Here is a 40,579-nt window from a genome sequence, read left to right as displayed (position 1 = left end):
ACCGTGGCACTTCTGGATGAGAGCCAGCAGCATTTGACCAAGAATGTCAGCCTTACGGCTGAAGATGGCCGAAGAGATGTCCAAGATCTTGTACATGGAGAGTCCTTTGAGAATTTCTTCGAGCTGCTTGCTCAAGAGTGCAACGCACCGAGCTGTCCAATCCTCCTGCTCCTCCAGACGGGCATCGAACATGGGAAGAACCTGAGCTGCCATACCGACCTCCTTTGCAGAATGGTTGTTCCCATGTTTATTTATTCTAAATTTTCGGTTCTGTCCTGCACTATTTTACAGTTGGTAGCCGTTGCTCGTCGATCGTACGAAAAGCAGCGGCCACTTCTTCAACCCTCAGCCCTTAAAAAACAGGGAATGCGCCCCGTCAAACTCACCATCGCCCACGAGAACGACTTTGGCGCCTTTTGGAATTAGAGGGTGCACCTGCTGGAGGATTTTGATGTGTTCCGCTTCGGGAAGGTGCCCTTTTTTCCCTTTGACCACCAGCCAGGCAATTGGCAATGCTCGTTGTTTGTAGACTACGGAAACCACAAGTGCCATACAACCCCGGCCAACCGTGCTCCCATCCATGGCCAACACCAGGGTCTCCCTGGACAGGCATGAGAGGAGAGCTTTTGCGAAAGGCAGAAAGTAAGTTTCCAAATCGAATTTCTTGTTTTTCATGAGACGGTGAAGCCGTTTTTCGTTGCTTGCAGGCAGTGCGTTGCCCGGCATTTCATCGGCAATGTGGGAAAGATGGCAATCCTTATTTCGTATGATGCCGCAAACGAGAGCAGCTGTGAGATTGAGTATCCTGCCACCATTACCGGACTCTTGGGCTGAGCAGATTACAGTCAATGCTCGGCGAACAGCGGTGAACATTTTTTGCTATCAGACATCACAGACTCCTTTCTCTCATCAATTTCAAGAGTTTTAGTCTAAGATACTGATTTTACAGGAGGCTGTCCAGCGAAAAATGTGTCCGGTAGCAAAATCAATATAACAAATGCTTACAAACGTATGATATGGGAATCAATAAATTTTTATTAGCACAACAAATATCCGAAAGAATAACACGTCAAATGGAAAAATTTATATTATTTAATGATGGGAAGATTCATAGAATATTTTGAATCTTCCCTATCAACAACCCATTAAACATAGGGCGTCCAAAAAAGATCTGAATCGCCCAGATTCTTTACCCGTTTTTTGGTCTCCCGGATTTTCCGGGAAAATGGCCGCCAGAGCTTGACTTGGGAGGTTTCGCCGGGTCCAAAAACCGGGCAACGGCCGAAAGCCGATTTGGACGCCCTACATTAAACATCAGCATAACTATAAATAAAAGTTACAAACCTAATTCTTGTGCAAGTGTACCACGATAGTGCCAATATAATGTTTTCTTATCATTTGCTAGTGTATTAGCTACCATATAGAAAACATTTGCTTTCTTACCAGTTCCTATTGCAAGCAAAGGTTGCTTACCATTCTTATCTTTTGCCGTTGTCATTACTGTTACTTGAAATGCAGTATTACTGGATTTAGAAAAAGTCACAAAGCGTGTAGCAGCATCTAAAGTATAGATATTTAATGTATCCTGACCTCCTATCAGTGGCATAGTATTTTGTAAGGCGTAATAGTTCGAAATATTCGTTGTGGCCATATGCGATGCAGGCAACACCAAACCTGTAAACCTAGCTTTTGTAACATATCGTTGATAGTAAGGTATGGCTACCGCCGCCAGGATGCCGATGATGGCCACGACGATCATCAATTCCACCAGGGTAAAACCTTTGCTTTCGCGCATTTTCACTAACATGTCCTGTTCCTCCTTTTAGAATATTGAGACTCTGCATTTTGATTGTGTCTGAACTCTTTTCTCTGTTTCCTTGCCCTCCCTTCATGCATGATTTGAGCAAGATGCTACCCCCATGTTGTGGACTGAACGTCACTCTGGTGAAGACCAGGGTCCAAGGCGTTTGGGTTGGCCTAGGTTCCGGCTTTTGCCGGAGTTACGTCCTTAACTTTAGTCAGCATCATTGGGCGCTCATCTCCGCCAAGACCGTAATCATCCTTCCATTCTTTGAAATACATTCTCAAAGCAACGATTATGCCGCTTAGCACTCCGGCGAGAGGGTGTCAAAAATCCGACTCCCGGCAGGGCTCTGCATTCTTGGAAGCGGGTCATGGATTGTAGGATGGACGGACTGGCGTTCCTGAACGACACGATGCTTGGTGCCGGGAAGGTACTGCGGCGTTGTATATTCCAAACGGATGAGATACTGACTTCTTGCTGATCCCGCAGGAGCGGCTTCCAGCTGCGAGTGCACCACCCGGTTCCCAATAGAATCGCGACTGTAAGCCCCTCGTACAAATGCCAGGATTAAACCCGTTCGCAGTATAGATGATGAGACTTCCGGCTTGGCGGTAGGATGGATGGGGGTGTCGATTGGTTGCGAAAGGGCGGAGATGTCCCCATCAGTTTGGTCGTTATGTTTTGATTTACCCTACCCCGCTCACAAATTATTTTTGAAAGTTTGTATTTTCCTGGATTCCTGCGTTCGCCTGAATGACGTTCCGGGGGGTGAGCCAGCACCATCGAATTGGCTCAAATCTGTTCAGTGGCTCGGTGGCTCCGCACGGGAGGGCTTCTCGGTGTCCCTGGATGCTGTCAAGAATCCATCATGTTCTGTTGGCTTTTTGAAGTTTGGGCGGTCGAAAGAACTATCCGGGATGTTTTTTGTGACAAAAAATGTCACGACGCGGGCAGAATGTGTCACCGGGTCTGGAAGGTCTTGGCGTCTTCGTTTGAAGTGGGACTGAGGGGGGATTTGGGGTGGCGGTGACACCCCCCTGCCCCCCTTCTATGGGGGGAATCGCAGAACCGGCCGGTCATTCCCGGACAACCGGCGCCCTGCCCCTCTCAAAGAGGGGAATCGAACTCTCCCATAGACCGGAAGTTGCGCCACCCTGTATTAGGAGCTTAAACCCTGCAAAGGAGCTTTGTGCTGAAGATCCCAAGCTCGCCGCCATTTTTCTATAAGAACGGCTTCTAAAGGAACGGCTTCCAGTCGTGACAGAAACCGGCACCCGTACACCTTGTCGCGGCAGGATGCCGCTCCTACAAAGAAATGCGGGTAAGGGGTGCGTATAGGCATTCGTTCTTGCTAACAGCTCATTACTAACAGCTGAAAGGCCACTCCGACCGGGCGACGACAATCTGTCTGCGGGGGCCGGATTCCATCGGTGCAACGGGCTCATTTTCATACGAAAATGGCTGCAATCTTGCAACCCACATCGCCCATCTCAACCCGTTGCAGAACAATTTGCGGCACTTCAGTTTCAACCATACAATAGCTCTCGAGGATACGGAGGAATTTCTATCCATGCGACTCTCAGCAAACCGACGGCGCCTGTCCCTTTACCTTGTGGCGATCCTTCTCGTGCTCAGTTTGACGTCGACCGCCCAGGTCCCGGCCAGTCCAGCCGAGGCACCCAAAGACGCACCCAAAGAGGCGCTCAACGAGACGACCATCGCACGAGTCGGCCATCCGGGAGAGACGTTGCAGGTCGCTCCTGCAGCCCCTCCGGTTCCATCCAGCGCTTCCACCGAACCGACACCCCCTCCCCCTCCACCTATCGTTGTACCCGATGGGTCCAGGCACTCCGACTCCGTGCGGGGTCAGGTCACGGCAGCCCTCCGGCAGGAGTATTTCACCTACGAGCCCAGAGATATGGTGGACCCCTTCGTCTCCTTCATCGCTCCCGTGGAGGCTTCGCCCGCCGCGCTTCCTGAGGAAGACGAGCCATCTCTCCCCCCTGTCCTGCAGAAGCCCCTCACTCCCCTGCAGAAGATGAGTCTTTCAGAAATAGAAAAGGGACTCAAGGCCATTACCTGGGGAGACCTTGGTCGCAAGGCCATCATTGAAGATGCTGCGGGAAAGGGCTACATTGTCTGTGTCGGAACACCGGCGGGAGACAAGCGGGGGGTCATCACGGAAATTTTCAACGATGGAATGGTGATCCAGCAGGAGACCTGGGACAAGAAGCTGAAGCGGATCGTGCCTCAGAATTCGCTGGTGAAGCTCAAGAAAGAGAAAGACAAGTAGATGCTCGCAAGGAAACCTTGTTTGATCCATTTGTGAACGAGCACTTCAAATACCCCCTTTACTCCATGGCGGTGAAAATCACCATGATTTTCTTCGGGTAAGATGCTATTCATAATAACAAATCAGATGACCGTGCGAGGCATGTTATGGGAAAAGTTGTCCGATCCAGAGAAAAAATGCGGAACCACAGCAACCGACTTCGCGCCGCCGGGTTACGTCCCCTGCTGGTGTGGGTTCCGGATTCGAGGCTGCCCGGATTTGCCGAAGAAGCCCGACGCCAGTCCTTGCTGGTGAGTCGCAGTGCCGCAGAAAACGAGGCACTTGATTTCATCGAAGCAGCCGCAGATACGGATGGTTGGCAATGAAACGAGGGGATATCGTTTTGGCTGTCGCCGCAGGTGATTATGGAAAGCCACGCCCCGTGGTGATTGTGCAATCGGATCTTTTCAATGAGACACACTCAAGTCTTGTGGTGTGTCTCATGACGAGCGACTTACAGGATGCTCCTCTCTTTCGAATAACTGTTCAACCATTGGAGCAAAACGGACTGCAGGTTCCCTCCCAAATCATGGTCGATAAGATCATGGCGCTGAGACGCGATAAAGTGCGCACCCAAATCGGCACGCTGGACGGAGAAACAATGGTTCGCCTCAATCGTTCTCTCATGCTTTTCTTGGGGCTTGCATAGCCGCACATTAAATTCTGCAGTCGATTCACTTCCCCCTGATAAGCGAAATGAGCAGCATGACGGCCCCCACGCTGATGGCGCTGTCGGCGACATTGAAAGCGGGCCAGTGGTACGCCCCGACATAGACGTCCAGAAAATCCACCACCGATCCCAGGCGGACGCGGTCCACCAGGTTTCCCAAAGCCCCTCCCACGATGAGCGCATACCCCCAGCGGTTCCATACGTCGTCGCTCTTGAGCTTGCGATAGGCCAAGAGAATCATGACCACGATGAGGATAGTGACGGCCACGAAGAAGGCTTGGCGCCAGAAGGAAGGAGCGCCCGCCAGGATGCTGAAAGCCGCCCCCGTGTTGCGGGCGTGGACGAGATTGAAGAATCCCGGGATGATTTCCTTGACGGTGTGGAGGGGGAAATAGACCAGGACCAGGGCTTTGGTCGCCTGGTCCAGGGCGACGACAAGGGCGACAACCAGGGTTAGGAACGTCATGAATGAAAGACCTTTTAATGGGTACGCTGAGGACGCTGATGTTCCGCTGACAAACGCTGATAAAACTTTTCTTGAATTTTAAAAAATCAGCGTCCTCAGCGCTCCGTCTGCGTCCTCAGCGTCCCGCTTTTACTGTCCGGCGACGACAGGGTGGCAGCGGTGGCAGATGACGGGATGGTCAAGGAACCGGCCGACGCTCTCATCCCGCACCCAGCAGCGCTCGCATTTTTCGCCCAGTGCGGGCTCTACCTGAATCAGCAATCCAGCCGTTTCCACGCCCTTCACGGGGGCAGGGAGCTCCGACGCCGTCACAAAACTGACCTGGGACACAATGAAAATCGACCGGAGGAGCTCTTCCTGTCCGGCAAAACCTTCCTGCAAGGCCTCGGGCAGAGCGAGCTTCACCCACGCATCCAGGGGATGGCCGATGGTCTTGGCCTGGCGAGCGCCTTCCAGGGTGCGCGTCACGTCGCTTCGCAGAGACAGGATCGTCTGCCAGCGCGCGTTCAGGGCCTCATCCTGGAATGCGGGATTTACCTCGGGAAAGCTTTCCAGGTGAACGGTCTCGCTCGTCCGGTGGGGCAGATAGGTCCAGGCTTCATCCGCCGTGAACGAGAGGATGGGCGCCATCAGTTTGAGCAGGGATGTCAAAATCTCGTGGAGGGCCGTCTGGGCTGACCGGCGCGCCGGGCTCGCCGTGCCGGTGGTGTAAAGGCGGTCTTTCAAAATATCCAGGTACAGAGCGCTCAGATCCACAACGCAGTAGTTGTGGAGGGCATGATAGACGCGGTGGAACTCGAACCTCTCGTAAGCCGTGCGGACCCTCTGGAGCAGGTCCTGCAGCTGTCCGAGAGCAAACCGGTCCAGCTCCTCCATTTGACCGTACGGAACGGCGTCCCGGGCCGGGTCGAAGTCATTGAGGTTGCCCAGCAGGAAGCGGCAGGTGTTCCGGATGCGCCGATAGGCTTCACTCAAACGCTTGAGGATGTCCTGGGAGATGCGAATGTCGTCCCGGTAGTCCTCCCCCGAGACCCACAGGCGCAGGATTTCCGCACCGTACTGGCGAATGATTTCTTCAGGGGCGATGACGTTGCCGAGAGACTTGGACATTTTGTAGCCCTGGCCGTCCACCACGAACCCGTGGGTGAGGACACTCCGGTAGGGGGCCACATCCCGGGTACCCACCGCCTCCAGGAGGGAGGAATGGAACCAGCCCCGATGCTGGTCGCTCCCCTCCAGGTACAGGTCCGCAGGTGCATCGAGATACGGACGGCCTTCCAGCACGGCGGCGTAGGATGCGCCCGAATCGAACCAGACGTCCAGGATGTCCATCTCCTTCTTGAAGCGGGATTTCCCGCACCCGGGGCAGGCGGCTCCCGGCGGCAGGAGCTCTTCCGTGGGCCGCGCAAACCAGCAGTCAGCCCCTTCCTTTTCGAAGAGCGCCGTCACATGGTCGAAGACTTCCCGGGAAGCCAGCAACTCCCCACATTCCTCGCAGGTGAAAACCGTGATGGGGACTCCCCAGGACCTCTGCCGCGAGATGCACCAGTCGGGGCGGTTGGCGATCATGTTATGGATGCGGTCGCGCCCCCACCCGGGGATCCACTCGACCCGGTCGATCCAGTCGAGGGCCTTTCGCCGCAGGTCGTTTTTTTCCATGGAAATGAACCACTGTTCGGTGGCGCGGAAAATAACGGGCTTCTTGCAGCGCCAGCAGTGGGGATAGCTGTGGGTGATCCCCTTCTGGAGCACGAGCCTCCCCACTTCCTTCAATGTGGCAATGACCGCCTCGTTGGCATCGAAGACGAACTGTCCTTCGAAAAGGGGCACCTCCGCCGTGAAGCGGCCTCGGTCATCGACGGGCGAGAGCACCTCCAGCCCATACTGCAGGGCCATATCGTAATCTTCGCGCCCATGGCCCGGAGCGGTGTGAACACAGCCGGTACCGGCTTCCAACGTGACATGGGCTCCCAGAACGAGGACCGAATCCCGATCCAGGAAGGGATGCCGGCACTTGAGGCCCTCCAGGTCGGACGCCCGGAAGGTGCGCACGATCCGGTAATCCGCGATGCCGAAGCTCTGCATGCAGCCTTCCACCAGCCCCTCGGCCATGATCCAGATTTCACCCCCCTGCGCAGCCACCGCCGCATACGTGAAATCGGGATGGAGGGCAATCGCCAGGTTGGCGGGCAGGGTCCAGGGGGTGGTGGTCCAAATGAGAACGGAAACCGCTTTTCCTGCCAATTCAGGGAATCCCGCACCGCTTTCGGCCGAAAGAGGGAATTTCACATAGATGGAAGGCGAGGAGTGATCGTGGTATTCGACCTCCGCTTCGGCCAGCGCCGTCGTGCAGCTGGAGCACCAGTAGATGGGCTTCTTGCTCCGAATGACGCCTCCGCGGTCAAAAAAACGCCCCAGCTCCCGGGCAATGGCCGCTTCGTAATCATAGGACATGGTAAGGTAAGGGTTTTCCCATTCCCCCAGGCCTCCCAGCCGCTTGAATTCCTGCCGCTGGATGTCGATGAAGCGCTCGGCGTACCTGCGGCAGTGCTGCCGGATTTCGACCTTCGTCATGGTCTTTTTGCGCGGCCCCAGCTCCTTGTCCACATTGTGCTCGATGGGCAGGCCGTGGCAATCCCACCCGGGAACGTAGGGAGCGTCGAAGCCGCTCATCTGGCGGGACTTGATGATCATGTCCTTGAGAATTTTATTGAGGGCCGTGCCCAGGTGGATGTGCCCGTTGGCGTAAGGGGGACCGTCATGGAGAATGTAGGTGGGGCGTCCCTTGCTCTGCTCTCTCAGCTGGTGGTAGAGCCGCATTTCCTCCCATTTGGCCAGAATTTCGGGTTCGCGTTTGGAGAGATTCGCTTTCATGGGAAAGGCGGTCTGAGGCAGATTGAGCGTATTCTTATAGTCCATGGTTCATTCCCCTTACATAAAAAAAGGCGGCAAGCCCCTTCAGGTTCAGTTCACGATCAACCGAAAATATACTGCCGTGAACGGCTGAACACCTGACTTCTGTAGGAGCGGCTTCCAGCCGCGACTCTATTGGGACATAGCTGTTTTTTGTCACGGGTCGCGGCTGGAAGCCGCTCCTACAAAGTCATCAATCCGTCAGGATCTCAACCGTGTGGAATACAGAAGCAGACTTCTACTAGCATACCGTTTCCACAAGTCAATACCCTAAGTACAACTCAATACGTTAGAGTGTCCACCACTCGATTTGTCATTCCGGCAGTCCTTTAGCCGGAATCCACAGAAAAAACTGGATGCCGGCTTAAAAACTGCCGGCATGACGAGCGGACTAATGGACATCTTATTCTGTGGACGTGTACCAAGAAAACAAAAAAGCTCTCCCGCCGTTGGGTGACACCGGACGAGAGAGCTCGAAAGCAAGGCGGATGAGCGACGCCGTGGGCACGGTACGCCGCTCAAAGGCCGTCGGATCTTAGTACATTCCGCCTCCGGGAGGCATGCCGCCGCCCATGGGCATGGGTTCGTGCTCTTTGGGGATATCGGAGATCATGCACTCGGTGGTGAGCATGAGGGCCGAAACACTGGCAGCGTTCAGGAGCGCGGTGCGGGTCACCTTCGTGGGATCGATGACACCGGCTTCGATGAGGTCGCAGAATTCATTGTTTTCCGCGTTGTAGCCGAAGGCGCCTTCACCGGTCTTGACTTTCTGCACGATGACGGAGCCTTCTTCGCCGGCGTTGATGGCGATCTGGCGGGCAGGCTCTTCCAAGGCGCGCTTCACGATATTGAGTCCCAGCTTTTCATCGCCTTCCAGCTTCAGATTCTCCAAAGCGGCGAGGCAGCGCAGGTAAGCCACTCCACCACCGGGAACGATGCCTTCTTCCACGGCAGCACGTGTCGCGTTGAGAGCGTCTTCCACGCGGGCTTTCTTTTCTTTCATTTCCATTTCCGTCGCAGCGCCCACGCTGATCACGGCAACACCGCCCACGAGCTTCGCCAGGCGTTCCTGCAGCTTTTCGCGGTCGTAGTCGCTGGTGGTTTCTTCGATCTGGGCACGGATCTGGCGGACACGGCCTTCCAGGGCCTTGCGATCGCCGGCGCCGTCCACGATGGTGGTGTTGTCCTTGTCGATGCGGATGGTCTTGGCCCTGCCGAGGTCATTCAGGGTAACCGCTTCCAGCTTGATGCCCTTCTCTTCGCTGATGACCTGGCCGCCCGTCAGGACGGCGATGTCGTCCAGCATGGCTTTGCGGCGATCACCGAAACCGGGAGCCTTCACGGCGCAGACCTGGAGCGTGCCGCGCAGCTTGTTGACCACGAGGGTGGCCAGCGCTTCGCCTTCCACGTCTTCAGCGATGATGAGCAGGGGGCGTCCCATCTTGGCAATCTGCTCCAGAACGGGGAGAAGGTCCTTCATATTGCTGATCTTCTTCTCGTTGATGAGGATGACGGGATCGCTCAGCAAGACTTCCATCTTCTCGGGATCGGTGACGAAATAAGGAGAGATATACCCGCGGTCGAACTGCATGCCTTCCACCACTTCCAGAGTGGTTTCCATGGCCTTGGCTTCTTCCACGGTGATAACGCCTTCTTTTCCCACCTTGTTCATGGCTTCGGCAATGATGTTGCCGATGGTGGAATCGTTGTTGGCGGAAATGGTGCCGACCTGGGCGATTTCCTTCTGATCCTTGGTGGGCTTGCTGATTTTCCTCAGCTCATCGATGACGGTCTGGACCGTTTTTTCGATGCCGCGCTTGAGGGCCATGGGGTTGGCGCCGGCTGCCACCAGCTTGGAGCCTTCATAGTAGATGGACTGGGCGAGAATCGTGGCGGTGGTGGTACCGTCGCCGGCGACGTCACTGGTCTTGCTCGCCACTTCCTTGACCATCTGGGCGCCCATGTTCTCGAACTTGTCTTCCAGTTCGATTTCCTTGGCCACGGTCACGCCGTCCTTGGTGACGTTGGGGCCGCCGAAGGCCTTTTCGATGACAACGTTACGGCCCTTGGGACCGAGGGTTACCTTGACGGCATCGGCAAGCGTGTTGACGCCCTTGAGCAGTGCTTCTCTCGCTTTTACATCGTAGATCAGTTGTTTCGCCATGAAATATTCCTCCTTCAAAAAGATGCGCTCCCATCATTCGGGATGGATGGGCGATCAGAAATTGAGACTATTTTTCAATGATGGCCAGAATATCGTCTTCCCGCATGATCAGAAGCTCTTCGCCTTCCACCTTGATGTCGGTTCCGGCGTACTTGCCGAAAAGCACCGTGTCACCGGCCTTGACATCCAAAGCGCGGCGGGAGCCGTCTTCCATCACTTTGCCGTTGCCCACGGCCAGCACTTCACCCTGGATGGGTTTTTCCTTGGCCGTATCGGGAATGATGATGCCTCCCGCAGTCTTGGTTTCTTCTTCCAGACGTTTGACAACAACACGATCATTGAGCGGTCTAAGCTTCATTGCATTGACTCCTTTCAAGTTTTTTGTTGGGTTTGGATCCATTTCGAACCACTAAGGTCACCGATCCTGGTGAGGATTTGAAGAACCTATTAGCACTCGCTTTCAATGAGTGCTTATAATCTCTTCCGGATCAGTTGGCAAGAGGCAAAGAAACATTTGAGGGGAAAAAAAGTGAAAAGGTGGTCCCTGAAAGTTCATGGTGGGTGATTTCGATGCGCCCCCCGGCCCTTTCCACCAGCTGGTAGACGATGCCGAGGCCCAGCCCGGTCCCTTTCTCCTTGGTGGTAAAGAAGGGCTCGAACACTCGATCGCGGATCTCCGGGGGAATGCCGCACCCCGTGTCCCGAATGTCCACGCGGGCTTCCGCCCGTTCTCCATTCCCCTGGCCGCCGCTGCTCACGGTCAGGGTGAGCTCTCCCCCCTCGGGCATGGCTTCCAGTGCATTGACAATAAGGTTCCAAAGGATCTGGCGCACGTGGTGCACATCCAAGAGGCAGACGGGATTCCCTTCCATGAAAGTCTGGATGCGATGCACAGGGGTGATCTTTTCGCGGGATTCCATCAGGGAGAGCATTTCTTCCACAATACGGCACAGGGATACGTTTTCCAGGCTCTCCGGCTGGTGGGCCCCCCGGGAAAGCCACAGGAAGTCCCTGACCAGGCTGTCGATGCGGTCGATTTCCCGTGCGACGATGTTCATGAGCCGCGATTGCAGAGGGTCCGCCACGGCCTCGGATTGAAGCATCTGCACCGCCCCGCTCATGGCGGCCAGGGGATTTTTGATTTCATGAGCGATTTCCGAGGCGATGCGCCCCGCAAACGCCAGTCGTTCCATGCGCTGCACATGCTCCGCCATCGCTTTCAATTGCGTCAAATCCTGGAAGATGAAGACCCATCCTGACGCGTCCCCTTCCTCTCTCTGCAGGACGGAAACCGTGTATCCCAGGCATAGCTCCTCGCCCGTTGGCTTTTTGTACAGCACCTCGCGGCGGTCCAAATCACCGGGGGAGGTCCCGGACAGGGGACGTTTCACCAGCCAGCTCGACGGGTCCAGTTCAGTGAAGATCCTTGAGAAAGACTGCCCCTCCAGGCGGTCGGACGGAAGGCCCAGGATGCGCCGGGCCGCATGGTTGGAAAAGACGATGGAGCCATCGGTGGCCGTCGTGAGGAGCCCGCTCCCCATACTGTGAACAATGTTGCGGTGCAGGATCTCGAGCTCGTGGAAATCCTTTTTCTGCTCCCGCACCTGCAGGCTGGACTTGTGGAGCTCCCTGGCCAGGTAACCGCTCAAGTAGGCCACCAGGTAGAAGCCGGCGATATTCATCAAGATGGTGTGGAAATAGACGCTGCTGTCCTTCAACTGCACCGTGCCACCGATGATCTGGAGGGGAGCGACCCAACCGAAATACTGCAGGTCCATGAGGAGTCCATAGGCAAGACTGCAAACCGAGGCGATGAGCACGCTTCCGCGACCGTCCAGGAGCAAGGCGGAACTGATGATGACCGGCATGTAAAGGAAGGAAAAAAAGCTCTCCAGCCCGCCGGAAAGATAGATCAGGACCGTTACGGCCCCCACGTCGAAAAGGAGCTGCCACTGGGCATAGCGCCGCAGGCAGCGGACGCGGTCCAGTCCCAGGGCAGCCAGGAGTGTGAAGAGAAAAAGGGTGCAGGAAAAGTAATAGAGGGGCTGAAGCCTGACGGACAGGAACCCCTCTTCCCTGCCGATCTGGGCGATGAGCGTCAGAATCAGGAACAGGACAGCCAGAAGGAGACGGAAAAAAAGCAGCCCCTGGAGCCTGCGCCGCAGCGTACGCGCGTCGGGAGCGTTATCTCCCGGAAGTGCTGCCGGCAAAACCGCCTCAGGCTCCACGAGAGACCACGTCCGCCAACTGAAAGATGGGGAGATACATGGCCACCAGCAAACCTCCAACGGTCACCCCCAGGAAGACGATGAGCAGGGGCTCCAGGAGCGATGTCAGGGCATCGACCGCAACATCCACTTCGTCATCATAGAAATCGGCGATTTTACTCAACATTTTATCCAGGGCACCCGTAGCTTCCCCCACGGCGATCATATGCGTCACCATGGGTGGGAAGACCTTCGTCTCCTGCAGAGGATCGGCAATGGGGAGGCCTTCGGCGATGCCGGCCCGCACTTCCCGCAGGGCTTTCTCGATGACGGTGTTTCCGGCAGAGGCCGCTACGATGTCGAGCCCGTCCAGTATGGGCACCCCACTGGAAAGCATGGTTCCCAGGGTCCTGGAAAATCGGGCCACGGCCACTTTACGGAGAAGGATCCCGAAAACGGGCAGGCGCAGGAGGAGCCGATCGGTGGCATCCCGGCCCTTCTCCGTTTTCCGGATGCGCCCGATGGCGATGACGAGAAGGATCAGGCCCAGGAGGATCCAATGGAAATAGCTTTGGGCAAACTCGCTGATGCTGATGACAAAAAGGGTCAGAGGCGGGAGCGTCGAACCGGCGTCCCGAAACAGACCGGCAAAAATGGGAATGACATAGATGAGGATGACCGCCACGACGACGACCGCCACTGTGACGACGATGCCGGGATAAGTCATGGCGCCTTTGACCTTCTTCTTCAAATTGGAAATTTTCTCGATGTACGCCGCCAGCCGGTTTAAAATCACGTCCAGAATACCGCCCATTTCGCCGGCGGTGACCAGGTTTACAAAAAGGATGTCGAAGACCTTGGGGTGCTTTTTGAGGGCTTCGGAAAGGGTGGAGCCTTCCTCCACATCCTTCTTGATGGCCCGCAGAATCCTTCGGAAAGTCGTGTTTTCCTGCTGCTCATGCAAGATCTCGAGGCATTGCACCAGGGGAAGGCCGGCATCGATCATGGTGGCGAACTGCCGGACAAAAATCACCAGCTCCCGCTCTTTCACCTTCTGCTGCAGCGCGGGAACGTAATCGGAGAGATCCTTGGGCTTTTCCTTGAAGCTCTTGACGGTGATGCCTCTGCGTAGGAGCAGTTGACGGGCCACGGCAGCGTTGTCCGCTTCGATGTCCCCCTTCTGCGGCTTTCCTTTGCGATCGGTTCCTTTCCAGAGATAAACGGGCATATTCTGCTCCTCTTCAATCCTTTGCCGAACAGCGGAAGACCTCCTCCACGGAAGTCACCCCCTGCATCAGTTTATTGATGCCGCTGCGTCTGAGGCTCGTCATGCCCAGCCGCATCGCTTCCTTCTTGATCTCCGATGCACCGGCTCCATGAAGCACCAGTTCACGGATGGAGTCGTGCAGCGTCATGACCTCATAGAGAGCCATGCGCCCCCGGTAGCCGGTGTTGCTGCAAACAGCACATCCCTTGCCCCGGTAGCACTGGAAAGTGCCCAGCTCTTCCTCGTGCACCCCCAGTTCCAGGAGCAGCTCCTGGGGAACGTCCACCTCCGTGGAGCATTCCGTGCAAATTCTGCGCACCAGGCGCTGGGCGAGCACGAGATTGAGCGCGGAAGCCACGAGGAAGGATTCGACCCCCATGTTGAGGAGCCGGTTGATGGAGCTGGGAGCGTCATTGGTGTGGAGCGTACTGAGGACAAGGTGACCCGTCAGGGCCGCTTTCATGGAAATCTCGGCGGTTTCGAAGTCCCTGATCTCCCCCACCATGATGATATCGGGGTCCTGGCGCAGGAAGGATCGGAGGGCAGCCGCAAATGAAAGCCCAATGGCATCATGGATCTGGACCTGGTTGATGCCGTAGAGGTTGTATTCTATGGGATCTTCCGCCGTCGAAATGTTGCAGCTCAGCTGGTTCAAGTCCGAAAGGGCGCTGTAGAGGGTCGTCGTTTTGCCGCTCCCCGTCGGACCGGTCACCAGCACCATGCCGTAGGGACGGTAGATCGCTTCCTGGAACTCCCTGTACTGTCGCTCCTCGAATCCCAGCTTGGTCATATCCAGCTGAAGCCCGGATTTGTCGAGAAGGCGGAGCACAACTTTTTCGCCGAACAGCGTGGGGATCACGGATACTCGAAAATCCATCTCCCGGTTTTTCGCCTTGAGCTTGATGCGGCCGTCCTGAGGGATGCGCCGCTCGGCTATGTCCAGGCGGCTCATGACCTTGATGCGGGAAATGATGGCATTCTTGTAAGGAACGGGGGGGCGCATCATTTCATAGAGCACGCCGTCGATGCGAAATCGCACGCGCATGGCCTTTTCGTAGGGCTCGATATGGATGTCGCTGGCCTGTTTGCGGATGGCATCCAGGAGGATATAGTTCACGAGTTTGACGACAGGCGCCTGTTCCGCCGCACCTTCCAGGAAGTTCAGATCCAGGTCGTTGGCCGCTTCCACAACGGATACATCGGAGTCTTCCTTGAGCAGCCCCAGAACGTCGTCGAGTCTTTCTTCGTTCTCGCTGTGGCGGCCGAGCATCTTCTTGATGACACTCTCGGTGGCCACGTGGACGGCAATGTTTCTACGGGTCAGGAACCTCAGGTCATCGATGACGAAAAGATTCCCTGGATCCGCCATGGCGATGTTCAGGGTGTTGCCCATGAGTCCGAACGGGACAACCTGGTATTTCGCCGCGATGTCGGAGGGAAGCAGCGCAATGACATCCTGGGGAATGGTCAGCCTGGAGAGATTGACCTCGGGGGCGCGAAACTGCCTGGCAATGAACTCCGCCAGCACGTCTTCACTGATGGCGCCCAATTTGACCAGGATCGCCCCGATGCGCTCCCCGCTGTGCTGCTGGTCGTCCAGTGCTTTTTTGAGCTGCTCCCGATTGATCAGCCCTGCCTGGACCAGAAGTTCCCCCAGTTTTTTGGTCACCACCCTTCACCTTTCTCTCTCAGAAAACCACGCGTTCCATTGCGTCGGGAAGAGATTTGCGCTTGGACGTGCAGCGTATATATCGGAGAAAGTCCCCATTCGCTTGAAACGATCTCATGGGGATAGAGGAAATCCTCGCCTCCTTCCACCGACAGCCTCGTAGAGAATGGACAGTGAAAAGCGATTCAAACGCTCGCTGTTCTTTTTGTTTGACTTCTTGCATATCCGTCGTTATGGGAATAACGGGTTACTGGAAAGGCTCAGACAAGACCGACTCTGGAAATGGATAATTTACCGATTATATTGAAATCTCAGAAAGGAAGTCATCATTGTGGGACAGACACTCATTCTAACGGGAACCCAAGCGGCAGCACTTGCGGCCAAGTTGTGCCGTGTTCAGGTTGTTGCAGCCTACCCCATCACTCCCCAATCGAAAATCCCCGAAGTGCTTTCAGAATATGTGGAGCGAGGTGAGCTCAAAGCCGAATTTGTTCGCGTGGAAAGTGAACATTCCGCCCTGGGAGTGTGTATTTCCGCCTCCATCGTAGGAGCAAGAGTCTTCACCGCCACGGCCGCCAACGGGCTGGCCTACATGCACGAGCAGCTTCACTGGGCGGCGGGTGCCCGGCTCCCCATCGTGATGCCCGTCACCAACCGGGGGCTGGGAGCTCCCTGGACCATTCTCAATGATATGCAGGACACCATCGCGCAGCGCGATACCGGCTGGATGCAGCTCTACTGCATGAACAACCAGGAAGTGCTGGATCAGGTCATTCTGGCCTACAAGATCGCGGAACAGCTTTTGATTCCCGTCATGGTCTGCTTCGACGGCTTTCGTCTCTCCCACACCATGATGCCCGTGGAGATTCCTTCCCAGGAAGAAGTGGACGCGTTCCTCCCCCCCTATCAACCGGCCTACCGGCTTGATGCCGAAGCACCCGTCAATATCAATCCCGTGGTCATGACGGACCCCGTTCCCAATGGAGAGGGCGTCAAATGCCCCGGCTACATGGGATTCAGGCATCGCCTCCAGGAAAGCTTCGAATCCTCGTGGCCCGTCATTGCAGAGGCCGCCAAATCTTACGCGGAATTATGCGGCCGCTCCTATGAGGACTGCCTCTATCGCTACAAGAGCGAAGATGCCGACTTCCTGTTCCTGACCATGGGCTCTCTCAGCAGTGAGGCCTGCGAGGCGGTGGATCTTCTCCGCAAGGAAGGGATCAAGGCGGGAGTCATCGGTGTGCGCATTTACCGGCCGTTCCCCGCCGGCCCCCTGGCCCAGGCCGTGGAAGCGGCGAAGAGCATCGCCGTTGTGGAGAAAGCCATCAGCTACGGCTATGAAGGAGCCCTGGCCACGGAGCTCAAAGCGGCCCTCTTCAGCAGCAACGGCCACCGTCCCATGCTGTCCAACTACATCGTCGGGCTCGGAGGCAAAGACGTAAAACCTGCAGATTTGTTTGAAATCGCTCAAAAAACTATTCAGGACGCAGCCAGTGGAAGCCGGCAGGAGCACCCGCTCTGGGTAGGATATGAAGTTTAATGAGAACAGCGCAAGAAAGGAAAGAAGTCAGGTCATGTCAACCACTATCATGGATCTTCCCGAACGTGAATATATCCACCCCGGAACCCGCACCTGCGCCGGCTGCGGCCTGCCCATCGCCTATCGTTATATCCTCAAGGCATTAGGGCCCCGCACCATCATGACGCATCCGGCGTGCTGCCTGACGATTCTGCACGGCATGTATCCCAAGACTCCCATCGCCATCAACGCCGTCAACAACACCTTCGCCAGCACGGCAGCATCCGCTTCGGGCCTGGTGGCCGGGCTCAAGGCCACGGGTCAGGATTTCACCGTCCTGGCCATGGCCGGTGACGGGGGCACCTTCGACATGGGAATCCAGGCTCTCAGCGGCGCCGCCGAGCGCGAAACGGATTTCATCTATGTCTGTTACGACAACGAAGCCTACATGAACACCGGCGTGCAACGTTCCAGCGCAACCCCCACAGGGGCCGTCACCACCACCACGCCAGTCATTCCCAAGGAACAGCCGAAGAAGGACTTCATCCAGATCATGGAGGCGCATCATCCGGCTTATCTCGCCACAACTTGCTCTTCCTACCCCGGGGACCTTTACAACAAGTTCCTCAAGGCCAAAGAAATCAAAGGAACCCGCTTCGTCCACCTGGCCGTTCCCTGCCCCCCCGGCTGGGGATATGCCACCAAGGATACGGTCAAAGTGGGACGTGTGGCGGTGGAAGCAGGGATTGTCGTGCTGTATGAAGTCGAGCACGGAGAATTTCGCCTGACGGGAAAGAGCCTCAGCATGGCGCGCAGCGGGCGCAAGCGCCCGGTGGACGAATATTTGAAGCTCCAGAGCCGTTTCAAGAAAATGAGCCCGGAGCAAATGGAAGACTTTCAGCGCCAGACCGACCAGCGCTGGGAAGAGCTTCTGAAGCGCGCGGGGCTCTAAACGCCGCAGTGCATTGACCCCGTTGTTAGTAAGGAGGGGGCTGGAAGAAACATCTTCCAGCCCCCTCTTTTTTTACTCTGCACGGATGAGAGCATGACTTTTTGATGACCTTGTAGGAGCGGCTTCCAGCCGCGACAAAAACAGCTGCTTCCCAAGAGAGTCGCGGCTGGAAGCCGCTCCTACAAAAGTCCAAATTTCAACAGATCACAGCATCGATCATTCCTGCCACCAGCGGATGAGTGCGCTTCCCCAGGTGAAGCCCGCCCCAAAGGCCGCCGTGACCAGATAATCCCCCTTGCCGATTCGCTTTTGCTCCACGAGCGCCTCATAAAGGCACAGGGGAATAGTACCCGCCGTTGTATTGGCATATCGGTCGATATTGATGATGATCTTGCTGCGATCAATACCCATGCGGGAGGCGCACGCCTCGATGATTCGGAGATTTGCCTGGTGGGGGATGAAGAGCGCCACATCCTCCCCCTTTAGACCGTTGTCTTCCAGAATCTTCACCGAGACGTTGGCCATTTCGGTCACGGCATACTTGAAGACGTGCTTTCCCTCCTGGTAGACGTAGTGCTCCTTCTTGTCCACCGTTTCGTGGCTGGCCGGACGGAGGCTGCCCCCCGCTTTCATGTGGAGAAATTCTCCCCCTGCCCCATCGATGCGCTGGATGAAGTCCAGAATACCATAGCCCTCTTCAGGGCAGGGCTGGAGCAGCACGGCTCCGGCTGCGTCCCCAAAGAGCACGCACGTGTTCCGGTCTTCGTAATCGATGATGCTGCTCATGACATCGCTGCCGATGACCAGAACATTCTCGTATCGCCCGGATTCGATCATCTGGGCCCCTGTGGAAAGGGAAAAGATGAAGCCGGAGCACCCCGCCGAGAGGTCGAACCCCCAGGCCCTGGAGGCGCCGAGCTCCTTTTGTACCAGGCAGGCCGTCGCGGGGAACATCATGTCCGGCGTGACAGTGCCTACAATGATGGCATCCACCTCCGCAGGCTCAACCCCTGCCCGCTCCAGGCATTCCCGCGCAGCCCGAACGGCCATGTAGGAATTTCCCCTGCCGGGATCGAGGATCCGCCGCTCACGGATCCCGGTCCGGCTCACGATCCACTCATCGTTCGTGTTCACCATCTTTTCGAGATCACTGTTGGTTAGCCGCCGTTCGGGAAGAAAGCGGCCCACGGAACGTATATAAGCCCTTCGGACTGTCATAGTTTTCCCTCGATCTACATGACCCCTTTGTACCATCCTCCATCGATCTGGATGGAAGCTCCCGTGATGTAGCCCGCCCTGTCAGAAGCCAGAAAAGTCACCAGTGCAGCGAATTCCTCGGGGGTTCCCAGGCGTTTCATGGGAATGGACGATTCCCAGCGCTTGACGACCTCTTCGGGTGTCGTGCCCTCTTTTTCCGCGGTGACGACTGAAAGGGAACGGACTCTTTCCGTCATGGTGTAACCCGGGCAGACGTTGTTGACCGTGATGTTATAGGTGGCCAGCTCATTGGAAAGCGTTTTGGCCATGCCGACGACCCCCGACCGCACCGTGTTGGAGAGGATCAAGCCGTCGATGGGCTGCTTGACGGAAATGGATGTCATATTGATGATACGGCCCGAGCGCTTCTCCATCATGATGGGAACCACCTCCCGCGTCATGATGATGGTGCTCATGAGATTGAGCTTCACACCAAAATTCCACAGGTCGTCATCGATTTCAAGGAACGTCTTGGAGGGAGGCCCGCCCGCGTTGTTCACCAGGATGTCCACCGTGCCGAAATGTTCGATCCCTTTGCGAATGAAATTCCGGGCCTGTTCGGCTACCGTCACGTCGGCTGGAATCCCGATGACCTCCGCACCGGTTGCCGCTCGGATCTCCTCTACGGCAAGGGGCAGTTCGGGATCGTCCAGGGCGCAGATGACGGCCTTCGCCCCCTCCCTGCACATTTCCATGGTCACGGCCTTCCCCAATCCCTGACTTCCTCCAGCAATGAAAGCGACTTTCCCTTTCAATCCTAAATCCATTGCGTCTCCTCTCCTGAATTTGAATTACCGGTTGCTTCCGTTTTCACTCCATTGACGATGGCAGCCATGACACACGACCATCAAGCTTCGACGTAGAGGGCCTGCATGGCCGCCGAATATTCTCCTTCGCTTGCATAGATGAAGAAGGGAGACTTCACCTGAAGCTCCTCGCCTCCCCCTTTTCTACATTCCACACACACCAGGCGCGCGGCCCCCCCGCTCGCATCCGAATAAATGGCCGTAAGCTCCTTGGGACTGAATCCATGCTGCTGGGCCGTCACCAGCAGATGCCCCAGGCGCGTGGCGGGATAAATGACCGTCAGGCGTCCGCCCCCCCTCAGGAGAAATTTGCCGGCGGCGAAGACCTCACGGATGGACGCCGCCAATTCATGGCGCGCCAGGGCCTTCTGAGGATGAGGATTGATTCTTCCGCTTTCCAGTCGCCGATAGGGCGGGTTGCTCAGCACCACGTCGAAGCTCTGCGGTTGAAAATACTCCGAGACTTTCCGGAAATCCAGGTTCCGGATCTCAATGCGGTCCGAAAACCCATTGGTCGACACATTCCACTCAGCCAGTTCGGCCAGGCCGGACTGAATCTCCAATCCGACAATGCTCCGCCCCTTCTTTCGGTAAGCCAGGATAAGGGGAATGATCCCGCAGCCCGTGCCCAGATCGACCACACGATCCTCGGGCTGGACTCCAGTCAGTCCCGCCAGCAGGACGGCATCCACCGAAAACCGGTAGCCGCCTTTTTCCTGGCGCACCACCAGCCGTCCACGGAACATGGTATCCAGGGTCACATCCATGGGGCGTTCTCTGCTACCAGATGGCCTCCTCGTGGGGTGAAAGAGGGTGGACGACCATGCCGCTGCCGACCTTTGGATAAAAGTACGTGGACTTGTGAGGCATGATCAAGCCGCTGCTCGCCACTTCCTGGACCTGCTCGATGCGCGTGGAATTGATGAGAAACCCCGCGTCGTACCCGCCCTTTCTTATTTGCCGAACGGCGGACGAAAAATCGTGGCTGAAATGAATGTTGTCGGCATCGGCCAGAAACGTTTCAGACAGGCCCAGGATCTTTTTCAGGATCAATCGATCCAGGACCACCACATCCAGGCACTGGAGCTCCCGAGGGATTCCGCAGGTCGTGAGATAGGCCGACACCGCCTCTCTCCTGGCGCGCATAAGGTAGAAGCTCTCCCCTCCGGATGGGTAGAACCCGATGGTCGTCTCCTTGTTGTGCCCGTCTGCTTCGAGATCATTTCGCCATGCCTTTTCCCCAGCCTCGTTGGAAGCAAAGGATGAAATCTCGAAATAAGCCCCGGCCTGATCCAGAAAGTCTGAAAGGCTCCAGGAGCCCAGCCGGCGCAGCAGCCGATGCGTCGGAAGAATCGTCAGCCCCTCCTGGTTCAGATTGGACAGATAGACCATGATGTATTCAAAGGTGGCACGGGGGCTTGCCTCCCCATGACGCCGGCGCTGCAGGTTACGGTAATTCAAGGCGGTCTCATAGCGATGATGCCCGTCGGCGATGAACAACGCCTTCCCGCGCATGAGGTCTCTCACGCGCTCCAAAACCGCCAGATCGCGCACACGCCACAAACGGTGCTCCATCCCCCGGACATCTGTGAAAGCGACGACGGGGTCGCCGTCGCGTCCGGCCCTGAGGCTGTTGTCGACGGATTGCTCGGGGTCGGCATAGAGGGCGAATACGGGGCTCAGGTTGGCATGACAGGAAAGCATCAGCTGAAGCCGCTCGTCCTTGACTGCCTGGAAGGTCTTTTCATGGGGTCGGACAGAACCTGAGCTGAAATCCTCCAATTTCAAGGCACAGATGAAACCGTAGCGGGTTTTTCGGAGCTGGGGATCGAGGGAATAATCCAATTCGTAATAATAGACGGATGGGTCCGTATCCCGGACGAGGACTTCATCACGCTGCCAGTCTCGGAGGAATGCGGCAGCCCGCGTGTGGGGATTGTTGTCGGGAGAATCCTCTGAAGTCGCCATGCCCAGTTCCAGCCGCACCATATTGTAGGGACTGCTTCGATAGAATTCCTTCTGTTCACTGGGAGAAATCACATCATAGGGCGGGATCACCACCCGGGCCAAATCCGGCACCTTTTCGCTATTGTAGCGCAGCCCTCGAAAAGGGGCTATTTCTGCCATGGCTCTCTTTTCCTTTCGTGAGAAACAGCTATTGCGTCCTCGGAGGTTACACGCGCACCAAGTTCTTGATATGAAAGCAAGCTTCAGCGGATTCCTTAGCTAACACAGCTCATGCCTTTTGACAAGCGGCATGGAGAGACCCGGGAAAGTCGAGGGAAGGACTAAAGGCTAACAGCTGAACGTTCACATATGAGAGAAGAAAAATCCGCAGCGAGCTCCAGTCTTCCCGACATTTCAAGGACTCCATGTGCCAGGTCCAGCCAGTGGCAGCTTGCATCCAGGACCGCACTGTCACTGGAAGCCACAACGCACTGACGATAGGGGATTTCTCGCTCGGGCACGGGGACCGCGCGGGCGTCCCCGTCGATGCCGACGGTTTTCATGTGCCGGCGATAAAGACCGGCAAGAGCGCCACTATGACTCATGGGGGAGTCAAACAGGAAAAGGACTTCAACGGGGCGGAGCGCTTCCAGAAATCGGAAAATGGCCTCAGCCGCCAGGGCACTGGCTTCTCGAAAACGAAATTTTGCCGATTCTCCCGCCAGGTCCCGGAGGGCTCCATCATTGGCCAGGAGGAGCGGGCGGCCCAACAGGGCGCTTTCCACCGTGATGTGGACATTGTGACCGTCCACGACAAGGCGCTGCTCGCGCCACACCGCCCCCCGGCATCGCTTGCCTCGACGTCGCAAGGCCGCCTCGGCGCTGGAAACGCCCCGGTGGAGAAGCATGCGGTCCAAGTGGACCAGCCGGTACCGGTTGCCCACCCATTCCAGGGCTGCGCTGCGGGGATACCCCCGATTTTGGAAGAAGAAGAAATCGGCTGCGGCCCGGGAAATCAGCTGCCGCCATTCTGCGGATGGATCCGGAGAGGCTTCCGTGCCGGGGGGCCGAGAAGGGGCTTCACTCCGCCCGGAAAGGGTTGGCATGAGGTTCCAAATTCCTTCGTCAGCTCTTTTCCGAATTGCCGGACTTTTTCAAAGACTCCATCCGCAACTCTTTTCTCAAAACCTTTCCCACCATGGTTTTGGGGAGGGATTCCCGGAATTCGACGGATTTTGGCACTTTGTAGATAGCCAGTCGTGCCTTGCAGAAGTCGATGATCTCCCTCTCCGTGACCTCATGCCCCGGCCTCTTGACAACATAGGCCTTCACCGTTTCCCCACGGTACGAGTCGGGGATACCCACCGCCACGGCGTCCAGAACAGCGGGATGTTCGTAGAGCACCTCATCGATCTCTCTGGGGTAAATGTTGTACCCACCGGAAATGATCATGTCCTTTTTACGATCTACGATGAAGACAAACCCCTCCGGATCCATGGTGGCCACGTCCCCGGTATAAAGCCATCCTTCCCGCAATGCGTAGTTGGTCTCTTCGGGCATTTTCCAGTAGCCCTGCATCACCTGTGGACCTCGAATGACCAGCTCTCCACTTTCTCCCAGGGGCATGGGGTGGATGCCTTCTTCCAGGTCCATGATTTTGCAGTCGGTATCGGGAAGGCAAATCCCGATGGAACCGGACTTGCGCTTTTCCGTGATGGGATTGCAGTGAGTGACGGGACTCGCCTCCGTGAGGCCGTAGCCCTCTATGATCATGCTCCCCGTAATGCTTTCGAATCGGCGGATGACTTCGAGAGGCATGGGCGCGGCACCTGTAATACAGAAGCGGATGGAGGACAGGTCGTAAGACTTGATCCTGGGGTGGTTCAAGATGGCCGTAAAAATGGTGGGGACTCCAGGGAAAAGGGAAATGCGCTGCTTTTGGAGCGTCCCCAGCAGTTCATCGAGGTCGAAGCGCGGCTGGATATGGCAACTGCTTCCGCAGTAGAGGGGCAGGTTCATGCAGGTTGTCATCCCCAGGACATGGGAAAAGGGCAGGACGGCAAGGAACCGCTCTCCCCCCCATTGCAAATCGGGGAACCATGAACTGAGCTGCACCACGTTGGAGAGAATATTTCGATGGGAGAGCATGACTCCCTTGGAGAGGCCTGTCGTTCCCCCGGTGTATTGAAGAAGAGCCAAATCGTTCAGATTGACGGTACAAGGGGGAGGCGTGGGAGGATGCCGGGCGATGAGGCGGGAAAAATTGGAGACCTTCCCTCCATACGGTACAGCGGTAAAAAGCTTTTTCTTCCAGGCCTTGAGAGGATAGAGGAGCTTGAGATGCCAGGGCAGGTACTCACGGATGCTGGTGACGACGACCTGGCGGAGGGAGGTTCGGGGGAGAACTTTTTCGACCTTCGGATAGAGGTGGTCGAGCACCACCAGGATTTCCACTTCCGCGCTCTTCCACTGCTGCTCCATCTCCCGTTCCACATAGAGGGGATTGGTCATGACCACCACCGCCCCCATCCACAGGGCGGCATAGTAGGCGATCACCGACTGGGGGCAGTTGGGAAGCATGACGGCCACCTTCGTTCCGTTTCCCACACCCATTCGGTGGAACGCATTGGTCAGAGACAAAACATGCTCCCAAAAAGAACGGTAGGTCCATGAGGCCCCCAGAAATTCCAGGGCAATCTGATCAGCATACTTGTTGGTTATTTCTTCGAGCAAGAGCGGCAGACACTTTTCCGGATAATCTACCGAATGAGGAACCCGAGCATCATAACTGCCGTACCAGATCCGCTCCATCCATCCTCCACCGGGATGCAGTTGCCGCTATCCCCTTCAAAATGGGAGAAGCCAGGGGAAACAGCTTCCGCCCCGGCTTCTCGCCCATGCAACACGAACCGATCTTTATCGATTTAGGAACAGGTGCTCTTCAATTTGCGAACTTCTTCCGTCAACGCAGGAATGAAGGCGAACAGGTCTTCCACGATGCCATAGTCGGCCTTGCTGAAGATGGGCGCATCCGCATCCTTGTTGATAGCCACGATGAATTTTGAAGAGCCCATGCCCGCCAAATGCTGAATGGCCCCTGAAATGCCCGCGGCGATGTACAGATTGGGGTTGACGACCTTACCCGTCTGGCCCACCTGGTCGGCATGGGGACGCCACCCGGAATCCACTGCAGCGCGTGAGGCGCCCACTGCAGCGCCCAGCAGCTTGGCAAGCTCTTCCAATATGGAGAAATTAGAGGCTTCCTTCATACCCCGCCCGCCGGAGACGATTATTTCAGCACCGGACAGCCCGACGCGGCCGGAGGTATCCAGTTCGAGACCCGTTACGGAAGAACGAGCCTGAGGAACGGCGACATCGACTTTTTCCACTTCGGCCTTCTTGTCCTCCATGGGCGCCATACAGCTCATGACGTTGGGCCGGCAGGAAATGAGCGGCATAGCGCCTTCCGCCCATTGACTCCAGGCAAGGCATTTTCCGGCGTAGATGGGCTTCTTGACCTTGATTTTTCCGCCGTCGACGACGATCTCGGTGCAGTCCTGCACGAGTCCCTCTTCCAGGCGGGCCGAGAGGCGGGCGGACAGGTCTTTACCGTCCACGGATGCTGAAAGGAGTACCAGGGCCGGATCACACTTTTTGATGAGGTCGGCGATCACAGGCACATGAGTTTCCGGCAAATAATTCTCCAGGGCGGGATCATCGGCTACATAGACTTTGTCCACGCCGTACCGTCCCAGGGTGGGAGCCTTGTCCATGACATTCGATCCCACGAGAACCGCGCAGACGTTTGTGCCGAGAATATCTGCAATCCGCTTTCCTTCACTGGCCACTTCATATGCAACACGGCGAAAGTCCCCTGCACGGTATTCAGCAACCACGCAAACACATTTCGACATCTTCTTTCTCCTTTAGATCACTTTAGCTTCTTCGTGCAACACTCTGACCAACTCTGCAGCCTTGCCGGCAGTGTCCAGATCTCCATTGATGATCCTTCCCGCCGCACGCTCCGCGGGCATTTCCAGGGAAATGTTCCGCACCTTGGCCTTATCGGGAGTGAATTCCGCGGCATCCAGCCCGAGATCGGCCAGAGATTTTGTGGCCAAAGGTTTCTTTTTTGCTTTCATAATGCCGGGCAAAGAAGCATATCTGGGATTCCAGACGGCATGGGAGCCACCAAACGTCACCAGGACGGGCAACGTCGATTGCATGGTCACTTTCCCACCTTCGATAGGCCTTTGGATGGTGACCTTGCTCCCGTCGCATTCAATGGATACCGCCAGGGGCAGATGGGGCCAATCCAGGAATTCGGCCACCATGGGGCCGCGCTGGGCCATATCGTAATCCACCGCCCGAGAGCCCATCAAAACGATGTCGGCGTTCAGCTGCTTGATGGCAGCTGCAACAGCCTTAGCCAGCTTCAAACGTCCATAGCTTTCGATGGCGTCATCCGCGATCATCACCGCATTGTCCGCACCCATGGCCAGAGCCGTACGAATGGACTCCACCACGCGCTGAGGACCGTAGCTCAAAATCGTCACCGTTCCCCCATGTTGCTGTTTCAAGCGCAGGGCCGCTTCCACTGCAAATTCATCGTACGGATTGATGATCCACTTGAACCCGTCGGTGACCACGGACTTGCCATCAGCAGCAATGCGAATGACCGATTCAGTATCAGGAGTTTGCTTCAACACCACGACAATGTTCACGGTTCTTCCTCCTTCTTTTCCCTTCCTTAAATCCTTATGTGATTTGGATAAATACCATCCTGCGATGAAACACACGATTTGATTGAAACAAAAATTCCATGCTCCCCGCTGGTTGCATCCCTTAGCATAATCCCCTTCGTCGATTCAAGCAGAAACAAAAAGGCAGGGATGAGCAAAAGGATGATTCTGAACAGGAATGTCAAAAGAATCCTGGGCAAAGAGACAAAAAATGTTTGGACATCCATTGGGAGGGGCAGGTCAGGCACTCTCCTGACAGTCCGAGCAGTAGCCCTGGAAGACAACCTGCTGGCGCACGACCTGGAAATGGTTTCCTTCAGGAAGCGGGATGTTTCCTGTAACCTCGAACCCATGGACATCCGCAATGGCCTGGCATTTCAGGCAAACCATGTGATAATGCGAGCTGACGGTGGCATCGTATCGAGCCACCTCGGTGAGGGGGCTGACTTTTTGGATGAGCCCGACTTCGTAAAATTTTTCCAAGGTCTTGTAAACGGTTCCCAGAGAGATCATGGGAAAGCGCTTTTTAACCTGCTGGTAGATCAACTCCGCACTGGGATGCTCCTTCGTAAAGTAAAGCGCCTGGTAAATGGCCAACCTCTGATAGGTCACCTGCAGACCATGCTCCCTGAGCGTCGTTATGAAATCTTTGTCGTTGATCTCCTCCATCAAATTTCCCCCTTGTGGACCGTGCCTGAAATGATTCAGTCGAGGCTTTGAACATTGAATGGTACATTGACGGAAACTATGCTAAATCACTCTATAGGAATCATTGACATCTAATCAAGTTTTTTCTGCCGACAAAGGGTTCTTCACACCAGCATCTTCCCTTCCTTCGCCTTCCTGGGAGCGAAAACGCTTCAGATAGATCATCAGTGCGGACAGGGCTGCGGGAGTCACACCCGGCACGCGGGAAGCCTGGCCCAGCGATAGCGGCCTCAAGGCTCCCAGCTTCTGCCTGATCTCATTGGAGAGCCCAGGGACACTGTCATAGGGAAATCCTTCGGGGAGGAGCATGTTCTCCAGGGAGTTGAACTTCTTGATCTCCAATTCCTGCCGCCTGAGATACCCTTCATATTTACATTCCACCTCCACCTGCTCCTTCGTCTTTTCCGAGAGGGGGGCAGGCGCCGGTGCCAGTTCCTGGACATCCTCGTAGTGAAATTCCGGACGCTTGAGCAGCCTGTCGAGGGAGATGGGCTCTTCCAGGGGAGGAGAGCCCTTTTTCGCCAGCAGCGCATTGAGGACAGGTGACGGACGCAGCTGCGTGCGGCGCAGGCGGTCCAGCTCCGACTGGAGGGCTTCACGCCTTTCCTGAAGCTCCCTGAGGGCGGAAGCGGGATGCAGGCCCAGCTCACACCCTTTCTGCAGCAGGCGCATGTCGGCATTGTCTTCTCGCAGGAGCAGCCGGTATTCCGCTCGGGAAGTGAAGATACGGTAGGGCTCGTTGGTCCCTCGCGTGACCAGATCATCGACCATGACAGCCATGTATGCCTCGGAGCGGTGCAGTATAAAAGGAGGCCGCTTCTGCACCTTCAAAGCCGCATTGATGCCGGCCCAAAGCCCCTGGGCAGCGGCTTCCTCGTAGCCCGAAGTCCCGTTGATCTGGCCGGCAAGGTAGAGACCCCGGAGGTGTTTCGTCTCGAGGGTGGGCAGGAGCTGAGTCGGCTGGACGAAATCGTACTCGATGGCATAGGCCGGCCGCATCACCTCCGCTTCCTCCAGGCCGGGAATGGTTCGGATGAGCTCCATCTGCACTTCGTAAGGTAGCGAGTTCCCCGTTCCACTGGCGTAGATCTCTTCGGTTTCCAGCCCCTCCGGTTCCAGGATGATCTGGTGAAATTCCTTGCCTGGAAAACGCATGATTTTGTCTTCCAGGGAGGGACAGTAGCGGGCCGAGACGCCTTGGATCGTTCCGTTATAAAGGGGTGAAAGGTGAATGTGGCGGCGCACCTGCTCGTGAGTGCGCTCATGGGTCCTTCCTATAAAGCAGGAAACCTGGGGCAGGATGATTTCATCGGTGCGCAGGGAGAACGGCCGGGGACGATCATCTCCTCCCTGCTCCCGGAAGGGCGTGAAGTCGATGCTCTGCCGGCGGATGCGCGCGGGGGTTCCCGTCTTCATCCGCCCCAGCGTGAACCCCATCCGGTGCAACTGGTCCGCCAGAGCCGTGGCGGGAAATTCACCCGATCGCCCGGCGGGCACCCGCGTCCGACCGATGTGCACCAGGCCGTGCAGAAAGGTGCCCGTCGCCAGGACAACCGTCTGAGACGGGAAAAAGACTCCCAGTTGATCCACGACTCCCACAACGCGGTCTCCCTCCACTACCAGGGATTCCACGAGAGTCTGCTTCAGCTCGAGATTCTCTTGAAGCTCCAGCGCATGCTTCATGAGCCGTCGGTAGAGTACTTTATCGTTCTGCGTGCGGGTGCCCCGAACGGCAGGGCCTTTCTTCGTATTCAGAATACGGAATTGAATGGCCGTACGATCCGTAACTTTGGCCATTTCCCCTCCCAACGCATCGATTTCCTTTACCAGGTGCCCCTTCCCAATCCCTCCCACCGACGGGGAGCACGGCATGTGGGCCACCATGTCGAGGGTGATGGAAAAGATCAGCGTGCGGCATCCCATGCGCGCAGCCGCTAGAGCGGCTTCGCATCCGGCATGGCCTGCGCCGACGACAATGACGTCATGAGGGCGGGTCATCTTCAAAAATCCCCTCTCAAAAGATGTGATGGAGGTGGGGGCAAGAGCATCGGCCGGCCTTGAAACTTCATTCCCTTCGTGCAAAAATCCCCGGGTGCACATGTGAAAAAGGTTTCCTGCACTCTTTCTTTCGCACTGGATCGAACGGCAAATGGCTTCAAAACCATACAGAGACTACAATTCCTACCTGCGGGAGCTCTTCGGCTGCCGTGTCCAAAAAATCACCCTGGACGCAGGATTGACCTGCCCCAACCGTGACGGGACCCTGGGTACCGGGGGCTGCATTTACTGCAATGAGCGCGGTTCGGGGACCGGCGCGGCACAGCAGTCCAAAAGTATAACGGAACAACTGGCCAATGCAAAAGCCTACTTGAAACGGCGATACAAGGCCATAAAATTTCTTGGGTATTTTCAGTCTTTCACCAACACTTATGCCCCCCTGCCCCGCCTCAGGTCTCTTTATGCTGAGGCGCTCTCCGACCCCGATGTCGTTGGACTCACCATCGGCACACGTCCGGATTGTGTTTCCGAGGAGGTGCTCGACCACCTCCAGGAGCTTTCCCAACAGCGACTCATCTGGCTCGAATACGGGCTCCAGTCGGCCAATGATGACACTCTCTCCCGCATCCACCGGGGTCATGACGTGGCAGCTTTCGAGAGCGCCCTCCGCCGCACGCGAGAGAGGGGAATCCCCGTGTGCGCGCATGTGATCCTGGGACTTCCCGGGGAGGATCGGGAACTGATGCTCAATACGGCACGTTTCGTGGCCAACCACGACATCCAGTCCGTCAAGATTCATCTGCTCTATGTCGTGCGCGGCACGCCTCTCGAATCCTGGTACGAGCAGGGGCAATACCAATGCCTCTCCCGAGAGGAATACGTTTCGATGGCCGCCGAATTCCTGACACTCCTGCCGCCCCACGTCATCATTCAGCGACTGACGGGAGACCCCCATCCAGAAGAGCTGGTCGCACCGTCCTGGGCACTGGAGAAGAGTGAAAACCTCCGGGCTTTGCACGCTTACATGGAAAAATACGGTCTCTATCAGGGAAAGGACCATGCACTCAGGTGAACGACTTTTTAGCATTTCTCCCCTGCGTCACATTGACACGGGCAGGCCTCTCGGCTAAAACCTTCTTCAGGCGGAATTCCCTTTAAATTTCAGTCGGTATGTAGAGCCGGCCCAACAGCCCCCCTCCTCCCGGGAGCGGGCAATGCTGTTGACTCAACGTCACCCCGGTGAAAACCGGGGTCCAGAAAGTCTTTATTTTCCTGGATTCCGGCTTTCGCCGGAATGGCGAAAGTGGGTTCAGTCAATTCCATTGCCGGGAGCGGGTCCGGTTGAAGGATTTTGGAGAGGCGCTTATTTATTGGAGAGGATTTTATTTAAAGGATACGCTGCGGAAATTTTGGCCCTGGAAACCGATTCCTCAAGTCAGATTTATGGAGACCCTTATGGAAAAGAATCATGTCCGGTTCAGAGAAAATGAATACAAAATCGCCCGTCGCCAGAAGGGCTTTACGCTCATCGAGCTCTTGATTGTCATGATCATTCTGGGGCTGCTGGCGGCCCTGGTCGCTCCCAAAATGTTTCAAAAGGTGGGAAGCTCCAAACAAAAGGCGGCGAAGGCCCAGATCTCCATGCTCTCCACTGCCCTGGACGCCTATCGCCTGGACATCGGCTCCTACCCATCCTCCGAGGAAGGCCTGGATGCCCTGCGCAAGAATCCCAACCGCGACACCTGGGACGGACCGTACATGTCCAAGGACATCCCTCCTGATCCGTGGGGGCACGCATATGTTTACCGATTCCCCGGCGAGCACGGTGATTACGACCTTTATTCCCTTGGGGCGGATGGCCAGGAGGGGGGCGAAGGAGAGAATGCCGATGTCGTGAGTTGGGAATAGGTGCCGGGTGTAGGGCCTGCCCGGAGGATGAGCGTACCCCGGTTTTGGGTTTTCTTTTCCTTGACTTTCCCGTTCAAAAGTGATTTTAAGAAAATTTTGCGGCACATAGACGGATGTTCAATCGGGCGAGAGTGGCGAAACTGGTAGACGCACTGGACTTAGGATCCAGCCCTGCCTGCAGGATGGGGGTTCGAGTCCCCCCTCTCGCACCAGGCAAATACGATGGTGCTCTCACTACCCTGACTTTTCAACAGAAAGGCGAAAGAACGTGGAAATGAATGTTTCCGTTGTCGACCTTAGCAACACTCAAAAACAGGTTCATGTGGAAATCCCCGCAGCAAAGGTCCAGAAGGAACTGGATACGAGGTATCGGGATCTTGCCAAACAGGCTCGCATCAAAGGCTTCCGACCCGGCAAAGTGCCTCGCAATATCCTCAAATCCTATTACGGCAAGAACGTCGAGCACGAGGTCTCTTCCCAATTCATCCAGGAAACCTTCAACGATGCGCTGCGAGAAGCGGATCTGCATCCCCTCGTAGAAGCGGATGTGAATGAAACCCGCTTTGAAGACAACGGCACCTTTGTTTACACGGCAGTGGTGGATGTGGCCCCTCCTTTCGAGGTTGAAGGCTACAAGGGATTGGAAATCACCAAATCCCCTGTGTCCGTCAGCGACGATCAGATCCAGACCGAACTGGAGCGCATCCGCGAGCAGAATGCTCAGCTTCGGACGGTTGATACGGATCGCCCCATCCAGGAAGGGGACGCGGTTTTGACGGATTTCGTACCGACCGTCGATGGATCGGTCTTTGAAAAGGGAAAGACCAGCGACTTCATGGTCGAGGTGGGGAAAAAGGCCCTTCATCCCGAATTTGACGGGCATCTCATTGGACATCGCGTCGGGGAGACCCTATCTTTTGACCTGGACTATCCCGAGGACGCTACGATGCCCGAAATCAAGGGCAAACGCGTTCACTTCGAGGTCCAGATCAGAGAGTTGAAAGAAAAGGAGCTTCCTGAGCTGAACGACGAGCTGGCTCAAACCGTGAAGTTCGACACCCTGGAAGCCCTCAAGGAGAACATTCGGGAACGCCTCGTCAAGCAGCAGGAAGAGCGGGTCTCCATGGCCGCCCGCCAGCAGATCATTGATCAGCTTGTGGGGAAGGTCCAGCTGGACCTTTCGGATAAAGTGATCGATCGAGAAGTGGATCGGCTCATCGACCTTCTTCTCAACCAGTTTGAAAGCCAGGGACTGAAGATCGACGGATCCAAGTTCAGCACACCCGAGATCCGGGGAGAATATCGCCCGCAGGCCATCAAGAACATCAGCCAGAGGTTGATTCTGGTGCAGATCGCCAGGCAGGAGGGCATCGAACTGACCGAGGAGGAAGTGGATGAGATTTACCGGCAGATCGCTCTCTATGCCCGCATGGATGTGGAGAAGGTGAAGGCTGAGTTCGCTGACAGCCCCCTGGTGGAACAGTCCAAAGAGAGCAAGGTACAAGATAAAGTTTTGAAGCTGCTGGAGGAATCAGCGGTTTCCAAGGAAGTCTCCCCCACGGGGAGCGACCCCACTACAGATCAGGAGTAGGCAATGTCCCTCATCCCTGTCGTCATTGAACAGAGCAGCCGTGGTGAAAGAGCTTTTGACATCTATTCGCGCCTCTTGAGAGACCGGATCATCTTTCTCGGCACCGCCGTGACAGATGATGTGGCCAATGTCATCATCGCGCAGATGCTCTTTCTCGAATCCGAAGATCCGGACAAAGACATCCATTTTTACATCAACTCGCCGGGAGGTTTGGTTACGGCGGGGCTCGCCATCTACGATACAATGCAGTATATCAAGCCCAACGTCTCGACACTGTGCATGGGGCAGGCCGCCAGCATGGCAGCGGTTTTGCTGGCTGCCGGAGTGAAGGGCAAACGGTTCGCTCTTCCCCACGTGCGCATCATGCTGCACCAGCCCATGGGGGGGTTCCAGGGGCAGGCGACGGACGTGGACATTCAGGCCCGGGAAATCCTCCGACTCCGCGAGGAATTGAACCAGATCCTGATGCACCACACCGGCAAGGGCATCGATCAGATTCAGCGTGATACCGACCGAGACTTTTTCATGTCCGGAGTACAAGCCAAGGATTATGGACTCATCGACGAGGTCATCACGGCTCGGGGCATCGGCCAGGCTCTGACCCCGGCGCCATAAACGAACGAAGCCATATAAATCGGATCTTTTCGCCTGAAACGGGTCCGGACTTTCTTTGGAAGGTTCGGACCTTTCTTGTTTCCAATACTCACCCCCCCTTCCGGGCATTGCGCTCCATTCCACTTCCTGTCTCCCGCCCGATGATGTGGACCTATTGTTTTCCAACTGAAACTTGTTATTTATTGAGGGAAAGGCATTGACGTTTCCCCATTATCGGGTTAGGGGTGTAACGTTATGAAAGGTTTGTCAAAAGGCAATTAAAAGTGGCTAAGGGAAATGGGCGTGGTTATAATACTGCCTGATCGATGGGGAAATAAAGGGCAAATGGACCTCATATACTGCATGATATGTCGCATCGCGAAGCAATCCTTGCCGCGATGTCATTCATAATGTGGCCAAGGAGGCACTAATGGCTAGAAAGCGTGAAGATCGAGGTGGGGAGCTGAGATGCTCCTTTTGTGGGAAGAGCCAGGATGAAGTGAAGAAGCTCATCGCAGGGCCAACGGTGTACATCTGCGACGAATGCGTTGAGCTGTGCAACGACATCATTGCTGAAGAGTATGAACGCGAAGAGTCCGCTCGCGCCACGCAGATTCCAAAACCTGCTGAAATCAAGAACTATTTGGATCAATACGTGGTGGGGCAGGAAAGGGCCAAAAAGGTTCTTTCGGTGGCGGTTCACAACCACTACAAAAGAATCGAATTGAAGCTCGATAAAAACGATGTGGAGCTGCAAAAGAGCAATATCCTCATGATCGGGCCGACCGGTTCCGGGAAAACTCTCCTGGCTCAGACTCTTGCACGCATCCTGAACGTGCCTTTCACCATTGCCGACGCGACGACGTTGACGGAGGCGGGTTACGTCGGCGAGGATGTGGAAAACATCCTGGTCAGCCTGATTCAGGCAGCGGATTATGACATCGAAAAGGCTTCCCGGGGTATTGTCTACATTGATGAAATCGACAAAATCGCTAAGAAGTCGGACAGCCCGTCCATCACCCGGGACGTCTCGGGTGAAGGGGTTCAGCAGGCCCTCCTCAAAATTTTGGAAGGCACTGTAGCCAACGTTCCTCCCAAGGGGGGCAGAAAACACCCGCAACAGGAATTCATCAAGATCGACACCACCAACATTCTGTTTATCGTTGGTGGAGCATTCAACTATTTGGAGAATATCATTCATTCGCGCGTTGGGGTGAAGGGGCTGGGGTTTGGCGCCGAAATTCGCAGTAAAGAGCAGAAGAGCATCGGTGAGGTCCTGGTGCGCATTCAGCCGGAGGATCTCATCAAGTTTGGGATGATTCCTGAGTTTGTGGGCCGGCTGCCCGTCATCGCGACGCTCAACGAGCTCACCGAGGATGAACTGGTCAGCATCCTGACGGAGCCCAAGAATGCTCTCGTCAAGCAATACAAGAAGCTTTTCGAACTGGAGGATGTGCGTCTTCGCTTCACGGACGGCGTGCTGAAGACCATCGCCAAGGAGGCCATTCGTCGGAAGTCGGGGGCGAGAGGGCTTCGATCCATCATGGAAAATATCATGCTGGACATCATGTATGACCTTCCCTCTCAGCCCGAGATCCAGGAATGCATCATCAACGAGGACGTGCTCCTGAAACAGGCCAGTCCCTTGTTGCTCTACAGGAACCAGAGTCAAGAGTCCGCCTAGTACGGCGGAGCGAAACGCATCACCTGGTCCGGTGAGATTTGAAGTCCCCCTTTGAGGGGGACCCAGAGGGAAGAGCCGTGACGTTCACCACCCCCTGCCTCTTCCGGAATCCTTCAGGTTATGGATCGGCGTGTTTTCAAAACCCGTTCCTTCCGCAAAAAGCCGATGTTCAGCATCGGCTTTTTGCGGAAGATCGATGAAACGATAGGGCAGCAGGTGAAAAACTGTCCAGAGTTGTGAGACGTACCGAGCATGCAGCATCCACACGTGGCTTTATGGCAGAAAGTAATGAACCATGTTTAAACGAACGAAAAACAAGGACGAACAGCACATGAGTGCCAACACGTTTGCGCTCCCGCTCTTACCTCTGAGAGATATTGTAGTCTTTCCGGCCATGGTGGTGCCACTGTTCGTGGGTCGTGACAAATCGGTCAATGCTCTGGAAAGGGCGATGAGCACCGACAAGCGTATTTTTCTATCAGCCCAGACCAAGGCCAAGATGGACGACCCGCAGGAATCGGATATCCACAGGATTGGCACGATTGCGAACATACTTCAGATCCTGCGCCTGCCTGACGGAACGGTAAAGGTTTTGGTGGAAGGGGATCTTCGAGCCAGGGTGTTGCATTTCCTGCCGAACCATGAATATTTTCAGGTACAGCTGGAAGCGTTGGAGGAGCCTCCCCAAAATCCCCTGGAAATCGAAGCACTGCGCCGCAATCTTCGTGCGGCCTTTGAGACCTACAGCAAGCACAACAAGAAAATCACGCAGGAAGTGCTGGACGCCGTCGCTGCCGTAGAGGATCCTTCACGCCTCACGGATACGGTCGCCGCATACATGCCCCTGAATCTCGAACTGAAGCAGATGCTCCTGGAAACCCTCGATGTTTCCAGGCGCATGGAAAAGCTGTTCGGCCATATCCGGGCGGAAATAGAAATCATCCAGACTGAAGAGCGCATCAAGGGACGGGTCAAGAAACAGATGGAAAAGACCCAGCGCGAGTACTACCTCAACGAGCAGATGCGCGCCATCCAGAAGGAAATGGGCGACAAGGATGACTTCAAGTCGGAACTGGAAGAGCTGGAAAAACGCATCAAGCGGAAGCGACTCAGCAAGGAAGCCGGCGCCAAGATAACCGCTGAATTCAAGAAGCTCAAGCTCATGTCGCCCATGAGCGCCGAAGCAACGGTGGTGAGGAATTACATCGACTGGATTCTGTCCCTGCCCTGGTTTGAGAAGACCAAGGACAAGATCGATATCGACGAGGCTGCGCGGATCCTCGATGAAGATCACTACGCACTGGAAAAGCCCAAGGAGCGCATCCTGGAATACATGGCCGTCCAGGCGCTGGTGAAGAAAATCAAGGGCCCTATCCTGTGCTTCGTGGGACCTCCTGGAGTCGGCAAGACATCGCTGGCCCGATCCATTGCACGATCCATGAACCGAAACTTCATCCGGCTCTCCCTGGGCGGGGTGCGTGATGAAGCTGAGATTCGCGGGCATCGCCGCACCTACATCGGAGCCATGCCCGGCAAGATCATTCAGAGCCTCAAGAAGGTAAAGAGCAATAATCCCGTTTTCTGCCTCGATGAGATCGACAAGATGAGCGCCGACTTTCGCGGAGACCCGTCGGCCGCTCTGCTGGAGGTGCTGGATCCCGAGCAGAATTTCTCCTTCAACGACCATTACCTGGACCTGGATTACGATCTGTCGGAGATCTTTTTCATCACGACGGCCAACAATCTCCACTCCATTCCCGCTCCCCTGCGGGACCGCATGGAAATCATCCAGATTTCCGGCTACACGGAACTGGACAAGCTGAATATCGCCAAGCAGTTTCTGGTCAAGAAGCAGTGCAAGGCCAACGGTTTGAAGATGGAGAACGTGGTCTTTGACGACGATATCCTGCTCTATATCATCCGCCACTTTACCAAAGAGGCGGGGGTGCGCAACCTGGAGCGGGAAATCGCCTCCGTATGCCGGAAGGTGGCCAAGGAGGTCGTGCGCAACGGCAAGGAAACACGCGTCGTGTTGACGGAAGAAATCATTCAGGAATACCTGGGCGTTCCTAAATTCCACTATGGACGGGCTGAAGAAAAGGACGAGATCGGCCTGGCCATGGGACTGGCATGGACGGAATTCGGTGGCGATATTCTGGGCATCGAGACCATCGTCATGCCGGGCAAGGGCAAAATCATCATCACAGGAAAGCTCGGAGAGGTCATGCAGGAATCGGCTCAGGCCGCTCTCAGCTATGTGCGGTCACGGGCCACGCGCCTGGGGATTGCCCCGGACTTCTACCAGAACCTCGACATCCACGTGCACGTGCCCGAGGGGGCCATACCCAAGGATGGGCCATCGGCAGGCATCACCATGGCCACGTCCATCGTTTCTGCCCTGACGCGCATTCCCGTGAGGAGCGATCTGGCCATGACAGGTGAAATCACACTCCGCGGCAGGGTCCTCCCCATCGGAGGGCTGAAAGAAAAGATCCTGGCGGCCCATCGATCCTTGCTGAAGCATGTCCTCGTGCCCAAAGACAATGCGAAAGATCTGAAGGACATTCCGCCCAAGATCTGTGAAGAGATGCATATCGAGCTCGTAGAGCATACGGACGATGTTCTGCGCAAAGCCCTCGCCTTGAAGGAAGGACAGGAGCTTTTCCATGAGCCCGAGTCGGGCCAGAGTCCGGTCCTGTTTGAAGCCAAAAAGCCGGCTTCCGATGAAATACGGACGCATTGAGGAATGTGTCAAAAAACCGCTTGACTTTGAAATGACGTTCTCGTATATACTCAAACTCGTTCAGGGGGCAAAACGAAACTATTCGCCCTGGGCGGTTTTCGGGGGCGAATAGCTCAGCTGGGAGAGCATCGGCCTTACAAGCCGAGGGTCACAGGTTCGAGCCCTGTTTCGCCCACCAAAGTAAGTTTTAAAGATGCGGGGTCGTAGTTAAGCTGGTTATAACGCCGGCCTGTCACGCCGGAGGCCGAGGGTTCAAGTCCCTTCGACCCCGCCAGCAAATCCAAGGAGTTAGCCAAAAGGTTAACTCCTTTTTCTTTTTCAACGTGATCACCCAAACCAACGCCGGCAAAGGAGAAACCATGGAAAAACGCTCCTGGGAGCAGAACGCCCAGTTTATCAGCAACACCCTCAGGCTCAGGACTCTTCCCATCGGGGTGTCGTTTCTCAAGGATCCATCGGAATTTCCAGAAAAAACGCGACGCCCTTCAGAGGTTTTCGGCAAGAAGATCACCATCTGCCAGGGGATCACCCTGGCTCGTGTCTACGGTTGGACCACGGGCCTCACCGCGGACGATCTCAACTGCGTCCCCGCCCTTCTCGCTTTTGGCCTCACTTCCGCACCAGATCCGGCGGATGCGCTGAGTGGTCTTATCTGTGACATAAATTTCGCCAAGAACAAGGAAGCCGCCCTCGTCGAGATTGAATCGATCCATCGCTTCCAAAACGGCGAGTACAAGGCCATCGTGATGGCCCCTCTCCAAAAAGGGCTTTTCGAACCGGATACGGTTGTCATTTACGGAAATCCCGCTCAGATCATGCGCATCATCCAAAGTATGGTATTCGAGAATGCAGGGCGGATTCCAGGCAATTTCGGGGGGAAGATCGAATGCACCGAGTACCTGATTGCGCCTTTCAAGAACGGTGCACCGAGGATCGCGATCCCGGGCAACGGCGACCGCATTTTCTCCATGACCCAGGATGACGAGATGGTTTTCTCTCTCCCGGGGCACATGGTCGAGAATCTGGTCTATGGGCTGTCGGAGTCGGGAAAAGCCGTTGGTGCCCGATACCCGGTCACGTTTTATCAGAATTTCCAGCCTGAATTTCCCAGGCAGCATATCGAACTGGGGAAGAAACTGGGAATCTTCTGAGCCTCATGTCCTGGCGGGAATCCGGATGAACACCCCTTTCCGGATTCCCGCCCGGCGACGCTGGATGGCAGCAGCGAAGACTAATCGTGATATCGGTCATGGAAGCGCCGGTAATGCGCGTCAGGACCTGGTCGATACCTGCAGCCGGGGCCGTCGCAATCGTAATAACGGTGGTGCCTGTGAGGCGGACGTCGATAGACCACCACAGGCTCCTCGCGATAATAACGAACCACCGGTGGCGGCGGGGGAGCGTAATAATATGGAGCCCCGAACTGGACATCGATGTTGAGCTCTGCCCGGGCTCCGGAGACGAAGGGCGGCATGAACAAAAGAACCGTAAACAGTGCAGGAAGAATTGCCTTCATTATCTTCATCTTTCTCTCCATCTGAATGCATCGGTTTGAAAAACTGTCAAATTTTTCCAGGCTGAACGCTTTGAGAAAGGCTTTCAGCAAGGTTCCAGCTGGCAGAGATGTAAGCACACGGCGTACCATCGCCCTAACATACCAATATTCAAGGGCTTATTTTTAAAATCCTCCTGGAAGGCATCGTCCGCACCTACCAATAAATGCACACGCCCCTGCAAATTTTTTCACACTCCTCTGCCGTGCTGCCAGTGGAATGACTCCACCCGCAACGCACGAGCCGGCCGGACCGGCAGCCGATCCGCTCCTCTCCGACGGCCTCCTCCACCCCGATATTTAAGTCACGATAACAATTTCATGTTTCTCTCTTGCGCTGACTCGGGCATGCAAATATTATCTTCCCCTGGTTTTTGCGAACTTCTTTGAAACGCCATCCCGTTTGGATTTTAGCCCAGGAAGAGAGTATTTAAGCTGCACTTACACGGAACCTACAGAGGAGCACTAGATGCCAAAGCGAACGGACATTAACAAGGTCCTCATCATCGGGTCGGGTCCCATTGTCATCGGCCAGGCCTGCGAATTTGACTATTCGGGGACCCAGGCGTGCAAGGCATTGCGGAGCCTGGGTTACCAGATCGTACTGGTCAATTCCAACCCGGCCACCATCATGACGGACCCGGGCCTTGCAGATGCAACCTATATCGAGCCCCTCACCCTGGAATCCCTCACGCGCATCATCGAAAAGGAGCGCCCCGATGCCCTCCTGCCCAACCTGGGGGGGCAAACAGGGCTCAATTTGAGCTCGGAGCTGGCCAAGGCGGGAGTTTTGGACCACTTTGGCGTCCGCATCATCGGTGTTCAGGCCGACGCCATTGAACGCGGTGAAGACCGCATCGCTTTCAAGGAGACCATGACGAAGCTCGGGATCGATATGCCCAGGAGCGAGCCGGCTTTCAGTGTGGAGGAAGCGGAGGAGATCGCCGGCAGACTCGGATACCCCGTCGTCATCCGACCGGCTTACACCATGGGGGGAACCGGGGGCGGTCTGGTCTACAATGTGGAGGAACTGCGAACGGTGGCGAGCCGCGGTCTGTCAGCCAGCCTCATCGGACAGATCCTCGT

At 55.9% G+C, this 40,579-nt stretch carries 34 protein-coding genes and 3 tRNA genes (1 of these 37 only partly in view); 16 read left to right on the top strand and 21 right to left on the bottom strand.

Features of this window, described 5'->3' with window-relative positions; all coding sequences use genetic code 11:
- From MWC30_RS05770 to MWC30_RS22650, 3 genes are all read right to left on the bottom strand, one after another.
- Positions 1 to 213, bottom strand: a 213-nt coding sequence (locus tag MWC30_RS05770) for a hypothetical protein (RefSeq protein WP_244083205.1), incomplete at its 3' end; no start/stop codon positions are given.
- Between the two features lie 132 nt (positions 214 to 345).
- Positions 346 to 675 carry a hypothetical protein gene (locus MWC30_RS05765; protein WP_244083204.1) on the bottom strand — a complete coding sequence of 110 codons (330 nt, stop codon included), beginning with the start codon at positions 673 to 675 and terminating at the stop codon, positions 346 to 348.
- A 661-nt stretch (positions 676 to 1,336) separates the two neighbouring features.
- Entirely contained in the window at positions 1,337 to 1,807 is a 471-nt protein-coding gene (locus MWC30_RS22650) for a pilin (RefSeq protein ID WP_269467777.1), read from the bottom strand.
- 1,567 nt (positions 1,808 to 3,374) lie between these two features.
- Here MWC30_RS22650 and MWC30_RS05755 point away from each other — a divergent pair.
- The 3 genes from MWC30_RS05755 to MWC30_RS05750 all read left to right on the top strand — a co-directional run bounded on the left by MWC30_RS05755 (position 3,375) and on the right by MWC30_RS05750 (position 4,785).
- Complete coding sequence (locus MWC30_RS05755; RefSeq protein WP_244083203.1) at positions 3,375 to 4,097, top strand: hypothetical protein; 723 nt, start codon at positions 3,375 to 3,377, stop codon at positions 4,095 to 4,097.
- 146 nt (positions 4,098 to 4,243) lie between these two features.
- Positions 4,244 to 4,462 (top strand): antitoxin MazE family protein, encoded by a 219-nt coding sequence (locus MWC30_RS22885; RefSeq protein ID WP_368860807.1) that lies wholly within the window; start codon positions 4,244 to 4,246, stop codon positions 4,460 to 4,462.
- The gene (locus tag MWC30_RS05750; RefSeq protein WP_244083202.1) at positions 4,459 to 4,785 is read left to right on the top strand and encodes a type II toxin-antitoxin system PemK/MazF family toxin; all 327 of its coding nucleotides are present in this window, start codon (positions 4,459 to 4,461) and stop codon (positions 4,783 to 4,785) included. Before MWC30_RS22885 ends, MWC30_RS05750 begins: the two co-directional genes overlap by 4 nt.
- Before the next feature lie 25 nt (positions 4,786 to 4,810).
- Here MWC30_RS05750 and lspA read toward each other — a convergent pair whose 3' ends face one another.
- The 7 genes from lspA to pilB all read right to left on the bottom strand — a co-directional run bounded on the left by lspA (position 4,811) and on the right by pilB (position 15,495).
- Entirely contained in the window at positions 4,811 to 5,272 is a 462-nt protein-coding gene (gene lspA, locus MWC30_RS05745) for a signal peptidase II (protein WP_244083201.1), read from the bottom strand.
- Positions 5,273 to 5,401: 129 nt separating this feature from the next.
- Positions 5,402 to 8,191 carry an isoleucine--tRNA ligase gene (gene ileS / locus MWC30_RS05740; protein ID WP_244083200.1) on the bottom strand — a complete coding sequence of 930 codons (2,790 nt, stop codon included), beginning with the start codon at positions 8,189 to 8,191 and terminating at the stop codon, positions 5,402 to 5,404.
- A gap of 529 nt (positions 8,192 to 8,720) precedes the next feature.
- Positions 8,721 to 10,349 carry a chaperonin GroEL gene (gene groL / locus MWC30_RS05735; RefSeq protein ID WP_244083199.1) on the bottom strand — a complete coding sequence of 543 codons (1,629 nt, stop codon included), beginning with the start codon at positions 10,347 to 10,349 and terminating at the stop codon, positions 8,721 to 8,723.
- Between the two features lie 67 nt (positions 10,350 to 10,416).
- Complete coding sequence (gene groES / locus MWC30_RS05730) at positions 10,417 to 10,707, bottom strand: co-chaperone GroES (protein ID WP_244083198.1); 291 nt, start codon at positions 10,705 to 10,707, stop codon at positions 10,417 to 10,419.
- Between the two features lie 130 nt (positions 10,708 to 10,837).
- Entirely contained in the window at positions 10,838 to 12,559 is a 1,722-nt protein-coding gene (locus MWC30_RS05725) for a nitrogen regulation protein NR(II) (RefSeq protein WP_244083197.1), read from the bottom strand.
- A 7-nt stretch (positions 12,560 to 12,566) separates the two neighbouring features.
- Positions 12,567 to 13,784 (bottom strand): type II secretion system F family protein, encoded by a 1,218-nt coding sequence (locus MWC30_RS05720; RefSeq protein WP_244083196.1) that lies wholly within the window; start codon positions 13,782 to 13,784, stop codon positions 12,567 to 12,569.
- A gap of 13 nt (positions 13,785 to 13,797) precedes the next feature.
- Positions 13,798 to 15,495 carry a type IV-A pilus assembly ATPase PilB gene (gene pilB / locus MWC30_RS05715; RefSeq protein WP_368860806.1) on the bottom strand — a complete coding sequence of 566 codons (1,698 nt, stop codon included), beginning with the start codon at positions 15,493 to 15,495 and terminating at the stop codon, positions 13,798 to 13,800.
- Positions 15,496 to 15,823: 328 nt separating this feature from the next.
- Between pilB and MWC30_RS05710 the strand changes: the two genes are divergently transcribed.
- Positions 15,824 to 17,032: a transketolase C-terminal domain-containing protein gene (locus MWC30_RS05710; protein WP_244083194.1), complete on the top strand. Its 1,209-nt coding sequence runs from the start codon at positions 15,824 to 15,826 to the stop codon at positions 17,030 to 17,032.
- Positions 17,033 to 17,066: 34 nt separating this feature from the next.
- A complete protein-coding gene (locus MWC30_RS05705; RefSeq protein ID WP_244083193.1) occupies positions 17,067 to 17,963 on the top strand; it encodes a thiamine pyrophosphate-dependent enzyme in 897 nt (298 codons plus the stop codon).
- A gap of 216 nt (positions 17,964 to 18,179) precedes the next feature.
- Here the strand turns inward: MWC30_RS05705 and MWC30_RS05700 are convergent, their stop codons facing one another.
- The 10 genes from MWC30_RS05700 to mnmG all read right to left on the bottom strand — a co-directional run bounded on the left by MWC30_RS05700 (position 18,180) and on the right by mnmG (position 29,421).
- Positions 18,180 to 19,181, bottom strand: coding sequence for a beta-ketoacyl-ACP synthase III (locus tag MWC30_RS05700; protein ID WP_244083192.1), 1,002 nt, complete (start codon positions 19,179 to 19,181; stop codon positions 18,180 to 18,182).
- A 14-nt stretch (positions 19,182 to 19,195) separates the two neighbouring features.
- A complete protein-coding gene (locus MWC30_RS05695) occupies positions 19,196 to 19,987 on the bottom strand; it encodes an SDR family oxidoreductase (RefSeq protein ID WP_244083191.1) in 792 nt (263 codons plus the stop codon).
- Positions 19,988 to 20,067: 80 nt separating this feature from the next.
- Positions 20,068 to 20,793, bottom strand: a complete 726-nt coding sequence (locus tag MWC30_RS05690; RefSeq protein ID WP_244083190.1) for a tRNA1(Val) (adenine(37)-N6)-methyltransferase — start codon at positions 20,791 to 20,793, stop codon at positions 20,068 to 20,070.
- 13 nt (positions 20,794 to 20,806) lie between these two features.
- Positions 20,807 to 22,153: a DUF1015 domain-containing protein gene (locus MWC30_RS05685; RefSeq protein ID WP_244083189.1), complete on the bottom strand. Its 1,347-nt coding sequence runs from the start codon at positions 22,151 to 22,153 to the stop codon at positions 20,807 to 20,809.
- 161 nt (positions 22,154 to 22,314) lie between these two features.
- On the bottom strand, positions 22,315 to 23,079 hold the full coding sequence (locus tag MWC30_RS05680; RefSeq protein WP_244083188.1) for a DUF434 domain-containing protein: 765 nt from the start codon (positions 23,077 to 23,079) through the stop codon (positions 22,315 to 22,317).
- A gap of 19 nt (positions 23,080 to 23,098) precedes the next feature.
- Positions 23,099 to 24,784, bottom strand: a complete 1,686-nt coding sequence (locus MWC30_RS05675; protein ID WP_244083187.1) for a long-chain fatty acid--CoA ligase — start codon at positions 24,782 to 24,784, stop codon at positions 23,099 to 23,101.
- Between the two features lie 113 nt (positions 24,785 to 24,897).
- Complete coding sequence (locus MWC30_RS05670; protein ID WP_244083186.1) at positions 24,898 to 25,887, bottom strand: electron transfer flavoprotein subunit alpha/FixB family protein; 990 nt, start codon at positions 25,885 to 25,887, stop codon at positions 24,898 to 24,900.
- 12 nt (positions 25,888 to 25,899) lie between these two features.
- A complete protein-coding gene (locus tag MWC30_RS05665) occupies positions 25,900 to 26,697 on the bottom strand; it encodes an electron transfer flavoprotein subunit beta/FixA family protein (protein ID WP_244083185.1) in 798 nt (265 codons plus the stop codon).
- A gap of 258 nt (positions 26,698 to 26,955) precedes the next feature.
- The gene (locus tag MWC30_RS05660) at positions 26,956 to 27,384 is read right to left on the bottom strand and encodes a Fur family transcriptional regulator (protein WP_244083184.1); all 429 of its coding nucleotides are present in this window, start codon (positions 27,382 to 27,384) and stop codon (positions 26,956 to 26,958) included.
- 114 nt (positions 27,385 to 27,498) lie between these two features.
- Positions 27,499 to 29,421: a tRNA uridine-5-carboxymethylaminomethyl(34) synthesis enzyme MnmG gene (gene mnmG / locus MWC30_RS05655; protein WP_244083183.1), complete on the bottom strand. Its 1,923-nt coding sequence runs from the start codon at positions 29,419 to 29,421 to the stop codon at positions 27,499 to 27,501.
- A gap of 151 nt (positions 29,422 to 29,572) precedes the next feature.
- Here mnmG and MWC30_RS05650 point away from each other — a divergent pair, with 151 nt between their 5' ends.
- The 10 genes from MWC30_RS05650 to MWC30_RS05605 all read left to right on the top strand — a co-directional run bounded on the left by MWC30_RS05650 (position 29,573) and on the right by MWC30_RS05605 (position 39,092).
- Complete coding sequence (locus MWC30_RS05650; RefSeq protein WP_244083182.1) at positions 29,573 to 30,493, top strand: TIGR01212 family radical SAM protein; 921 nt, start codon at positions 29,573 to 29,575, stop codon at positions 30,491 to 30,493.
- 383 nt (positions 30,494 to 30,876) lie between these two features.
- On the top strand, positions 30,877 to 31,329 hold the full coding sequence (gene gspG / locus MWC30_RS05645; RefSeq protein ID WP_244083181.1) for a type II secretion system major pseudopilin GspG: 453 nt from the start codon (positions 30,877 to 30,879) through the stop codon (positions 31,327 to 31,329).
- Positions 31,330 to 31,454: 125 nt separating this feature from the next.
- Positions 31,455 to 31,541: transfer RNA gene (locus MWC30_RS05640), tRNA-Leu, on the top strand.
- 62 nt (positions 31,542 to 31,603) lie between these two features.
- Positions 31,604 to 32,920: a trigger factor gene (tig, locus tag MWC30_RS05635; RefSeq protein WP_244083180.1), complete on the top strand. Its 1,317-nt coding sequence runs from the start codon at positions 31,604 to 31,606 to the stop codon at positions 32,918 to 32,920.
- A 3-nt stretch (positions 32,921 to 32,923) separates the two neighbouring features.
- Complete coding sequence (gene clpP, locus MWC30_RS05630; protein ID WP_244083179.1) at positions 32,924 to 33,535, top strand: ATP-dependent Clp endopeptidase proteolytic subunit ClpP; 612 nt, start codon at positions 32,924 to 32,926, stop codon at positions 33,533 to 33,535.
- Positions 33,536 to 33,944: 409 nt separating this feature from the next.
- Positions 33,945 to 35,198 carry an ATP-dependent Clp protease ATP-binding subunit ClpX gene (gene clpX, locus MWC30_RS05625; protein WP_244083178.1) on the top strand — a complete coding sequence of 418 codons (1,254 nt, stop codon included), beginning with the start codon at positions 33,945 to 33,947 and terminating at the stop codon, positions 35,196 to 35,198.
- A gap of 295 nt (positions 35,199 to 35,493) precedes the next feature.
- Positions 35,494 to 37,941, top strand: a complete 2,448-nt coding sequence (lon, locus tag MWC30_RS05620) for an endopeptidase La (protein ID WP_368860805.1) — start codon at positions 35,494 to 35,496, stop codon at positions 37,939 to 37,941.
- Between the two features lie 102 nt (positions 37,942 to 38,043).
- A tRNA-Val gene (locus tag MWC30_RS05615) sits at positions 38,044 to 38,119 on the top strand.
- A gap of 19 nt (positions 38,120 to 38,138) precedes the next feature.
- Positions 38,139 to 38,215, top strand: a tRNA-Asp gene (locus tag MWC30_RS05610).
- Between the two features lie 85 nt (positions 38,216 to 38,300).
- Positions 38,301 to 39,092: a DUF169 domain-containing protein gene (locus MWC30_RS05605; protein WP_244083176.1), complete on the top strand. Its 792-nt coding sequence runs from the start codon at positions 38,301 to 38,303 to the stop codon at positions 39,090 to 39,092.
- A gap of 80 nt (positions 39,093 to 39,172) precedes the next feature.
- Here the strand turns inward: MWC30_RS05605 and MWC30_RS05600 are convergent, their stop codons facing one another.
- Entirely contained in the window at positions 39,173 to 39,466 is a 294-nt protein-coding gene (locus MWC30_RS05600) for a hypothetical protein (protein WP_244083175.1), read from the bottom strand.
- Between the two features lie 496 nt (positions 39,467 to 39,962).
- Between MWC30_RS05600 and carB the strand changes: the two genes are divergently transcribed.
- Positions 39,963 to 40,579, top strand: partial view of a carbamoyl-phosphate synthase large subunit gene (gene carB / locus MWC30_RS05595; RefSeq protein ID WP_244083174.1) — the start only. It continues 2,584 nt past the right edge of the window; only the first 617 of its 3,201 coding nucleotides appear in the window; it begins with the start codon at positions 39,963 to 39,965; its stop codon lies off the right edge, out of view.

Origin of the sequence: Desulforhabdus sp. TSK (assembly GCF_022836495.1) — a bacterium.
Lineage (GTDB): Bacteria > Desulfobacterota > Syntrophobacteria > Syntrophobacterales > Syntrophobacteraceae > Desulforhabdus.
The sequence above is the reverse complement of the archived record's forward strand: the minus strand, read 5'-3'. Positions and strand labels throughout refer to the sequence as shown.

Bases quoted from the DNA above. Each gene is read 5' to 3' on its own strand.
- MWC30_RS05720 (WP_244083196.1), bottom strand. From the start codon at position 13,784: ATGCCCGTTTATCTCTGGAAAGGAACCGATCGCAAAGGAAAGCCGCAG.
- MWC30_RS22885 (WP_368860807.1), top strand. From the start codon at position 4,244: ATGGGAAAAGTTGTCCGATCCAGAGAAAAAATGCGGAACCACAGCAAC.
- MWC30_RS05670 (WP_244083186.1), bottom strand. From the start codon at position 25,887: ATGTCGAAATGTGTTTGCGTGGTTGCTGAATACCGTGCAGGGGACTTT.
- MWC30_RS05660 (WP_244083184.1), bottom strand. From the start codon at position 27,384: ATGGAGGAGATCAACGACAAAGATTTCATAACGACGCTCAGGGAGCAT.
- MWC30_RS05650 (WP_244083182.1), top strand. From the start codon at position 29,573: ATGGCTTCAAAACCATACAGAGACTACAATTCCTACCTGCGGGAGCTC.
- MWC30_RS05765 (WP_244083204.1), bottom strand. From the start codon at position 675: ATGAAAAACAAGAAATTCGATTTGGAAACTTACTTTCTGCCTTTCGCA.
- groL (WP_244083199.1), bottom strand. From the start codon at position 10,349: ATGGCGAAACAACTGATCTACGATGTAAAAGCGAGAGAAGCACTGCTC.
- MWC30_RS05685 (WP_244083189.1), bottom strand. From the start codon at position 22,153: ATGGCAGAAATAGCCCCTTTTCGAGGGCTGCGCTACAATAGCGAAAAG.
- MWC30_RS05690 (WP_244083190.1), bottom strand. From the start codon at position 20,793: ATGGATGTGACCCTGGATACCATGTTCCGTGGACGGCTGGTGGTGCGC.
- clpX (WP_244083178.1), top strand. From the start codon at position 33,945: ATGGCTAGAAAGCGTGAAGATCGAGGTGGGGAGCTGAGATGCTCCTTT.
- clpP (WP_244083179.1), top strand. From the start codon at position 32,924: ATGTCCCTCATCCCTGTCGTCATTGAACAGAGCAGCCGTGGTGAAAGA.
- MWC30_RS05750 (WP_244083202.1), top strand. From the start codon at position 4,459: ATGAAACGAGGGGATATCGTTTTGGCTGTCGCCGCAGGTGATTATGGA.
- MWC30_RS05755 (WP_244083203.1), top strand. From the start codon at position 3,375: ATGCGACTCTCAGCAAACCGACGGCGCCTGTCCCTTTACCTTGTGGCG.
- MWC30_RS05680 (WP_244083188.1), bottom strand. From the start codon at position 23,079: ATGCCAACCCTTTCCGGGCGGAGTGAAGCCCCTTCTCGGCCCCCCGGC.
- MWC30_RS05705 (WP_244083193.1), top strand. From the start codon at position 17,067: ATGTCAACCACTATCATGGATCTTCCCGAACGTGAATATATCCACCCC.
- MWC30_RS05600 (WP_244083175.1), bottom strand. From the start codon at position 39,466: ATGAAGATAATGAAGGCAATTCTTCCTGCACTGTTTACGGTTCTTTTG.
- lon (WP_368860805.1), top strand. From the start codon at position 35,494: ATGTTTAAACGAACGAAAAACAAGGACGAACAGCACATGAGTGCCAAC.
- gspG (WP_244083181.1), top strand. From the start codon at position 30,877: ATGGAAAAGAATCATGTCCGGTTCAGAGAAAATGAATACAAAATCGCC.
- MWC30_RS05695 (WP_244083191.1), bottom strand. From the start codon at position 19,987: ATGGATTTAGGATTGAAAGGGAAAGTCGCTTTCATTGCTGGAGGAAGT.
- tig (WP_244083180.1), top strand. From the start codon at position 31,604: ATGAATGTTTCCGTTGTCGACCTTAGCAACACTCAAAAACAGGTTCAT.
- groES (WP_244083198.1), bottom strand. From the start codon at position 10,707: ATGAAGCTTAGACCGCTCAATGATCGTGTTGTTGTCAAACGTCTGGAA.
- lspA (WP_244083201.1), bottom strand. From the start codon at position 5,272: ATGACGTTCCTAACCCTGGTTGTCGCCCTTGTCGTCGCCCTGGACCAG.
- ileS (WP_244083200.1), bottom strand. From the start codon at position 8,191: ATGGACTATAAGAATACGCTCAATCTGCCTCAGACCGCCTTTCCCATG.
- MWC30_RS22650 (WP_269467777.1), bottom strand. From the start codon at position 1,807: ATGTTAGTGAAAATGCGCGAAAGCAAAGGTTTTACCCTGGTGGAATTG.
- MWC30_RS05605 (WP_244083176.1), top strand. From the start codon at position 38,301: ATGGAAAAACGCTCCTGGGAGCAGAACGCCCAGTTTATCAGCAACACC.
- MWC30_RS05700 (WP_244083192.1), bottom strand. From the start codon at position 19,181: ATGACAGTCCGAAGGGCTTATATACGTTCCGTGGGCCGCTTTCTTCCC.
- mnmG (WP_244083183.1), bottom strand. From the start codon at position 29,421: ATGACCCGCCCTCATGACGTCATTGTCGTCGGCGCAGGCCATGCCGGA.
- MWC30_RS05675 (WP_244083187.1), bottom strand. From the start codon at position 24,784: ATGGAGCGGATCTGGTACGGCAGTTATGATGCTCGGGTTCCTCATTCG.